This is a genomic window from Micromonospora sp. NPDC051925, assembly GCF_044548625.1.
GTDB lineage: Bacteria > Actinomycetota > Actinomycetes > Mycobacteriales > Micromonosporaceae > Micromonospora.
In genome coordinates this window covers 130,658-187,460 of sequence record NZ_JBIUCH010000012.1, presented here as the reverse complement: position 1 = coordinate 187,460, position 56,803 = coordinate 130,658, and the positions used below count along the sequence as shown (strand labels likewise).

The following is a 56,803-nucleotide window of genomic DNA, read 5'->3' as shown; positions in this document are numbered from 1 at the left end:
ACCTACGGCTACATCACGGCCCGCCCCGCCGACGCGCTCAACGCCAGTTGGGCGGTGGTCAGCGAGGCGTACGCCAACCTGTTCAAGGGTGCGATCTTCGACCCGGAGGCGTCCGGCTTCACCGCCGCGATGGGCCCGATCTCGGAGACGCTCACGTACACCGCGCCGCTGGCCTTCACCGGCCTGTCGGTGGCGCTCGCCTTCCGGGGCGGCCTGTTCAACATCGGCGCCCAGGGTCAGGCGACGATGGGTGTCGTCCTGGCCGCCGTGGCCGGCTTCGCGCTGCCGCTGCCCCCGGTGGTGCACCTGGTCGTCGCGCTGATCGCCGGTGCCGTCGGCGGCGCGGTCTGGGGCTTCGTCCCCGGCATCCTCAAGGCCCGGACGGGCGCGCACGAGGTGATCAACACGATCATGCTCAACTACGTCGCCGTCTACTTCCTGTCCTGGATCATCGTGCAGAACGGGGTGCAGAACCCGGACCGGTCGGACGCGATCAGCCGGCCGGTCGACTCCTCCGCCGCGCTGCCCCGGCTGCTCGGCGACAACCTGCGGGTGCACGCCGGCATCCTGCTCGCGGTGCTGGCCACCTGGTGCATCGCCTGGCTGCTCAACCGGTCGACGCTCGGCTTCGAGCTGCGGGCCGTCGGCGCGAACCCGGACGCGGCCCGGACCGCCGGCATCAGCGTCACCAAGGCGTACGTGCTGGTGATGGTGATCGCCGGGATGCTCGCCGGCCTCGGTGGCAGCCAGATGGTGCTCGGCTCGACCGCGAACGCGCTGACCCCGCTGGTGATCGCGCAGATCGGCTTCGACGGCATCCTGGTGGCGCTGCTCGGCCGGGTGAAGCCGTGGGGTGTGCTGCTGGCCGCGCTGCTCTTCGGCGCGCTCCAGGCCGGCGGCAACCGGATGCAGTCGTACTCGGGGATCTCGCTGGAGCTGGTCACCGTGCTCCAGGCGCTGATCGTCATCTTCATCGCCGCGCCGGCCCTGGTGAAGGCGATCTTCCAGCTCCGGGCCGCCCGCGCCGCCCGGTTGCAGACGAGCCTCGCGAAGGGCTGGTGAGGCATGTCCACCACCGCTGTTCCCGACGTCGCCGTGGCCGTGGTCGACGAGGGTTTCTGGACCCGCCATCGTAAGGTCGGCGCGGTCCTGCTGGCGCTGGGCGTGCTCGCCGCCGTGCTGTTCGGGGCGCTCGCCACCGGCCAGCAGGCCCGGTTCACCCTCAGCGAGACCGAGGGTGGCGCGGCGCTGGAGATCCACGGCACGACGGGCGCGATCCTGTTCGGGATCGTCGCCGCCGCAGCCGGCGGCGCGCTGCTGGCCGGGGTGCCGAAGCGTTGGTTCACCCTGGTGCTCGGCGTCGGTCTGCTCGCCTTCGTGCTGAGCTTCCTGTGCTGGCAGGTCTCCGCCGCCCCCGAGGGCCGCAACTTCATGCCGATGGTCAACATCGTGCGGGGCACCTTCATCCTGGCCCTGCCGCTGATCTTCGGTGCCCTGGCCGGGGTGCTCTGCGAGCGGTCCGGGGTGGTCAACGTCGCCATCGAGGGCCAGTTGCTGATGGGCGCGTTCAGCGGCGCGCTCTTCGGCAGCCTCAGCGGCAGCGTCTGGGTGGGCCTGGTCGCCGCCGCGATCGGTGGCGCGCTCGTCTCGCTGCTGCTGGCGGTCTTCGCCATCCGCTACCTCGTCGACCAGGTCGTCATGGGGGTGGTGCTCAACCTGCTGGCGGTCGGCGTCACCGGCTTCCTCTACGAGCGGCTGATGCAGACCAACGCGGAGAAGTACAACAGCGCGCCGCGCTTCGGCAACTGGGAGATCCCGCTGCTGTCCGACATCCCGCTGCTCGGTCCGGCGCTGTTCCGGGGCAACATCTTCCTCTATCTCGGGCTGCTGCTGGTGCTGGTCATCCACCTGGCGCTGTTTCGTACCCGGTGGGGCCTGCGGACCCGGTCGGTGGGCGAGCACCCCACCGCCGCCGACACCCTGGGTGTCAAGGTGCTGGGCCTGCGCTACCGCAACGTGCTGCTGGCCGGCGTGGTGGCCGGCATCGGTGGCGCGTCGTACACCCTGGCGCTCTACAGCTTCACCAAGAACATGATCGGCGGTAAGGGCTTCATCGCCCTGGCCGCGCTGATCTTCGGCCGGTGGAGCCCGACCGGCGCGCTGCTCGCCGCGCTCTTCTTCGGCTTCGCCGACCAGCTGGCCACCTACCTCGGTGCGATCGGCAGCAGCATCCCCAGCCAGTTCCTGGCGATGCTGCCGTACCTGGCGACGATCCTGGCGGTGGCCGGGCTGGTCGGTCGGGTCCGGGCACCCGCCGCCGACGGCAAGCCGTACGTCAAGGGCTGACATGGGCAACGACCCTGGGCTTCGGTGGACCTCAGGCCACCCTGCTCCGCCCTGACAGTCGCTCGACAAGCCCGCTGTTGCGGCCCACATCGAGGAGTGAATATGCCGTGCGGATGTGTGACATGGCCTCTTCGAGGTGGCGTACCAACTCGGATTCATGCTGCACTTCATCTGGTCGCATCGAGGAGGAGCGCGACACGTCAATGTCGACTGGACGAGGAGAGGTGTCTGCGGTAGGTGACAGGGCGTCGTAGGCCAGCGCCTTCTGGATTCGGCGCTCCGCCTCTCGGGCTGAGGGCCCTGGGTGGCTGCCGAACTCCTCCGCCAGACCCTTTGTGAAGGCACGGTAGACGGCTAGCGCCTCCGACTGTCGATGGCTCAGTAGCAGGGCATCGATTAGCAGAACCAGGTAACGTTCGTCCGCCGGATGAAGTCGGGTCAGGCACCGCAGATCAGCCACCGCTTCGTCAAAGCGTCCCAGTTCGATCTGCGTTTCGATTAGCCGTTCGGTAGCGGCTGCCCGCAGTTCGTCGAGGCGGTGTGCGTAGGCCCGGAGCTCAACCCCGTCCATGCCGTCGAGTGCTGGTCCGGTCCATATTGCGAGAGCGTCGCGATATGTTGCCACCGCCGTCTCCGGGCGGCCTGCGGCCATCTGTGCGCGCCCTGCACCCAGATTGTGCTCGAAACAGTGGGCGTCGATTTCGTTGGGATCCACGTTGAGTTGGTAGCCACGACCGCTTCGGCTGATGGTGACAGCGTCCGCTCCTCCACCTAATACCCGCCGAAGCATTGACACGCAATTTTGGACCTGCTCACGAGCGGTAGCTGGAGGCCGATCCTCCCAAACGGCGTCGACCAGTCTGTCGACGGAGACACTTCGGTTGGCGTTTACCGTCAGCATCGCCACCAGTATGGTGGAGCGTCGGGCCTTCAGCCCCTTGGCGTTCTCGACGCATGGCGCGCCCAAGATCCTAAAGCGCATAGACACCCCCGTGTCGTGCGGTTGTTGCACTGCATGCTCGCGTCATCCTGCGGGAGGGGGCTACTACCTGTCAAGATCTGTTAACGGAAGGAGAGGTTCTTGGTTGGTTGGTCCAAGTGGCATTTATCGCCATAAAGCGTGACCGGGCGATCCCGGTCACGCTTCACGAGCCAACCGCGCTGGCGAGGTTCCTGGTCAGGCGGGTCTCTGCTGTAGTTTGGCGAGGTCGGACGCGGCTCTGTGGCGGCGCGGAGAGTAGATGTCGCTGGGCGTACCCGCTCCGACTCCTGGCGTGGTATTCCAGGATCCGATCTTCGCGGCGACCCGGAACAGACGGCCGTTGCCGGGTCGTACGTCGATCTGGAAGTGTCCCTCCTTCGGCGAAGCCGGGTGGTCGCCGCCCCAGCGAACGACGCCCTCGCACTCAGCAAGGATGTCTCGGACGACCGCCACCTCGTGGGTGAAGAGGCCGCCGCGGGCTCCGGTCGGATAACGGTCCGGCCAGATGGCGACCGCGGTACCGGAGAGATAGTCCGACTCGTATGGAGTCGAGATCCGACGACTCTCTCGGTGTCCGGTGACCGCGCCCACGGCTACCGCGCCTATTTCGTAGTGAAACCTGCGGACCACGTAGAGCAGGATGGTTGCGACCTCACCGATCAACAGGGCGACCGAGGCATTGGACCCCTCCACGCGATAGAGGTGAGTCGCGTCCGAGTTGACTATGGGCCAGCCGTTCTGCGAGGTGGCACGTGACCAGCGCATGCGGGTGGAGACAGTGGTTGGTGGTGCTGCTGAAGCGGGGGGCCCGCCAGCGAAGGCGAGAGTACCCACGCCGGCCAGCCCGGCAGCAAGAACATGGCGACGGCGCCACCGGCTATCGGGAACCTCAGAATCGGTCATCTGTTCGTACTCCTGGTCTGTTTGCCGGCGGATTGGATATCACGACGGAGTGGAAGGACTTGTGCGGCATTGCCGGATGATATAGACCGACATGATGAGCGCGCAGGCGAGCGCCCCGATCAGTAGGATGATGATGAGGGGGTTGACGTAGCTGGGAACCATGTCGATGTACTCGGTGCACTTGCGCTCGAGTGGCCAGTACCGGGCGTCGCCGTGCATGCCGTCCCAGTTGCCATAACGGGACACGCACGCATCCTCTGGGCTGACGCCCCAGTACGACTCCATGTGCACGAGACCGAAAAGGTACGCCTCGCCGGCCGCGATCAGGAGGTAGGTGGCCGTGCGCGCCCATTCCCTCACCGGCGTGAAGGTTTTCCGAGTGACCCTGTGCAGTGCGCGGGCCATCGGCAGAACGAGAACGGGCACGGTGACTAGGACGATCACTAAGGCGAGCACGGTCGCTCCTTGTCGAGCCTAACGCTGGACGTTGCGCAGGCGCGCCAGCCCGGCGTCCTGGTTGACCAGATTCTGGAGAGTGTCAACGTACCCCTTGAGGAAGGGGTCCAGTTTGCTCGCCGGTAGCGCGCTTGGTGGCAGAGCGCCCGCAGTCTGCTTCTGAACAGCGGCTGTCCCCAACGCGTCCGTCACGAGATCGAGCGTGCCGCGGAGCAACGTCCTGGCAGCAGTGGTTGCGTCGGTGGTGCTGCCGTTGTAACGCCTGGTGAAGAACTGCCGAAACCGGGTGAGGTAGCCGGTACCGCCGAGGTGACCACGCAGGGTGGCCTTCACGGTCGATCCTCCGCGCAGCGCCATGCCGAGCAGGTAGCCGTCGACATCCTCCACAAGGTCGCCAAAGCTGAACGAGGACACGACGTTGATCTTCGCGAGCCGATCCATGCAGAAGGCGTAGCCCGAGGCATACTCGTCCTCGTTGTTCCACCAGTCGGCATAGAAGGTGGTCAGGTCGCCACCCCAGCCGCCAAAGTCTCCCCGCCACCCGGCGGAAGCGTTTGCCGTCAGCCCGCCGCTTCCCTTCGCGTAGACCCCGCAGGCCGTAGCGGCTAGATGGTCAACGTTGATCTCCACTCCGTAGCCGGGGTCAACGAAGACCGGCTTTCGCTGGGGACCGTTCGCCTGTGCATATGACAGCCATTCCTGATCCACGCCGGTGGTGTCGAGCAGCGTGTTCCAGCCACTTCTCTCGCCATCATAGGTCGGGTAGCGGAGGAAATCCAAGACCAGGCGGTTGGCATCGCCCCTGGCGTATGCCACGGCAGTGGCCTGAAGTTGGTCGATATAGGTGAGGAATTGCTCGATTGGCGTTCCCGTGACGCCAACATTCTCGGCACCTACGCCTGGGTCGCTGAAAGGGCGATGGACGTTACGATCGAGGTCGAACGAATCGGAGCCCGTTGTGTAGCTGAACTCCTTGATTTGGTTGAATGACCAGTTTGCCGGCATTGAGAAGCCAAGATTTCCGGAGAATCCCCACGACATTCCTGAAACGAAGGAATAGCGAGCGTAGGTCTCGTCGCTGACCCGCGAGCACACGTTGCGCGATCCGTAGACGCCGGCAAGGTATCTCTTTCCTTGGCGCGACAGTCCGGCTTGCACGCCTCTGAAGTACGGGACGATATTGCTAGTTATCTCCTCGTCCGTGGCGTCGTAGTCAACTGCGAAGTAGATCACTGTTCCCCGGTTGAATCCGTAGCCGAGGGCTCGCGCGTGAGCGCGCAAAGCATGATCGAAGCCCTGCGAGTAGGTAAAATCTTCAAGCCCGCGGCCGTTGTACTGGGAGATCGGGAACATTCGCATTCCGCCGGCGAAGATGGCATTGAGTTCGCCGGGTTGAATTTCCTTCTCCAGGTTCTTCGGCTCGTCCTCGTCGAGGTAGCGCCCGACCGTGTAGTAGCCTGATGCGACGAGTGCGCGAGCGCGACTCTCGCTGATGTGGAAACGAGTGTCACAGGCGTGCGCCGGTCGGTCTGGATCGCCGGTGGAGACGAGTAGTTGAGCCCACGTCTGATAGTCGCCACGCCCGTTGACGGTCAGCACGGAGAATCGCTGAAACTCCTGTACGTAGGTGGCGAGTGCTGCGTCGAACACGTTCTTGAAGGTCGTGTTGTAAGGGCCCGTCGCGCTGAGCACCACGCCGTTGAAGACACAGGCGGCGCTGAACAACTGGACAAAGATCCCGGATGAGCCCTGCATGACGGGATGATCGCGCAGGCCCTGCTGCGTACCCGGGCCGAAGTTGCCGTTGGCCTGATCCTGGGGGATGCCGACCTCGTACTGGATCGCCTTCATCAGTGCCTGCTGCACATCGCGGGAGTAGTGACCATCACACGGCACAATGAAGAACGTCGACTTATCGAGGTAGCGGCCGTTGAGCCAGCGTTGGATCTCCCGAACCTCGGGTCGGCCGCCGGAGAGCAACACGTACGCGTCCATGGTCAGGAGGGACTTGAATACCTTCGGCTGCACATCGGTGTCCGAGGCGTCCAAGCCGGCATCTGCCTTGAGCTGGCCGATGGCCGAGGCCGTGTCGGTTCCGTACACACCGTCGCCGGGGCCGCCCCAGTAGCCCTTGCAAAACAAGGCGTACTGCACAATGTTGACGATGTTTCCGTTGCTGGTGTCAGGGCCGATGGCGCCGAGTGTGGTGAGCCGAGACATGGTGGTGGGACCGAAAGCATCGGAAAGGACCTCGATCCCGAGCTCGTACTGCAGCGCCCGAGTGAGGGAGTACATGGTGGCCCAGCCGGTCTTGCCGTTTTCTGGGCACGGGTTGTAGTAGGGCACGGATTGGTATGTGGCGTTGACCCATTTCTGGGCCTCTAGCACCTTGGCGTCTGCCATCTTCACCTGTGTCCGATCAAGCGTGGCGGGGAATGGTGGCACCGGGTGGTGTCGCACGACTCCGGTGAAAGCACCCTCGGTAGTTGCCGAGAACCTACACCTTGCTCTTCATCGTCCGCTCACTGCTTTCCCATCGCTCGCTAGTCGGCCGGAGGTGGTCGCACGGTGGCAATTCGATAGCTGGACCTCCTAGTCTTTGGCTCAGTTACGTCACGTCATGGTGACCGGCAACTATTGGGAAGGTGCAGAAAGCAATGCAGAGTCGACGTATGAGCATCGCATTCGCCGCGATCGGGGCCGTTGTCGGTCTCACGGCAGTCGTGCTGCCCGCTGGCCCGGCCGCGGCATCCTGCAGCACGGTGCAGTACGCCCATTACGAGGACTCCGGGGAGAAGGGCTGGAAGCTGATCGGTGACGGCAGTTGCAGTGAGCGGTGGGGGCAACTAGTGGTTGACAGCACCTATGCGACAGCGCCGGGCTATTCGGTCAAGATCGAGCGTCATATCAAGTCGCCGTACGGTTACTATCTGGAGTCGGCGTACACCGCTACCATGGGCAGCGGTGCCACCGGCTCTAAGAACACGACCCACACGACGAACAGCTCGGGTGACGCGGACCGTCACCGACTCTGCTGGGACTATGCGCACTACAACGGCTCCGCCTGGGTGCCGGATGGCAGCTGGACGTGCTCGGGTTGGTACTACTGACATTTTGGAGCGTGAAGCGGCCGACGGAGTGCACTCCGTCGGCCGCTTCACGCTGCGTGTAGGCCGTGTCATGAGGTTCGCTGGCTGGATGCGGCAGAATCAGAGTTATGGAGATCGACTGGGAGCGTCTGCGGGCTGCCGCCACCGAGGTGATGCGGCACGCCTACGTGCCGTACTCCAAGTTCCCGGTCGGCGCGGCGGCCCTGGTCGACGACGGCCGGGTGGTGGTCGGCTGCAACGTGGAGAACGCCGGGTACGGCGTGACCCTCTGCGCCGAGTGCGGGGTGGTCTCCGCGCTGCACGCCACCGGCGGTGGGCGGCTGGTCGCCATGTCCTGCGTCGACGCGACCGGTGAGCCGCTGATGCCGTGCGGCCGGTGCCGGCAGTTGCTCTGGGAGAACGGTGGCCCGGAGTGCCTGGTCGAGTCGAAGGCCGGCCCGCTGCGGATGGCGGAGCTGTTGCCGCACGCCTTCGACGTGGCCGACATCGAGGCGGTCGTCGGCGAGACGCCGGTACCGGTGGTGCCGGACCGGTTGGCCGCCTGGCGTGGTCGGGGCAGCGTCTTCGTCCACCCGGATCTCGCTGCCGGACGGCAGGTCTGGACGGCGTACTGGGAGCGGTCGGCCGGGGACGACCTCGGTGCCGAGACCGGTGTGCTGGAGGAGGCCCCGAGCTGGGACGACCCGGTCGAGGCGGTCGCCTGGGGGTTGGCGCGTACGCCCCGGGTGGTGGTGGTCGACGCCACCGGGACGATCTTCTGGGCCGGTGAGGGCGAGCCGCCGGTGGAGATCCCGACCCGCTGGGGCGGTTGAGGTTCGCCGGCCACCAACGGGCGTAGAGGGCGGCAACAGGCCAGCGGGCGTACCGCGCTGGGCACCAACGACACGAAGGAACCCCACGGTGAGTGCATTTACGGCGGTCGACGTCATCCGGGCCAAGCGGGACGGGTACGCGCTGAGCGACGGCCAGATCGACTGGGTGGTCGACGCGTACACCAGGGGGCTGGTGGCCGACGAGCAGATGTCGGCGCTGGCCATGGCGATCCTGCTGCGCGGGATGACGGTGCCGGAGATCGCCCGGTGGACCGCCGCGATGATCGCCAGCGGTGAGCGGCTGGACCTCTCGGCGGTGGCCCGCCCCACCGTCGACAAGCACTCCACCGGCGGGGTCGGTGACAAGATCACTCTGCCGCTCACCCCGCTGGTGGCAGCCTGCGGCGGCGCGGTGCCGCAGCTCTCCGGCCGAGGGCTCGGGCACACCGGCGGCACACTCGACAAGCTGGAGTCGATCCCCGGCTGGCGGGCGGCGTTGAGCAACGAGGAGTTCATCGCCCAGCTGCGCGACGTCGGCGCGGTGATCTGCGCGGCCGGCGACGGGCTCGCCCCGGCCGACCGCAAGCTGTACGCGCTGCGCGACGTCACCGGCACCGTGGAGGCGATCCCGCTGATCGCCAGTTCGATCATGAGCAAGAAGATCGCTGAGGGCACCGGCGCGCTGGTCCTCGACGTCAAGGTCGGCTCCGGCGCGTTCATGAAGAACGTGGCCGACGCCCGCGAACTGGCCCGGACCATGGTGGCGCTCGGCGACGCGCACGGCGTGCGGACGGTCGCCCTGCTCACCGACATGTCCACCCCGCTCGGTCTGACCGTGGGCAACGCGGTCGAGGTGACCGAGTCGGTGCAGGTGCTGGCCGGCGGTGGCCCGACCGACGTGGTGGAGCTGACCCTGGCGCTGGCCCGGGAGATGCTCGACGCGGCCGGGCTGCCCGACGCCGACCCGGCCGCCGCATTGCGCGACGGGCGGGCGATGGACGCCTGGCGCGCGATGATCCGCGCCCAGGGGGGTGACCCGGACGCCCCGTTGCCGACCGCCAACGAGGTCGAGGTGGTCCGCGCCGACACCGACGGGTTCGTCGAGTCGGTCGACGCCTATGCGATCGGGGTGGCCGCGTGGCGGCTCGGGGCCGGTCGGGCCCGTAAGGAGGACCCGGTCAGCGCCGCCGCCGGGGTGGTGCTGCACAAGCGCCCCGGCGACCCGGTACGGGCCGGCGATCCACTGTACGAGCTGCGCGCCGACGACGGGGCGCGGCTGCCGGCGGCGCGGGCCGAGGCCGCACGGGCGGTCCGGGTCACGCCCACCGCGCCGTCGACGTCGCCGCTGGTCATCGAGCGGATCGGCTGAACGGCCGAGCCGGTCGTGACTGGTAGACCGTTGGGGGCCGGCCGGCCTGGTGCGGGCCGACACGGAACGCTATTCTCCCTGGCCAGGGGGACCGAACGGCGGCGACGCCGACGTGAGCAGACAGGGAATCCGACCGTGCTGGTAGCCGCCCCCGATCCCCGGGAGGTCCGCGAGGCGAGCCTCGACGAGTTGTCCCGGCTGCGCCTGCCCCTCCCACCGGCCCAGTTTCCCCTGGTGTGGGAGCCGGGCGACGAGATCGAACTGCGGCCCACCGGGGAGATCGAGGCGCGCATCGCGGTGCTGCACCTGATCCTGGCCCGGTGCTTCGGGATGCCGGCGCAGACGGCGATGAGCTGGCTGCTCGAATCCCACCTGGTCGACATGGTCACCCCGCCCGAGTGGCAGTTCGTGATGGGCGGCAAGGGCGACCACCGCTCGTTCGTCCTGCACCACGACGCGCTCTTCTCGCTGGCCTGGGTGCTCGGCCTGAGCAAGCAGCTCGACCCGACCATTCCGGTGGACGAGCAGCTGGTGGAGCGGATGCCGTACCTCGCCGCTGGGGAGACCTTCGGCCAGTGGCGGGCCCGGATCCTGGCCGCCCCGCAGCACCCGGCGGACGCCGCCGCCCTGCTCGACCTGCACTACTGCCTGGACTGGGCGTACCTGGAGGTGGAGAAGTCGGGCCGGCGGCTGCCCGGTCTGGTGGACGCGAACGCGATCGGTCAGCGCCGGTGGGCGTTGGAGTGGGCGGTGATGCTGCGCGGGCCGTACCACGATGAGCCGCCCGGTTGGGAAGAGGTCGACCTCTCCACCTGAGTCAGCGGGGCCGCCAGACGGTGAGTCGTACCGATGCGGTCACGGTGACCGGCGCGGGCAGCGCGTCGATCGCGGCGGCGAGTCGTCCCGGGTCGGTGTGCCAGGCGCTCGGCCCCATCCCGACCAGGGTGGCGACCTCGGCTCGGCCGAGGGTGAGCCGGGCGGTGTGCACGGTGGTCTGCTCCGGCGTGAAGTGCCCGGCGAGGCTGTCGGCGACCCGGTCGGTCTTGGCCGGGTCGACCCGCAGCAGCCCGAGCACGTCGACCAGTTCGGCGAGGTGCGCGTCGGTGGGGGTGACCACCAGCAGCGCCCCGGCCGGATGGAGCACCCGACGGAACTCGACGCCGTTGCGCGGGGCGAAGACGTTGAGCAGCACGGCGGTCGACCGGTCGGCCAGCGGCAGCCGCTGCCAGGTGTCGGCGAGCGCGGCGGCAGCGCGCGGGTGGGCGCGGGCGGCGCGGCGCAGCGCCGGCTTGGCGACGTCCAGGGCCAGGCCGACGGCGTCGGGCAGCGCCGCCAGCACCGCCGCGAGGTGCCAGCCGGTGCCCGCCCCGGCATCCACCACCAGCGGGTACGCCCCGAAGCCCGCCGCCGTCGCCCCGCTCGCCGTCGGCGGGCCCGCGTCCCCGGTCGCCGTTGCCAGCCAGGTCGCTGCCGTCTCGGCCAGGGCGGACGAGATGACGTCGTAGTGCCCGGCGGCCAGGAAGTCGGCTCGGGCGGCGACCATCTCGGCGGTGTCTCCGACGTGTGGGGCGCGGCCGGTGAGCAGGTTGACGTACCCCTGGCGGGCCAGGTCGAAGCTGTGCCGGCGGGGGCAGCGCAGCGCGCGGATGTCGGTGGCGGCGGCCAGCGGCTCGGCGCAGACCGGGCACCGCAACCGGGCGACGATCCACGGGTGCGTCGCGTCGACGGGCCGCGTCAAGGCGGTGGGTCGTGTCGTGTCGACGGGCTGCGCCGTGTAGACGGGCTGCTCGGACGGGTACGGCGCGCTCACCCGCAGCAGCCTACGGCGCAGGGCCGGCGTGACCGTCGACATGTGCCGAAGTTCCGTGACCGCGGCGGGTCCCGCCGGCCTGATCGGCGGTCGTCGGGGCGCGTGACTAGGGTCGGGGGATGGTCGCAATCCGATACGAGGACATCGTCAAGGTCCCGAAGGCGCTGCTGCACGATCACCTCGACGGCGGCCTGCGGCCGGCGACGGTCGTCGAGTTGGCCGCCGAGGTGGGGCACGAACTGCCCAGCACCGAGCCCGAGGCGCTCGGCCGGTGGTTCGCTCAGGCGGCGCACTCCGGTTCGCTGGAGCGGTACCTGGAGACGTTCGTGCACACCGTCGCCGTCATGCAGACCGCCCCGGCGCTGCGTCGGGTGGCCCGCGAGTGCGCGCTCGACCTGGCCGCCGACGGCGTGGTGTACGCCGAGGTCCGGTTCGCCCCCGAGCAGCACCTGGAGCAGAACCTCACGCTGGACGAGGTGGTCGAGGCGGTCGTCGCCGGCTTCGTCGAGGGCAGCGCGGAGGCCGCCGCGGCGGGGACGCCGATCCGGGTCGGCACCCTGCTCACCGCGATGCGGCATGCCGCCCGGTCGCAGGAGATCGCCGAGCTGGCCGTCCGGCATCGGGATGCCGGGGTGGTGGGCTTCGACATCGCCGGCGCCGAGGCGGGTTTCCCGCCCACCCGGCACCTGGATGCCTTCGAGTACCTGCAGCGGGAGAACTTCCACTTCACCATTCACGCCGGTGAGGCGTTCGGGTTGCCGTCGATCTGGCAGGCCATCCAGTGGTGCGGGGCGGACCGGCTCGGCCACGGGGTACGGATCGTGGACGACATCACCCCCGGTCCGGAGCCGAAGCTCGGCCGGCTGGCGGCGTACGTCCGGGACAAGCGGATTCCGCTGGAGCTGTGCCCGTCGTCGAACGTGCAGACCGGGGCGGTGACGTCGATCGCCGACCACCCGATCGGGCTGCTGCGGGATCTGCGGTTCCGGGTCACGGTGAACACCGACAACCGATTGATGAGCGGCACCTCGATGTCACGCGAGATGGCGCTGCTGGTGGAGAACTTCGGCTACGGCTGGAAGGAACTCCAGTGGTTCACCGTCAACGCGATGAAGAGCGCCTTCATCCCGTTCGACGAGCGGTTGACCATCATCGACGAGGTGATCAAGCCGGCGTACGCGAAACTGATCGGCTGACTCACCGGTCCGGGTGGCCGGCGACCAGGTCGGCCACCCGGCGCAGGATCTCCCGGGCGTGGGCCGCCTCGGCACCGAGTCCGGTCTGTCGACGCAGCACCGCCGGTTCGGCGCGCAGCAGCGCCACCCCGCGCCGGATCAGCACCCTCGGTGCCTTGCGCTGCTCGGACAGGTCCCGGGCCAGCCGGCGGACGAAGGTCGCCCCGCGCGGCCGACGCAGCGCGTAGGCCCCGGCGAGCAGTCCGCGTCGGCGGCACTCCTCGACGATCTCGGCGGCGAAAATCCCTTCGGCGATGAAGAGTGGCGATCCGTCGACCTCGAATGGCCGGGTGGCCACGCGTCGATCCGCGCCGATCGCATAGACCGGTACCTCGGCCCTGCCCTGCCGGGCCAGCCGGGCAATTGTTTCCACGGCTGTTCCCGCATCCCACGACTCGGGCGCGTCCCAGTCGACCAGTCCGTTCTGTCGCGGCAACGTAGGGTCATCGCCGTTCTTGTAGAAGTCGTCCAGGCAGAGCACGGGAAGGCCGGTTCGTTGGGCTATGTACGACTTTCCGGACCCGGACGGGCCGGCGAGAAGGACGACGCGGTGGCGATATTCCATTACTTTCAGTGACTCCGGCCAGACAGATTGCGATCAAATTGCATCAACATCTCATCACACCTCCGGTGACCGACAACCTGGGCTTTCTCTTTCAGGGGAGGCGTGATGGAATCTCGGAGGTCCGACCCGCCGGGTCGGTTGCTGGGCGTTGCCCGTGGCAACGCGGAGACGCTGTAATCGCGAGGGCGGTGACGTGAGCAAACGGCCAACGACGGCGGGCTCCTTCCTGTCGCGTCTGCGTCGGCCGGCCGGCCGGCTCCGCGACATGCCGATCTGGTCCAAGCTCGGCCTGATCATGATCGTGCCGACCATCGCCACGGTCGTCGTGGGCACCAGCGGACTGGTGGACCACCTACAGACGCTCAACAACGCCAATCGGGCCGGTGACCTGGCCAACCTGGTGGGTTACTCCGGCGACCTGGTCAACACCCTCCAGGACGAGCGCACCAACGCCGTCCTGCTGCTCGGATCGCCCAAGGGGCAGGCCCGCGCGCAGTACCAGGAGGCGTACAACCGGGTCGGCCAGCGGGTCGACCGGTCCAAGGTGCCCTACTCGCAGCAGCGCGGCGAGATCGAGGATCTGCCGTCGACTCTGGAGACGCAGCTCGACCGGATCGACAGCGACCTGACGGAGATGCCCGGCATCCGGAGTCAGGTCTCCAACGGCAAGCTCCGCCTCAGCGAGGCGGTCAGCCGGTACACCGGTCTGATCAACAACCTGATCACCATCCGTGACTCGGCGACCCAGCTCGCCGGCGACAACGACCTCAGCGACCAGATGCGGGCCGCCGCCGCGATGGCCCGAGCCAAGGAGTACGCCTCCGTCCGCCGGATCGCGGTGCACCAGGTGCTGCTCCAGAAGGCGTACACCCCGGCCCTGCGCGAGCTGTACATCTCCAGCAACACCGGTGAGCAGCAGGCCCTGCAGAGTTTCCAGGCGGTGGCCAACCGCACCGAACGCGAGTTCCAGGACCAGACCGTCTCCGGCTCGGACCGACGACAGGCGGACATCTACGCCGGTCAGGTCAGCGCGCTGAACAGCGACAGGTTGGACGGTCTGACCTTCAGCACCGACCAGTGGGACGCGGCCATGGTCGCGTACGCCCAGCTCAACCGGACCGTGGAGGTACGGCTCGACGGCGACGTCGTCGCCAAGGCGGACGAGCTGCGCTCCGACGTCCAGCGTCAGGTCTTCCTGGAGACCGGTCTGCTGCTCAGCATGCTGCTGTTGGCGATCCTCTTCGCCTACCTGGTCGCCCGGTCGATGGCTCGATCCCTGCGTGACCTGCGCCAGGGTGCCCTGTCGATCGCCCAGTTCGGCCTGCCGCAGGCGGTGGCCCGGCTACGTGACCCGCAGTTCACCGGCCAGCAGTCCCCGGCCCAGCTGGCGAACCAGATCGCCGAGCCGCTGCCGGTCCGCAGCAGGGACGAGTTCGGCCAGGTGACCGAGGCGTTCAACGCCGTCCACCTGGAGGCCGTCCGTACCGCTGCCGAGCAGGCCGCGCTCCGCTCCTCGGTCGCGACGATGTTCGTCAACCTCGCCCGCCGGTCGCAGATCCTGGTCGACCGGCTGATCGGCCACCTCGACCGGCTGGAGCGTGGCGAGGAAGATCCGGACCGCCTGGCCGAGTTGTTCCAGCTCGACCACCTGGCCACCCGGATGCGCCGCAACGACGAGAACCTGCTGGTCCTCGCCGGTGCCGACTCCACCCGGGTGCAGCGCGAGCCGGCCGCCCTGATCGACGTGCTGCGCGCCGCACAGTCGGAGGTCGAGCACTACACCCGGATCGAGTTCGGGGTCATCGACCGGGACATCGAGGTCTCCGCGCACGCGGTCAACGACATGGTCCACCTGGTCGCCGAGCTGTTCGACAACGCGACGGCGTTCTCCCCGCCGGACTCCCAGGTGATGGTCGAGGCCCGCCGGGTCGGCGACCGCGCGTCGCTCTACGTCGAGGACCGCGGCATCGGCATCAGTGCCGAGCAGCTTGCCGACCTCAACGAGCGGCTCGCCACCCCGCCCCAGGTGGACGTGGCCGTCTCCCGGATGATGGGCCTGGTCGTGGTCGCCCGGTTGGCGTCCCGGCACGGCGTCAAGGTCGAGCTGCGCCCCGGCACCGACCGGGGCACCGTGGCCGAGGTCGTCCTGCCCACCTCGGTGCTGGTGCCCCGCGCCCTCACCGGCCGGGCCCCGGGCACCCCCGGCCTGCCGCACTCCGGCTCGCAGTTCGGTGGCCCCGGCGCGGCCCCGGCCTTCGGCGGCCCGGGTTCGGCCCCGGCCCTGGGCGGTGCCGGTTCGGCCCCTGCCTTCGGCGGCCCCGGTGGCACCCCGGCTTTCGGCGCGCTTCCCGCCCTCGGCAACGGCAAGCCACCGGCCACCCGCCAGGGCGAGTCCGGCAACCAGGTCACCTTCGGTGGTCGGCCCTTCGACCCGGCTCCGCGCAACGGTTCCGACGCTCCCGCCAACGGCGGGCGTGGAATGCCCGCCTGGTCGGACCTCACCGGCGCCAGCGGGACCAACGGCGGCGACAGCTTCACCCCGCGTCCCACGAACGGTCAGTCGATCGACCCGCTGCCCCAGCGGCGCAGTAGCGACGACCCGGACAGCACCGGTCAGCAGCCGGTCATCCCGCGCCAGCTGCCGAGCAGCCCCGAGGCCCGGCCGTACAGCTCCCCGCCGGTGCCGCCGGTATCGGCGCCACCGCTGCCGCACTACCCGGCCGCTCCGGTCTCCGGCCAGCCCGTCTCCGGCTACCCGGTCTCCGGCCAGCCTGCCTCGGGTTACCCGGTGTCCGGTCAGCCCGTCTCCGGCTACCCGGTGTCCGGTCAGCCTGCCTCGGGCTACCCGGTGTCGGCCTCCCCATACGCCGGCCAGCCGGGCTCGGTCGTGCCGGTCTCCGGGTCGCCCAGCGTTCCGCCGGCCCTGCCGACCTCGGGAGGGGGCGCACCGGGTGCCGCCGCACCGCCGGCCTGGCCGCCGGTGGCCAATCCCGAGCGGGACGCGACCACCCCGCCGGTCCCCGAGCGGCTCGCCGCCGCGCTGGACATGACCACCGAGCTGCCCCGGTTGCCGCGTGCCGAGGCCGCGGCGCCGGCACCTCGACAGTCCGTGACGCCGCCGCTGCGGGCCGGGCAGGCGTCGTCGGCGAACCACCGGCCGTCGACCCCACAGCAGGCCCCCCAGCAGCGGTACGCGGACGAGACGATGGAGCTGCCGATCTTCCGGGAGCTCGAGTCGGCCTGGTTCCGTACCCGCAAGCCGGGCCCCGAGGAGGCGGCCGGCGCCAAGCAACCGGTGGCCAACGGCTCCGTGACCTCGCAGTCCACCGTTGACATCGCCGGTCACACCGTCCAGTACCCCGCACCAGGGACGACAGGTGGCGCACCGATGGCAGACACTGCACCGGCCGGGGGCATGCCGCGCGACAACGGGCCGACAGCGGACGGGAGTCTCCCCGGCCGTGGCGACGGCCCGGCGACCCGTCGCCCCGCTCCACAGTCCACCGCGTGGCAGACTGCTGCTGACGGTGGTTGGCGGGCGGCGGCAGCCGCGACCGAGGCGCCGGTGGCGGGAACCACCCAGACCGGCCTGCCGAAGCGGACGCCAATGGCGCAGCTCGTGCCGGGGGCGATCGAGAAGCCGACCACGTCGGTGCAGCGGCGTACGCCGGAGGCGGTGCGGGGTCTGCTCTCGGCCTACCATCGAGGTGTGCAACGCGGCCGGACCACTTCGGACAACCCCACCAACCCGGACGCGACTCCGGGCGGGCAGCAATCCTCGCCGTCTGGCTTCGGCCCGGCGGGCGGGAGCGGGCAGAAGGAGCAAGAAGGATGACAACTACGCAGGATCTTGGTTGGCTGCTGGCCAACTTCGCCGACCGGGTGCCGGGTGTCGCGCACGCGGTCGCCGTATCCGCCGACGGCCTGCTCCTCGCTTCGTCGCGCGACCTGCCCCGGGACCGGGCCGACCAGTTGGCCGCGATCGCGTCCGGTCTGGTAAGCCTGACCCAGGGCGCGGCCCGCTGCTTCGAGGGCGGTGCGGTGCTGCAGACCGTCGTCGAGATGGACAACGGCTTCCTGTTCCTGATGTCCATCTCGGACGGGTCGTCGTTCGCCGTGCTGGCCGCCCGTAGCTGTGACGTGGGCCAGGTCGGCTACGAGATGGCGTTGCTCGTCGACCGGGTGGGTGACGCGCTCACCCCGCAGCCGCGTACGGCTGTCGGAATGATGGGCTGACCGGGCTGACCACTTGGTCGGCACGGGACGACAACAACGACGGGTTCCACCGGGTGAGAGCCGGTGCCGGGTGCGGAGGAGGTGAGCGGCGACATGGTCGATCGTGACGAACCGACAGGTGCGTTGGTCCGTCCATACGCCGTGACCCGTGGTCGTACCCGTCCCCGGCTCGACATCGCCCTGGAGGCGCTCGTCGAGACGACGGTGCGCGGTCGCGCTGCTGCCGGTGGCAACGGCGGTCAGGGCCGGGAGCACCAGTACATCGCCGCGCTGTGTGACGGACGCGTGCAGTCGCTGGCCGAGATCGCGGCCCGGATGCAGCTCCCGCTCGGCGTGGCCCGGGTGCTCATCGCCGACATGGCGACGGACGGCCTGGTCGCGGTCCACGAGCCGACCATCCTGGACGACTCGGACGACGCGGTGGGCACTGAACTGCTGGAGAGGGTGCTGAGTGGACTTCGCAGGCTCTGACATGTCGCAGCGACCGCCTGCCCCGAACGGGCGCGTGACGTCGGCGAAGATCGTTATCGCCGGTGGGTTCGGCGTCGGCAAGACAACGCTGGTCGGTTCGGTCTCGGAGATCACGCCGCTGACCACCGAGGCCATCATGACCTCCGCCGGCGTGGGCGTCGACGACACCCGGCAGGTGCCGGGCAAGACGACAACCACGGTGGCGATGGACTTCGGCCGTATCTCGATCGACCGGGATCTGATCCTGTACCTGTTCGGTACGCCCGGTCAGACGCGGTTCTGGTTCATGTGGGACGAACTGGTCCGGGGTGCGATCGGTGCCGTGGTCCTGGTCGACACCCGCCGGTTGGCCGACTGCTTCGCGGCGATCGACTTCTTCGAGCACCGGCGGCTGCCGTACCTGGTGGCCATCAACTGCTTCGACGGGATGCAGTACCACGACCCGCAGGACGTCCGGGACGCGCTGGCGATCTCGACCGACGTGCCGGTGGTCGCCTGCGACGCCCGTAACCGGGAGTCGACCAAGCACGTGCTGATCTCGCTGGTCGAGTACGTGCTGACCATGCGTCGTTCGCGCGCGGTCGCCCCGGCCTGACCGACTCCGACGCGCCCGGTGGCGGCTCCGGCCGTGACCGGGCGCGTCCGCGCGTCAGCCCTCAGCCCGTCGACCACCTGCGTGCCCCGTGCGACGACGCGCCTAGCCCTGCGTGCCCGTGCGACGACGCGCCCAGCTCAGCTCCGTGCGGGCCCGGGAGTTGGGCGTGGCGGCGTCCTGGTCGACGCTTGAGAGGGAGCTGCCGGGTTGCCGCGGTGCCGCCCAGACAGGCTGGACGCACCGCGTGGGCCCGGCAGGCCGTCAGGTTCTCAGGACCGGTAGCCGGCAGAGCGGAACTCGTACTCCCGGTCGTCGTCCCGCTCGGTCGGATCCCGGGTGAAGTCCCAGCCACCGGCCGCCTCGCGTCCCGGCCGACCGCCGACCGCGAAGCCGCCGATCTCCTGCCCGCGACGCCAACCACGGAAGTAACCGGTGGTGTTCTCGGCGAGGCTCGCCGCGTCCCGGACGATCCGCAACGGACGCTCCTCGCGCAGCGGGGAACCGGGAACCAGGTTGGCCTGGGGAACCCGCTTGGGCAGCCCGGCCGAGGTCTCCGCGCCGACCGCCGGACTGGCCACCTTCTCGGCAGCCTGCCAACCGGTGTCAGCGGTGGACGACCACTCCAGGTCGGTCTCGTCGCTGTGCCCGACGAACCACGCCGACTTGGCCTGGGCAAAGATCAGCAGGTCACCGTCGCCCTCGTCGGAGACCGGCGGCGGCCGGTGCTCCATCGGCGCGGGACGGCGTTCGACCGGCTCAGGTCGACGTTCCAGACTCGCTCGCTCGCTGCGCGCCGACCGCTCGACCCGCTCGGGGCGGTCGAGGCGTTCGGGCCGCTCAAGCCTTTCGGGGCGGTCGAGGCGCTCCGGCCGTTCGGGGCGGTCGAGGCGCTCCGGCCGGTCGAGGCGCGTGGGACGTTCGGCCCGGGTGGGACGGTCCAGATGTTCCCCCCGGTCGGGGCGCTCTGCCCGGTCGAGGCGTTCCGGACGGTCGCTTCGGGTGGGCCGCCCGGGACGGCCGGCTTCCTCCCGGTCCACCAACCGCAGCGGCGGAGTGTCCAGGTGGGGGTCGGCGGAGGGGCCCGTCCCGTCCCGCAACGCCCGGTCGGCCAGCGGCGGCGGCTCCACCAGCCGCAACATCGGCGGCTCCTGGGGCAGGTCGTCGGCGAGCCAGGGCGGGGTGACCCGGCGTCCGGTACCCGGGTCGGCGGGGGTGTCAGCCGATCGGCCGGCCCGCTCACCGTACGCCGGCACCACCGGGTTGTCGGCGGAGCTGTCGGATGGGTCTTCGGGGTTGTTGACCAGCGGCCAGTTCGCCCGCGAACCCGGCGGGGCGGTGGGCTCCGGCTCGGGGCGGGGGACCGGCACCGGGACGTTCAGGTCGGTCGCGCTGAATCCACCGGTGGGCGTCGAGAGCGCGCCGGTGGTCTTCGGCCGGGGCGGGATCACGGTGCGCTGCCGCTCGGCACGGGCGTTGTTGATCGCGGCGGTGGTCAGCGTCGGCCGGAACGGCTCACCGGCCTCGGCGGGTGGCACGTTGCCGCGCTGCGCCGGGGCGATCGGAGTGATTCCCGGAGGCGGCGGCGGTGGGGCCGAGACGGGCCGGTTCGTCGGTGCGTCCACCCCGCGCCGGATCGGCGGGATCATCGTCGTCGGTGCGTCCGATCCATGCCGGACCGGCGGCATCCCGGAGTCGGTACGCGTGGGCGGCGCCGAGGTCGGCAGGCCGGACGCGGCAGCCGGGGTCACCGGCTGGGGGGCCACCGGTGGTGGGGTGATCGGGGCGGGGGCCACCGGCGGCGGGCCGAGCGGTCGGGGTGCGGCCGGCATCGCGCCGCCGGGGACCGGCTCGGGACGGCTACGGCGGCCGGTCGGGACCGGCGGTGCCGGTTCGGCTGGCCGGACCGGCCGCAGGCCAGGGCCGGTGCCGCTGAGGCCGGTCAGCTCGCCGACCTGCTCACCCCGGCGGGCGGCGGCCCGGCGGCCGGGCAGCGGACTCGGGGCGCTGACCCGGGTGCTGAGCGCGTTCACCAGGGCCTCGCAGCCGGCGTCACAGGCGCGTACCGCGGCGACCGACTGCCGGACGGTCTCGGCGACGGCGGAGGTGAGCGCCCGGTTGACGGTGGCCCGGCGGGGAGTCTCGGAGATGGCCACCCGCAACGCGGTGACCGCCGCCTCGATCTCCCCGGCCTCGGCCACCCCGTCAGTGGCGAGGTGCGCGACAACCGCCTCGGCCGCCACCGACATGTTGCGGCCCCGCGCCGACGTGCCGGCGAGCATGTTCGGCTCGGGCAGCGCGTCGAGGACGGCCAACGCCACCGGCTCGGCCGGGTCCGGGTACGCCCGCAGGGCGGCCGGGTAGAGCTCGCGGAGGACCTCGCGTAGCGCCACGGCGGCGGAGTGTCGACCGCTGGACAGGGCGGCGTGTGCGGCGAGGACCTGCTTGAAGCCGGCCAGATCCCGGGAGGCCGGCAGGGTGACCGCGGAGAGCGCGCCGGCTTGGAGGGCGCGGGCCAGGCCCACCGCCCGCCGCTCGTCCGGCGCGGACTGCATCTCCTCCAGGGAGTCGTCGTCGGCGAACCGTTCGGCGAAGTCGTCGACCGAGTCGTCGTCGGCGATCGCCAGTGGACGGCCGGCGGCGCTCAGCAGTGAGGTGACCGCGTGGTCGTCGCTGTCGGCTGCGATCGCCACGCCACTCGGCCCGCCCGACCGCTCCACGAGCAGCGTGACCAACTGGGCGTAGCCCGCCGCGTCGTCGCTGATCTCGAAGACATGAAGCAGACGGCCTGCGTCGTCGACCACGGCGGACGTCAGCGTCGAACTGGCCGAGGCCGGTCGGTCGGCCGGATCTGCCGAGGCCAGACCGCAGTACACGCGCACGAGCGCCACAGCGTCGTCCTCCTCCCGGGACACAGGTCTATTCTCTGCCAGCCAATGATGCTCCCCGCTCGGAGTCAGTCGCGCCAGTCCACGACGGCAGAGATCTTGCCGACAATGGTGCGCCAACCCAAGCTTGCGGTCTGGGCACCGATTTTCTTCAGCCGCCTACGGCCGAGAAAACCACCGACTCCGCCGTTGACAGAAGCGCGCAGGGCCTCGTCGAGGTCGTCCAGGCTGGAGCCTGCCGAGAGCATGTCCAGCACGGCTGGCAGCCGCAGCGCGTACGACAGGTCACGGGCCACCTCGCCGGCCTCGATCAGGAGGGTGGGATCCCACGTGTCGTGCCCGCCGCGGAGGTTCTCCACGACCAGGTCGAGCTCGTAGGTGTCCTCGTCACGAGGGGCGATGTCGGCCGCCTCCACCCGTTCGGCCAGTTCATTCCAACCGTCCAGCTGGGCAAGGTCGTTGGGCGCGCCGGACCGGATGAAGCTGACCAGCGACTCGGGCGTCTTGAACAGCAGCAGCCGGCCCTTGTGGCTCAGGAAGACCGGCACCTCCTCGTCGCCGTCCTCGTCCTCGTCGGCATCAGCGTCGTCGGTGTCGGCGTCGGCGTCGGCGTCCGCGTCGTCGGTGTCGGCATCGGCGGTGTCGGTGCTGTCCTTGCGGTCGGCACGCTTGCCGTCGGCCTCGTCCTTCCGGTCGGCCTCGTCCTCGTCCTCGGCCGAGAGGGCGGCGAACTCCTCGTCAAGGATCACCACCTCCTCGTCGTCCTCGGTCTCGACGACCTGACGGCGGGCCAGGAAGGGGTCGTCCTCGTCGCGCTCGGCGACGTCCGTCGGGGTCAGCTCGCGCGCCGCCCGGTACGCCCGGAGCGTGAAACCGGTGCCGGCGGGCAGGGCGATCTCGACCGGGTCGATGCTCAGCTCGTCCCAGAGCGAGCGGTCGGCCGTGCCGGGCTCCACGTCGGGCCCGGTCGGCCCGTCGGTGTCGCCGAGCTCGGGTTCGTCGGCGTCGGGCCGTTGGGGCGACTGGCGGGCCACGCTGACCTCCGTGTGCGTCGGGTTGCCCACTCGGCGACGCTGCGGCTGCCGAGTGACTCTGGGCACATACCCTAATGGGCGTCCCGGCATCGGCTGACCCCGCACCCCGCAGGCGGTCGGAATCCGTGCTCCGCTGGCGGTCCGGGTGGCGGACAAGTAGCGTAACTACGTATGAAGGCTCAGGCGCTGCACGGCCACCTCGACGCCCTGCTCCTGGCCGTGCTCGAGCAGGGCGAACTGCACGGCTACGCCGTCATCGAGGCGCTGCGCGCCCGCAGCGACGGCCGGCTCGATCTGCCGACCGGCACCATCTATCCGGCGTTGCGTCGGCTGGAGCGGGCCGGTCACGTGGCCAGCTCCTGGAGCACGGTCAACGGCCGGGAGCGGCGTACGTACCGGCTCACCGACTCCGGCCGGGCGGCCCTGACCGGCGAGCGGACCGGTTGGCGCGAGTTCAGTGCCACCGTCGGGCGTTTCCTCGATCAATCGGGCCCGCCCTCCGCGCCGGCCTGATCCACCAGGATCGTCTCCATTCCACCGACCCGACACGCCGGCAGACCGCACGCCCAACCGTAGACGATCATGAGCCGGTCGGTCTCGCGCCGGTCCGTCAGCGGGCGGCGACCAGCCAGGAGCGGGTGGCCCGCAGGAGTGAGAAGTGGGCGGCGCCGGCCAGCACCGCACCGACGATCATCGGCGGCCAGGTCAGGGCGGCGTCCCACAGCTCGACCGACCAGGCGAAGAGCGCCACTCCGGCGACCGCGCCGAGGACCAGGGTGCCGGCCAGCCCCAGCCCGAGCAGCCGACCCACCGACGGGACGGAACCTCCCCGGCGGGCCGCCCAGCGCCCGAACAGCAGGGCAGCCAGCGCCAGCCCCGCCACAGTCAGCCAGATCCCGTTCATCGACCCGGCGAGCAGCTGATAGCCGGCCGGTGGGGGCGGCCCGCCGCTCCAGCTCGACCCCTGCCAGGTCAGGTCGCCGCCGACGGTCAACACCACGGCGATCACCAACGCCCGTCGGGACAGCCCGCGCAGCGCCCCGCCGGCCAACTCCGCCTGGTACGCCGGGGCCAGCTCGGCCGGGGCACCGAAGTCGGCCACCGCCCGCCGCTCGGCCTCCCGCACGGGTAGCCCGCCGTCCCGGTACGCCTCGGCGGCGTCGTCCAACGCGTCCCGTACCTCGCGGATCAGGTCGGTCTTCAGCCGCGCCGGGCCGTGCAGCCGGGACGCCAGATCCCGCAGCCGCTCGTCGATCTCTACCCCGTCGCAGGCGCGCATGGCACCACCCTGCCACGTCGGGGGCACCCGCGCGTCGGGGAGATTCCCGGAACCCGGACTCGGGCCGCGCCGACCGGGCCGCGCCGACCGGGCCGCGCCGACCGGGCCGCGCCGACCGGGCCGCGCCGACCCGGTCGCGGGATGCGACTCGGGCCCGTGGCCCCGATCCGGCCCGAATCGCCAGACGGGATACCCGTCGGCTCAGGTCGCCGTGGGAGACCACCGGGCAGCCTCGGGGCATCAGGGGGAGACCACCGGGCGGCTCAGGGTGCCAGGGGAGACCGCCGGGTGGCTCCGGGCGCGAGGGGAGACGGCCGGGCGCTCAGGGTGCCAGGGCCAGATATCCGCGCTCGGCGGCCTCCTGGAGCAGCCACTGGTCCCGGTACCAGCCGGGAGCGGCTACCAGGTCGGCGTGCCGTCCGCGCTGGACCACCCGGCCGGCGTCCAGCACCACGACCTCGTCCAGGCCGGCCAGGCCGCTGAGCCGGTGGCTGATCAGCAGCACCGAGTGCCCGACGGGGGTGGCCGCCAACGCCCCGGCGAGCACCGCGTCGGCGGCGGCCGGGTCGAGACCCTCGGTCGGTTCGTCCAGCACCAGCACGCCGGGGGCGGCGAGCAGCGCCCGAGCCAGCGCGAGTCGCTGCCGCTGCCCACCGGACAACTGGCCGCCCTCCTCGCCGACCAGGGTGTCCCAACCGTCCGGCTGGTCGTGCACCCAGTCCAGCAGGCCGGCGGCGCGGGTCGCGTCGGCCAGTTCCGTCTCGTCCGCGTGCGGCCGGCCGAGCAGCAGGTTCTCCCGTACCGAGGCATGGAAGACGTACGCCTCGGCGAGTAGCCCGCCGATCGCCCGGGGCAGTTCCTCGGGCGGGTACGCCGACACGTCCCGGCCAGCCAGGGTGACCCGACCGGCAGTTGGTCGTACCGCTCCGGTCAGCACGGCGGCCAGGGTGCTCTTGCCGGCACCGCTCGGCCCGACGACGGCGATCCGACGTCCGGCGGGCAGGTCGAGGTCGACCCCGGCCAGGGCGGGCGCGGCACCCTCCCGGTACCGGACGACGACCCCGTCGAACCGCACGTCGTGCGCCGCCACCGCGGTCACCGGGGCACCCGCCGCAGGCCGCACGAGGTCGCTCCCGGCCGCAGGGCTCTCGGACCCTGCGGCGGTGGTGGGCTCCGCGGTGGCCGGCATGTCGAGCAGGGCGGCGACCCGGGCCAGGCCGGCGCGGAGTTGGGTCCGTTGCCGCGCCGCGCCGACCAGCGCCAGCGCGATCTCCACCGCGGCGAGGGTGCCGACGGCGAGCACGCCCACCAGCACCCCGGCCACGTCGGCGCGGAGCGCGGCGAGCACCACCCCGGCGGCGGTCAGCCCGGCCACCAGCACCCCGGCCGCGTCCACCGCGAAACCGGTCGCGGCGAGCCGGCGTTCCAGCCGGGCCAGCCGGTCGGCCCGGCGGGTCGCGGCCCGCAACGCCTGGCCGGTGGCCCCGAAGGCGGCCAGGTCGGCGGCACCGTGGATGAGGTCGACCGCGTCGGTGGCGAGCGCCCCGCGCAGCGGCGCCACCTCGTCGGCGGCGCGTCGGGTCAGCGCGGTGGCCAGCACCGGCAGCGCCACCCCGGCGACCAGCAGCCCGACCGCGAGCACCCCGGCCGAGGGCAGCGAGATCAGCGCGGCCCCACCGACGGCCAGCACCCCGACCAGCGCCGCCGCCGCCCCCGGTACGAGCACCCGCAACAGCAGGTCCTGGACCGCCTCGACGTCGGAGACCAGCCGGCTCAGGGCGTCGCCGGTGCGCTGGCCGGCCGGGCCGGGCCGGGCGGCGAGGGTGGCGAAGACCCGGGCGCGGACGTCGGTGATCATGCGGAGCACGGCGTCGTGGCCGGCGAGTCGTTCGGTGTAGCGCAGCACGCCCCGGCTGATGGCCAGCGCCCGGACGGCGACGATGGCGACGGTGAGCCGGTCCAGCGGTGGCTGGCCAGCGGCGCTCATCAGCAGCCAGGTGGCGGTGGCCATCAGGGCCAGTCCGGCGAACTCGGTGGCCGAGGCGAGCAGCCCGGCCCCGACCAGCCGGCCCAGGTACGGCCGGGCGAGCCGCAACACCGCCCGCTCGGGAGAGACTGGTCCGGCGTTCATCGGCTGGCCTCCCCGGCCGGTGTCGGGGTCAGCTCGGTCACCCGGCCGGCGGCGACGTGCAGCACCCGGTCGGCGTCCGCCAGCAGCGCCGGCCGGTGGGCCACCAGCAGGGCGGTACGACCGGCCACCAGCCGCCGGGTGGCGTCCAGGACGATCGTCTCGCTCGCCGTGTCCAGCCGGGCGGTCGGCTCGTCGAGCAGCACCAGTGGGGCGTCCCGGAGGAATGCGCGGGCTAGGGCGACCCGCTGCCGTTGCCCGCTGGACAGCCCGTGGCCGCGCTCGCCGAGCAGGGTGCCCAGCCCGTCGGGCAGGGCCGTCACGACCTCGTCCAGCGCGGCGTCGGTGACCGCGCCGGCCAGGGCGGCGTCCGGGGTGTCGGGCGTGCCGAGCCGGATGTTGTCGGCCAGCGTGGCGGCGAACAGGTGGGCGCGCTGCGGCACCCAGGCGATCTGCCGACGCCAGTCGTCGAGGTCGACGTCGGCCAGGTCGACCCCGGCCACGGTGACCCGGCCGGCGGTCGGCGTGACGAAGCCGAGCAGCAGGCCGAGCAGGGTGCTCTTGCCGGCGCCGCTCGGCCCGACGACGGCGATCCGTTCGCCGGGTCGGACGGTGAGTGTGACGTCCCGCAGGGCGGTGGTCCGCTCGTACTCGACGGTGACGTGGGAGAACCGGATCTCGCCGGCACCGGACGGGGTCGGTGCGCGCGTGCCGGCCGACGCCGCGCCGGTCGACCCGACGGTGGCCGAACCGGCTGGCACGCCGACGGCTGGCACGCCGGCGGCTGGCACGCCGGCGGGCGCGGCGGAGACGGTCAGCGCCTCGTCCAGCGCGGTGAGCCCCTCCATGCTGGCGTGGAACCGGCTGCCGGCGGCCCGCAGTGGCAGGTACGCCTCCGGGGTGAGCAGCAGCACCAGGAGCGCGGTGGCGAGGGTGATGCCGCCGTCCAGCAACCGGATGCCGACCGGCACCGCGACCAGCGCCACCGACAGGGTGGCGACCAGCTCCAGCACCAGCGCGGAGAGGAAGGCGATCCGCAGGGTCTTCATGGTGGCGACCCGGTGCCCGTCGGCCATCCGGCGGACCACCTCGGTCTGTGCCCGCGCCCGCCCGAACGCGCGCAGGGTGGGCAGCCCGGCGACCATGTCGAGGAAGTGCCCGCCGAGCATCGACAGCCGCCGCCACTGCCGTTCGGTGGCGGCCTGGGCCTGCCAGCCGAGCAACGCGCCGAAGACCGGGATCAGCGGGATGGTCAGCACGATGATCAGCGCCGAACTCCAGTCGGCGAAGACCAGCCGGGCCAGCACGGCCGCCGGCACGGTGACGCTGAGCACGAGCTGGGGAAGGTAGCCGGTGAAGTAGGCGTCCAGCGCGTCGAGGCCGCGCCCGGTGAGGGTGGCGAGCTGACCGGCCCGCTGACCGGCGACCCAGCCGGGCCCGTGCCGGCCGACGGCGGTGAGCAGGTCGGCGCGGAGCGTCGCCTTCACGATGGCGGCGGCCCGCGCCGCCACGGTGCCCTGCCCCCAGGAGACCAGGGCCCGCGCGCCGACGGCGACGACGAAGCCGGCCAGCGCGACGGTGTCCAACCGGCCGTGGATGCCGGTGGCCAGCACCGTGGCCAGTGCGGTGGCCTGCGCGACGACCAGCAGCGCGGTGAGCCCGCCGAGGACCGCGAGCACGGCGAGGTCGCGCCGGGCCGCGGGGACCCGGCGCAGCAGACGCGGGTCGAAGGGACGGCGGTTCACCAGTACACCGGTGCCCTGCCGTCGGTCCGTCCCCGGAACACCCACCAGCACATTGCCTGGAAGCCTAGTAGGGCCGGCAGGAGCGGCAGCGCCAGCCAGCCCAGTAGCCGCAGCGTCGGGCCGCTGGCCGCCGCGTCGGCGACGTCCAGGGTGGCCGCCGGGTCGACCGTGGAGACCAGCACGGCCGGCCAGAGCGCCGCGCCGACCAGGGCCACCGGCAGCGCGAGCGCCGCGCCGGTGGCGGCGAGAGCCACCCCGGGCCGGCCCCTCCCGAGCGCCGCGCGGGCCGCCAGCAGCGCCCCGACCAGCACCACCACCAGCAGTACGGCGGGTAGCGGCTGGCGGGTCGCCGCGCGTACCCGGTCGGAGAGCAGGCCCAACGCGGTGGCGGTGGTGACCGCGGCGAGCGCCCCGACGACCAGCCGGCGGGCCAGGCGGCCGGTCGTCGGGGCGTCGGCGGCCGGCAGTCGCAGGGTGAGGAAGGTCGCACCGTGCGCCGCGACCAGGGCGATCATCGCGAGGCCGGTGGCGGCGACGAACGGGGTCGCCAGGTGGGTCAGCCCGGCGACGTGGCCGTCAGCGACTCGATCGCCAGCGGGGCCCCGAAGACGTTGCCGACGTAGCGCGACAGGCCGCTCCAGTTCAGCCCGAACTGGAACTCCATCACGATGCCGCTGGCGATGCCGAGCACGTAGTTGATCACGTAGAGCTGGCCCCAGAACCGGGTCAGCCGTTTCCACTTCGGGTTCCCGGTGAGCAGCCATGTCGTCTGCATGCCGACCAGCAGGGTGACCAGGCCGAGGGTGACCGCCACGAAGAGGAAGTGGATCGAGGTGGTGGTGGCGAACTGTAGGCGCGCGAGGAGCAGGGTGTCCATGACCGCTCTCCAGGGGTGGGCTCGCTTGGGGTAGCAAGCCTACACATAGCTAGCCTACCTATTGATGCCCGGTTTCCCGGAGGTGGTGCGAACCGGTGTCGCCGCCGCCCGTCGGGGTGGCGGCTCCAGGTGGACGCCGTAGGGCGGGCGGTGCGTTGCTGCGGGGCCGGTCAGCTCAGGAAGAGGGAGATCGGCAGGGCGGCCAGGGTGGTCGTCACCGCCAGCGCGGCGGCTCCCAGCAACCGGGGCGGCCGGTCGGCCACCAGCAGCCGCTGCACCCGGACGTCGAGGTCGCGGTCGCCCACGCCGAGCGTGCCGGCCGGGGTGACCCGGTCGCCGCAGGCGGCGAAGCGCCGCAACGCGCCCGCCAGCGGCGCCTCGGCGTGCAGTGCGCGGGCCTTGTCGTCGGCCCGCATCTCGACCAGCAGGGCCACCCGCTCGTGCGCGGCGCGGACCCACCCGAACCACGGCAGCGCCCGGCACAACGCGGTGAACGGCAGCAGCACCAGGTCGTGCCGCTCCCGGGCGTGCGCCCGCTCGTGGGTGAGCACCGCCGCCAACTCGGCCCGGTCCAGCAGGCTGAGGGTGCCGGCGCTGACCACCACCCGGGGCCGCACCCCGGGCAGGCAGTACGCGGCGGCGCTGGGGTGGTCGAGCACCAGCGCGCCGGGGATCGTCGGATCCCGTCGGGCCACCAGGGTGAGCAGGTCCCGGTGCCGACGCTGGGCCCGGACGGCGGAGTACACGCTGCGCACCGTCGTGGCGAGCAGCACCGCGCCGATGCCGAAGCCGACCCCCACCAGCCCCAGGTGGACGGCGTCCACCCCGGCCGGGAGGGTGCCGTGGCCGAGGTCGTCGGCGAGCGCCAGCAGCGCGCCGCCGGTCGGCCGGTCGTACGCGGTCAGCCCGAGCGCCATCGGCAGGCCCATCGCGGACAGGCCGAGGGCCAGTCCGACCGCCTGCCAGCAGACGATCGCGACCCGGGGGGCCCGCCACGTCCAGGTGGAGCCGGCCAGGACCTGCGCGGTCAGCCAGCAGGCCAGGATCGACGCGGCGAAGTGCACGGCGTACGCCACGGTGGTCGCCCTACCGGTCCGTCGCCTCGTCGGCGAACCTGGCCCGGCCGGCCCTCGGGCCCTCGGCCCGGTCGGTCAGCCCGGCCTCGGCGCCGAGCGCCGCCCGCAGCACGTCGGCCTCGGTGCCGGTCACCGAGCGGGCGAAGCGCACCAGCGCGGCGTCCCGGCTGCCGCCGAGGTCGAGGGCGTCGAGCATGAGCTGGGCGATGTGCGCCTCACGGCTGGCGGCGGCCCGGTAACGCCAGGCCCGCCCCTCCCGCTCCCGCTGCACCATGCCCTTGCCGGCGAGCCGGTCCAACACCGTCATCACCGTCGTGTACGCCAGTTCGCGCCCGTCCAGCGCCTCGGCGACCTCGCGCACGGTCATTCCGTCCGACGTGCCCGGGACCCCGTCCCACAGCACGTCCATCACCGCCCGCTCAAGATCGCCCAACCGAGTCACCCGCCAATCCTACCCCCCGTAGTAGAACCCCTCCCAGGGCGGGACACTGGAGAACAACCCCCACGCGAACCCGGCCGAGCTCAGGGTTTCTGGGGCAGCCCGCCCACGCAGGGATCAAGCCTGACCGCCCGGAGTGGGCGGGCTGCCCCGGAAACCCCCGGCCGGGACCACCGACTCACACCCCCTTGGGGTGCCAGACCGTCTTGGTCTCCAGCAGAGGCGTCATCCGGCCGAGCCCCGGATCGCCCGTCCAGTCGTGGTCGGCCGGGGTGGGCCGGAGCACCCGCTTCAGGTTCTCCGCCGCCCTGGCCTCCAGATCGGTGGCGAGGTCGGTGCCGGTCACCCCGCTCAGGTCGATCGCGTTGACGTCCAGGTGCGCGGCGAGCGTCGGCGCGGTCTCGGTGATCGCGCCGGTGAGGATGTTGACCACCCCGCCGGGCAGGTCGGAGGTGGCCAGCACCTCGGCCAGGGTCACCGCCGCCAGCGGCGCGGACGGGGAGGACGCCACCACCACCGTGTTGCCGGTGACGATGGCCGGGGCGATCACGCTGACCAGGCCGAGCAGCGCCGGGGAGTCGGGGGCCACCACGGCCACCACCCCGGTCGGCTCCGGCGCGGACAGGTTGAAGTAGGGCCCGGCGACCGGGTTCGCGCCGCCGTACACCTGGGCGAGCTTGTCGGCCCAGCCGGCGTACCAGACCCAGCGGTCGATCGCCGCGTCCACCTCGTCGCCGGGGACGCCGAGCGCCACGAACTGCTCGCGGCGGCCCTCCAGCATCTCGGCCACCCGGTAGAGGATCTGACCCCGGTTGTACGCGGTCGCCCCGGCCCACCCCTTGACGGCGGCGCGGGCGGCGACGACGGCGTCCCGCGCGTCCTTCCGCGAAGCAAGGGACACGTTCACTGCCTCGCCGCTGCCGCTTTGCACGAGATACGACCGTCCCGACTCGCTGCGCGGGAACTTCCCGCCGATGAAGAGCTTGTACGTCTTGCGTACCGCGACCCGCTCAGACATTGAGGTAGCCCTCCAGCCCGTGCCGGCCGCCCTCGCGACCGTAGCCCGACTCCTTGTAGCCGCCGAACGGCGAGGTCGGGTCGAACTTGTTGAACGTGTTGGCCCAGACCACTCCGGCGCGTAGCCGGTCGGCCGTCCACAGGATGCGGGAGCCCTTGTCGGTCCAGATCCCGGCGGACAGCCCGTACGGCGTGTTGTTGGCCTTCTCCACGGCCTCGGCCGGGGTGCGGAAGGTCAGCACGGACAGCACCGGGCCGAAGATCTCCTCGCGGGCGACCCGGTGGGCCTGGGTGACCCCGGTGAAGATGGTCGGCGCGAACCAGAACCCCCGGTCGGGCAGCTCGCACGGCGGCGACCAGCGCTCGGCGCCCTCGGCCGCCCCGGCGTCGGACAGCTCCCGGATGCGGGCCAGCTGGGCGGCCGAGTTGATCGCCCCGACGTCGGTGTTCTTGTCCAGCGGATCGCCGACCCGCAGCCGGGCCATCCGCCGCTTGAGCGAGTCGAGGACCTGTTCGGCGACGTTCTCCTGGACCAGCAGCCGGGAGCCGGCGCAGCAGACGTGGCCCTGGTTGAAGAAGATGCCGTTGACGATGCCCTCGACCGCCTGGTCGATCGGCGCGTCGTCGTAGACGATGTTGGCGGCCTTGCCGCCCAACTCCAGGGTGACCTTCTTGCCGGTGCCGGCCACGGACCGGGCGATGGCCCGGCCGACCTCGGTGGAGCCGGTGAAGGCGACCTTGTCCACGCCGGGGTGCTCGACCAGCGCCCGGCCGGTGTCACCGGCGCCGGTGACGATGTTGACCACGCCGGCCGGCAGGTCGGCCTGCTGGCAGATCTCGGCGAACAGCAGCGCGGTCAGCGGGGTGGTCTCGGCGGGCTTGAGCACCACCGTGTTGCCGGCGGCGAGCGCCGGGGCGACCTTCCAGGCCAGCATGAGCAGCGGGAAGTTCCACGGGATGACCTGGGCGGCCACCCCGAGCGGCTGCGGGTCGGCCCCGAACCCCGCGTGCGGGAGCTTGTCGGCCCAGCCCGCGTAGTAGAAGAAGTGCGCGGCGACCAGCGGCAGGTCGACGTCCCGGGACTCCCGGATCGGCTTGCCGTTGTCCAGCGACTCCAGCACGGCCAGCTCGCGGGAGCGTTCCTGGACGAGCCGGGCGATCCGGTACAGGTACTTGGCCCGGTCCCGGCCCGGCATCGGACCCCAGACCTTCTGGTACGCCTTCCGGGCGGCCCGGACCGCGCGGTCGACGTCCTGCGCGCCGGCCCAGGTGACCTCGGCGAGCACCTCCTCGGTGGCCGGGTTGACCGTCTTGTCGAGATTCTCGCCGTCGACGAACTCGCCGTCGACGAACTCGCCGTCGACGAACAGACCGTAGGACGACCTGATGTCGACGATCGCGCGCGATTCTGGCGCAGGGGCGTATTCGAACATCATGCTCAGTCCAGGGTGAAGTAGTCGGGACCGGAGTAGGTGCCGGTCGTCAGCTTGGTGCGCTGCATGAGCAGGTCGTTGAGCAGGCTGGACGCGCCGAACCGGAACCAGTCCGGGTCCAGCCAGTCGCCGCCGACGGTCTCGTTGACCAGCACCAGGTACTTGATCGCGTCCTTGGTGTTCTTGATCCCGCCGGCCGGCTTCACGCCGACCTGGCGCCCGGTGGCGGCGCGGAAGTCGCGCACCGCCTCCAGCATCACCAGGGTCACCGGCAGGGTGGCGGCGACCGGGACCTTGCCGGTGGAGGTCTTGATGAAGTCCCCGCCGGCCAGCATGGCCAGCCAGGAGGCCCGCCGGACGTTGTCGTAGGTGGCCAGCTCGCCGGTCTCCAGGATCACCTTCAGGTGGGCGTCCCCGCACGCTTCCTTGGTGGCCACGATCTCGTCGTAGACCTCGGCGTAGCGCCCGGCCAGGAAAGCGCCCCGGTTGATCACCATGTCGATCTCGTCGGCACCGGCGGCGACGGCCGCCCGGGTGTCCGCCAGCTTGACCGCAAGCGGCGCCTGCCCGGACGGGAAGGCGGTCGCCACGCTGGCCAGGTGCACGATGCCGGCACCGGCGGGCGCACCCCGCTCCGGTCCGCCGGATGGCCGCCCGGCCCCGCGCAGCACCTCGGCCACGTACGGCACCATCGCCGGGTAGACGCAGACCGCGCCGACGTGCGGGCAGGTCGGGTCGGCCGGGTCCGGGCGCAGCGCCTTGGCGGCCAGAGCCCGGACCTTGCCCGGGGTGTCGGCCCCTTCGAGGGTGGTCAGGTCGACCATCCGGATGGCCAGGTCGATGGCCTGGGCCTTGGCGGTGGTCTTGATCGATCGGGTGCCGAGCTGGGCCACCCGCTGCTCCGCGCCGACCTGGTCCACGCCCGGCAGGCCGTGTAGGAAGGTCCGCAACGCGGTCTCGGATCGTCCCAGTTCGGTGAGGTCCGACCGGGCCGACGTCGTTGTCGCCGTCATGCCCCGAATACTACGCAGCCGCGAGTCGGGTGATCTTGATCACAATGACCGGGGTCGACCTGGTCGACGTGGTCCGGCCGCCCCTACGGCACCGTCGCGCGGTGAGCGAGGTCGCCGGTCGCCCCGCACCCGTACGGCCGGCGGGCATGGACCGGTAGGTTGAGCGATCGTGGACGTACACGTCATTGACCACCCGCTCGCCCAGTCGCGGCTGACCGCCATGCGGGACGCCCGGACCGACTCGTCGTCGTTCCGGGCCGCGCTGCACGAACTCACCACCATGCTGGTGTACGAGGCCGCGCGCACCTTCCCCGTCGAGAAGTACCCGGTGCAGACCCCGGTCACCGCGGCCGAGGGCACCCGGTTGGCGAACCCGCCGCTGCTGGTCCCGGTGCTGCGGGCCGGCCTCGGGATGGCCGACGCGGCGCTCGGGCTGCTGCCCGAGTCGTCGATGGGTTTCGTCGGCCTGGCCCGCGACGAGGACACGTACGAGCCACGCGCGTACATGGAATCGCTGCCCCGCGACCTGGCCGGCCTGCCGGTGCTGGTGCTCGACCCGATGCTGGCCACCGGCGGTTCGCTGGAGCACTGCTGCCGGCTGCTCGCGGACCGGGGCTGCACCGACATCACCGTGCTCTGCGTGCTGGCCGCGCCGGTCGGCATCGCCCGGCTGGAGCGGTCCGGCCTGCCGCTGCGCCTGGTCACCGCCTCGATCGACCGGGAGCTGAACGACAACATGTTCATCGTGCCGGGCCTCGGCGACGCCGGTGACCGCCAGTTCGGCGGCATGCCCCGCTTCTGACCTGCGAGAGAATGCGGTCGACCGTCGGAGGCGCGGCGGGGGTTCCCGCCCACCGGGCGAGTTGGGGCGCGCGGGATGCGCTCAGGCGCTACCGTCTCGGGCCATGACTGGTGTTGCGCTGGCCGAGGAGTTGTTGCTCCTCGCGTATGACGATGAATCCGGCAAGGCGACCATGCCCCGGATCGGCCTCGACCTGGGGATGGCCGCCGCCGTCCTGGTCGAGCTGGCCCTTGCCGGCAGGATCGCGTACGTCGACGGGAACCTGGCGGTGACCGACCCCACGCCGGTCGGCGAGCCGATCCTGGACGGGGTGTTGGGCCGGATGGCCGCCGACACCCCGCACAGCCCGTCCTCCTGGGTGCAGCGGCTGCGGCACGGCCTGCGCGACCGGATCCTCGGCGACCTGGTCGACCGGGGGGTGGTACGCGACGTGGAGGAGACCGAGCTGGACTTCATCGTGGTGCACCGCTACCCGACCACGGACCCCACAGTGGAGCAGGACACCCGGCGGCGACTGGCCGAGGCACTGGCCGGCGGGCAGCTTCCCGACGAGCGGACCGCGGCGCTGGCCACGCTGGTGGCCGTGCTGCGGATGGAGCCGGCGCTCGGCCTCAGCGGCACCGCCGCCCAGGACGCCCGCCACCGGCTGGAGGAGATCGCCGGTGGGGCCGGCTTCTCCGGCACCATCAGCCTGGAGGAATCGGTGGTCCGCCCCTCGGTGGCCCTGGTCGTCACCGCCCTCGGCCAGGCGGTCGACGCCGCCCTCGGCAAGCGCGTCTGAGGGGCCGCCGGGGGATGCTGCCGGCTCGTCGGGGTCGCGCTGTCGACTGCCGGACGAGCCGGTCAGCCGATGGGCTTCGACGTCGGTGACGATCGGGGTCGGGCTCGCGGACGAGCCGGTCAGTGGGTGATCCGCCGGGCCTTGATGTCGGTGACGAAGGCGGACCAGGCGGTGGGTGGGACGGTCAGGGTGGGGCCGGCCGGGTCTTTGCTGTCCCGGATGCCGATGATGTCGGGGAGGTTGTCGGCCACCTCGACGCACTCGCCGCCGTTGGTGCCGCTGCGGGTGCTGGTGCGCCAGTGGGCGCCGGTCAGGTCACTCATGGCACTCTCCCCGGATCGCGTCGATCAGCTCCGTCGATTGTCGCGCGCCGAGGGCAAGTGAATCCAGCCCCTTCCAGACCCGTTCGTACGCGGCGATCTCGGCCGGCTGGTCGAGGTAGAGCGCGCCGGTAAGCCCCTCGACGTAGACGGTGGGCGGCTCGGTGGGGCTGCCGAGTGACGAGGGTGGGAAGTCGAGCAGCACGAACGTACCGGCCTCGGCGGCCAGCGGCGGCCCGGCGGCCAACGGCAGCACCCGTACGGTGATGTTGTGCCGTTCGCCGACGGTCAGCAGGTGCCGGAGCTGGTCGGCCATCACCGACCGACCCGGCACCGGACGGCGCAGCACCGCCTCGCTGAGGATCACCGTCAGCTCGGGGGCCGGCGGCAGCCGCCGGGCCAGCAGCCCCTGCCGCTGGATTCGGAGGCTGACGATCTTCCTTCGCTCCTCTTCGCCCAGCTCGGGCCGGTTGTGTTGGAAGAGCGCGGTGGCGTAGCCGGGGGTCTGCAACAGCCCCGGCACCAGCTCGGCGTTGTAGTAGCGAATGACGCTGGCGACGTTCTCCAGGCCGACGTAGAGGGAGAACCAGGACGGCACGGCGCTGCCGTGGGCGTGCCACCACCCCTCGGCCCGGCTGACCTCGGCGAGCCCGAGCAGCACGCTCGCCTGGTCGGGGGTGGCTCGATACAGCTCGCAGAGCACCCGGACGTCCGGCGTCTTGGCCGAGGTCAGGCCCCGCTCGATGCGCCAGAGCTTCTGCCGTGAGCAGTCCAGCTCCCCGGCCGCCGCGTCGATGCTGACGTGGGCGTCCTCCCGGAGCTGGGTGCGCAGCCTGCCGAGTTGCCGTCGTGGCACCGTCGAACTGTGTGTTTCACGCACCGTGCAACACCTTTCCGTCCTGAAAACGACGGGCCGCCGCCGATGCAACATCAGATAGAACGCATACCGGTGACGTCAGGAAAATGGCGAGAGCGACGCGCTGATGCTAATCGCGCAAGCGGTTGGTGTGCAAGAGATGACGCGGGGTGATATCGGCGTTGGTCCCAGGTGATCGGGTTGCCGATCCCGAGCGCGATCGTCTCGCCGGCCCCCGCTGGCTGCCCGCCGAGCCCGAGGTGGGATCGTGCTGCTGGTTCCCGGGCCAGCGTACCGGGCCGAATCGAGCCCCCATCACCCCAGTCGACAACCCCTCCTCGGGTCATGCGCGGAATTCGGGGGCACGATCAACTCAATGTCGCCCATATAGCGGTATCCCAAGGCTCGGATACCGCTATATGGGCGACATTGAGTTGATCGTGCGGCAGGGTGCGCCGCATCCCGGCCGAGAGCGCATATCGCGGTCGGCCGATTCGGTGGGTGAGGCCGCACAATGTCGCCGATTCAGTGGTATCCACTCCGCTCGGTTACCGCTATATAGGCGACATTGAGTTGATCATGCGCTGGACTTGCGGTTGGAGACGTGGCGAAGCACGCGGCGGGGCGTGCGGCTGGACATGCGGCGGGGCGTGCGGCTGGAGACGCGGCGGGGCGGCGTCAGATGCCGAGGGCGGTGGCGATCTCGGCGCGCAGCATGGTGAGCGCCGTCGCCGCCCGCGTCCGGGCCGCCGGCACGTCCCCCTCCGCGACCGGCTCCACCACCTCCAGGTACGCCTTGAGCTTCGGCTCGGTGCCCGAGGGGCGGATCACCACCCGGGCGGTGGCGGTCCGCAGGATCACCACGTCGGCGGCGGGCAGCAGGTCCTGCGCCTCGGTGACCGGCGCACCGAGCAGCGTGGTCGGGGTGGCCGCCCGGATCCGGGCCATCGCGTCGGCGATCACCCGCAGGTCGTCCACCCGTACCGAGAGTTGGTCGGTGTGGTGCACGCCGAACTCGGCGGCCAGCTCGTCCAGCCGGTCGGTGAGGGTGCGCCCCTGCGCCTTCAGGCCGGCGGCCAGTTCGGCGACGGTCAGCGCGGCGGTGATGCCGTCCTTGTCCCGTACGTGCTCGGGGGCCACGCAGTAGCCCAGCGCCTCCTCGTAGCCGTACACCAGCGGCTGCGTCCCACCCCCGGCCCGGACGATCCACTTGAACCCGGTCAACGTCTCGTCGTACGGCCAGCCCCGGGCCGCGCACATCGCCCGGAGCAGGGACGACGACACGATCGTGGTCGCGTACAGGCCGACGACGCCGCGCCGCATCAGGTGGTCGGCCAGGAGCACCCCCACCTCGTCCCCGCGCAGCATCCGCCAGCCCGACCCACCCGCTGCGTTCCACGCCGGCACCGTCTGCTCGCGCACCACGACCGCGCAGCGGTCGGCGTCCGGGTCGTTGGCGATCGCCAGGTCGGCGTCGGTGGCCTCGGCGAGGGCGACCAGCCGGTCCACCGCGCCGGGCTCCTCCGGGTTGGGGAAGCTGACGGTGGGGAAGGCCGGGTCCGGTTCCGCCTGGTCGGGCACCACCCCGGGGACCGGGAAACCGGCTCGGGCGAAGGCCGCGGTCAGCACCGCCGCGCCCACCCCGTGCAACGGGGTGTACGCCACCCGCAGGTCGCGCGGTCCGTCCGGGGCGATCACCGCGACGGCCCGCTGCACGTACGCGGCGACCAGGTCGTCGCCGAGCACCTGGCCGGCCGGGCCCAGCGGCACCTGTGCCAGCGGGCCGACCGCCCGGATGGCCGCCTCGATAGCGGCGTCGGCCGGCGGCACGATCTGCGCACCCGCGCCGAGCGCCCCACCGAGCTGCGCACCCAGGTAGACCTTGTAGCCGTTGTCCTGCGGCGGGTTGTGGCTGGCCGTCACCATCACCCCGGCCACCCCGCCCAACTGCCGCACCGCGTACGCCAGCACGGGGGTGGGCAGCGGTTGGGGCAGCAGCAGCGCCGGCCGGCCCGCACCGGTGGCCACCTGGGCGGTGCGCTCGGCGAACGCGCGGGAACCGTGCCGGGCGTCGTACCCGATCACCAGTGGACCCTCGCCGCCCTCGGCGGCGAGCCAGCCGACCAGCCCGGCCGCCGCCCGGGTGACCACGGCGAGGTTCATCCCGTTCGGTCCGGCGCGCAGCGGGCCGCGCAGTCCGGCCGTGCCGAAGGTCAGCGGGCCGGCGAACCGGTCGGCCAGCTCCGGCGCGCTGGCCGGCAGCCGGTCGAGCACGGCCCGCAGCTCGTCCCGGCTCGCCGGGTCGGGGTCGTCGTCGAGCCAGCGTCGAGCCTGGTCGCGAATCTGGTCGAGGTCAGTGGTTTCCGCCGCCATTGCCTCTTGATAGCACGGCGGCGGATCACCACGTCCGATCGACCCGGTCAGCTGGCCCCGATGAGCTGGAACGACTTCACCATCTCGTCGAAGATCGGCTTGCTCTCGGTGAACTTCGCGTCGTTGGCGGTGAGGTAGAACGAGTAGACCTTCCCCTCGTGCACCACCCCGCGCCACACCCCGTGCCGCTTCTCGTCGCCCTGCCCACAGGTGTACTCGAACTCGGCGGCCGACTTGCCGGCCAGGTCCTTCTCGCCCATCGCCAGTTGCTCGTAGGGCTTGGCGCAGGAACTCGTCCGGTTGCGCAGGCCGTTCTCCGCCACCTCTGCCCAGCGCGTCGAGGAGCCGCCGAACTTCTCGGTGAGGATGCGCACCTTGCGCCCCTTGTCCTGCGGGTCGACGTAGTCGATGTAGACCCCGCCGGACGCCTTCTGCCAGCCCTTCGGCACGTTCACCCGGATGCCCCGGGCACTGTGCTCCTGCATCGCCGGCAACTCACCACCACCGGCGGCCGGAGTGCTCGGGCCGGCCTGCGGGGGAGGGGTCGGCTCCGGGTCGCCGCCACCGAACAGCGCGACCGCGCCGATCAGCAGCACCACCGCCAGACCGCCGGCCGCCGCGAGCTGGACCTTGCGCGGCCAGCCCTTCACCGTGCCGACGAGCTGACCACCGACGCCCTTCACCCGGCCGAGCGATCCGCCGCCGTCGCCGCCCTGCGGTGGGGGCGGCGAGGTCCACGACTGGCCGGTGCCGGGAACGGACCACTGCCCCCCGCCGTAGACCGCCTGGGTCGGTTCGGCCGCGCCGCCGTAGATGGCCTGGGTCGACTCGGCCCCGCCGTAGCCGGGCCGGGCGGCCTCCGTGCCCGCGCCGATCCGTTGGGTGGCGTCCGGGTGTCCGCCGATCTGCTGGGTGGCGTCGGCCGTGCCGCCGATGCGCTGGGTGGCCTCCGGGGCGCTGCCCGGGGTGATCCGCTGGGTGGCCTCCGGTGCCTTGCCGTACGTCCCGCCGGTCTGGCGGGCCGGCAGCGCGCCGGCGGTGGGCCCGGCCGGGGCCGGCATCGCGCCGGTCGGGGTGTGCAGCGGGCCGGCGAGCGCGTCGGCGCTGGTGTCGTCGAGGGCGGCGGCGGGGGCCACCACCGGCTTCGGCCGTTCGCCCCGGCGCAGCTTGGCCAGCCGGTCGGTCAGCGACTCACCGGCGGCCAGCATCGCCGGGCCGCCGATCTGCCCGCTGGGCTTCGGCTCGGCCGGCGCGGCCAGGGCCGGCGGCGTCGACGGGCGCTGCACCGGCACCACCGAGTACGGGTCGGTGATCGAGTTGACCGCCGTCGCCGTGCTGGTCAACGGGCCGGCGAGCAGCTCGCGCAGCATCGCCCGCGCGGTGTGCACGTCCAGCCGGCGGGCCGGGTCCTTCTCCAGCAGGCCCATCAGCACCCGGGTCAGCGGGCCGCTGCGCTGCGGGGTGGCCGGCGGGTCCTCGACCACCGCGTGCATGGTCTCGATCGGGTCGCCCTTGTCGAACGGGGGACGACCCTCCACCGCCGTGTAGAGCGTCACGCCCAGCGAGAACAGGTCGCTGGGCGGGCCGAAATCCTGCCCCATGGCGCGCTCGGGGGAGATGAAGTGCGGCGAGCCGAGCACCATCCCGGGGGTGGTGAGCTGGACGTCGGTGGGCATCCTCGCCACCCCGAAGTCGGTCAGCACGCAGCGACCGTCGGTGCAGATCAGCACGTTCGCCGGCTTGACGTCGCGGTGCAGCACCCCGTTGGCGTGCGCCACCTCCAGCGCGCCGAGCAGCGCGATGCCGATCTTGGCGACCGCGCGGCCGGCCACCGGGCCGTCCTCGATCACCATGTCGGCGAGGCTGCGGGCGTCCAGCAGCTCCATCACGATCCACGGCCGGCCACCCTCGGTGACCACGTCGTACACCTGGACCACGGCCGGGTGCTGGATCGCGGCGGCGGCGCGGGCCTCGCGCAGGGTGCGTTCGTACATCGCGTCCCGGTCGCTGGGGGCCAGCCCCGGCGGCAGGACGACCTCCTTGACCGCCACGTCACGCCGCAGCAGGGTGTCTGTCGCGCGCCAGACCGTGCCCATGCCGCCGTTGCCCACCGAGGAGCGCAGCGAGTACCGCCCACCGATGGTGGTGCCGGGTGCTGCGCGTCCGTTGGGGGGACTCACTGGTCCGCCGCTCCACGTCGGGATCTGAGTCACAGAAAAGCCACCGGGAAAGTCGAGGGGGCTGGGACACAACCCCTCTATCTTGCTGGTTCCGACGCCCGATGCGAAACCCGACGCGGCGGACCTTTGTCCTACCCGACGGTACTCATCGCGACGTTGAACGGTGTGTACCTGGCCGTTCACCTGCCGTCGACTGATGCCGAACCGAGATGTGCGTCATCCCTCACCCCACCGATGCCGTCTCGCGTCCTACCATCCGTGGATGAGCGAAGCGCGGGCGAGCGAGTCGGGGTTCCCCATCAAGGGTGTCTACACGGCTGCTGACCTCCCCCCGGAGCTGGACTCCCGCGTCGGTGGGCCGGGTGAGTACCCGTACACCCGGGGGGTCTACCCGACGATGTACACCTCGCGCCCGTGGACGATGCGGCAGTACGCCGGCTTCGGCACCGCCACCGAGTCCAACGCGCGCTACCACCAGCTGCTGCGGGCCGGCACCATGGGGCTCTCGGTCGCCTTCGACCTGCCCACCCAGATGGGCTACGACTCCGACGACGCCATCGCGAGCGGCGAGGTGGGCAAGGTCGGCGTGGCGATCGACTCCATCGAGGACATGCGGCTGCTCTTCGACGGCATCCCGCTGGACAAGGTCTCGACCTCGATGACCATCAACGCCCCCGGCTCGGTGCTGCTGCTGCTCTACCAGCTCGTCGCCGAGGAGAACGGGATGCCGGGCTCGGCGCTCAACGGCACCATCCAGAACGACATCCTCAAGGAGTACATCGCCCGGGGGACGTACATCTTTCCGCCGAAGCCGTCGCTGCGGCTGGTGGCCGACACCTTCGCGTACTGCCGCAAGGAGGTGCCGAGGTGGAACACCATCTCCATCTCCGGCTACCACATGGCGGAGGCCGGTGCGACGCCCGCGCAGGAGATCGCGTTCACCCTGGCCAACGGGGTGGAGTACGTCCGGGCCGCGCTGGCGGCCGGGCTGGCGGTGGACGACTTCGCCCCGCGCCTGTCGTTCTTCTTCGTCGCCCGCACGACCCTGCTGGAGGAGGTGGCGAAGTTCCGCGCCGCCCGGCGGATCTGGGCCCGGCTGATGCGCGACGACTTCGGCGCGAAGGACCCGAAGTCGATGATGCTGCGGTTCCACACCCAGACGGCGGGGGTGCAGCTCACCGCCCAGCAGCCCGAGGTGAACCTGGTCCGGGTGGCGATCCAGGGGCTCGGCGCGGTGCTCGGCGGCACCCAGTCGCTGCACACCAACAGCTTCGACGAGGCGATCGCGCTGCCCACCGAGAAGGCCGCCCGGCTGGCGCTGCGCACCCAGCAGGTGCTGGCGTACGAGACGGATCTGACCGCCACCGTCGACCCGTTCGCCGGGTCGTACGTGGTGGAGGCGATGACCGCCGAGATCGAGGCGGCGGTGAACGACCTGATGGACCGGGTCTTCGACCACGGTTCGGCGGTGGACGCGATCGAGGCCGGGTTCCAGAAGCGGGAGATCGAGCAGTCGGCCTACCGGTTCGCCCAGCAGATCGACGCGGGCGAGCGGGTGGTGGTCGGGCTGAACCGGTTCCAGATCGACACCGAGGAGCCGTACGAGCCGCTGCGGGTGGACCCGACGATCGAGGCGGCCCAGGCGGAGCGGCTGGCCCGGCTCCGCGCCGAGCGGGACGGCGAGGCGGTCGGTCGGGCCCTCGCCGAGCTGCGGGCCGCCGCCGAGGGCGACGAGAACGTGCTCTACCCGATGAAGGAGGCGCTGCGCGCCCGGGCCACCGTGGGCGAGGTCTGCGGCACACTGCGCCAGGTCTGGGGAACGTACCGACCGAGCGACCGCTTCTGACCGCTCCCGCCCGGCGGGCGGACCCGTCGCCCATGGCGGAAGTCCCTCCCGCCCGGCGGGCGGGCTCTCCCGCCTACGGCGGAGGAGCGTCGGCGGTGACTCTACGGCGACTCCTGCCGACGGGCCTACGGGCCGGCAGGGGTCGCCGTCGTCGTGGCACCGGGGCCGTTAGGGGTCGCCAGGCGACGGGTGCGGGGCTACTGTCGGTGACAGTTCCCGGTGCGACGCTCGTCGAGCCGCCCGGGTGGGCGATGGCATCTCCGGACCGGGCGTGCGCCCCCGGGTTCCGGGGTAGACCCGAACGGGTGAACGGGACGGACAGCATGTCCGGTCGCATCCGGGGCCGTCATGTGACCGTCGGGCGTCCGGCGGCCACCCAGGGTCGTCGGCTAATTGTCGGAGCGGCGGCCGGTCGGGGCGACCAATGCGACAATTCGGGTACGGCGGCCCCGGATCGACGCCGATTTCGCGACCGCCCAATCGGTTACGCGTTGTAGGAGGTGGGGGGCAGATGACGGCGTCCGACCGCGATCTACCTGCTGTCCCGCAGATATTCGAGCCCTCCCACCAGGGCTTACGTGACGCTGTGCGGTCTGATCACTACCGTAACGAGGTTGCGCAGCGTCACCATCGGAGGTCTAGGCTGTCTGCTGTCCTCCCCGATGATCCATCCATTCCTAGTGATCGAGAATTCGACGTGACGAGTGCGTTGACGCTGCCGAACGGCAGCCAGCTGGCGTCGTCCTGGCCGGAGGCGCCGTCCGGTTCCCAGCCCCTGCCCCACGATCTGGACCACCTGCTCGCGCTGCGGGTGCCCGGCCTGATCGCCACCCGCCGCCACCTCCACTCCCACCCGGAACTCTCCGGGGAGGAGTTCGAGACAGCGGCGCTGATCGCCCGGGAGCTCACCCTCGCCGGGCTGCACCCCCGACTGCTGCCCAAGGGCAACGGGGTGATCTGTGACATCGACGGGCGGCCCGACGGCCCGGTCGTCGCGCTCCGCGCCGACATCGACGCGCTGCCGTTGACCGACGTGAAGGACGTCGCCTACCGGTCCACGGTGGAGGGTGTATGCCACGCCTGCGGCCACGACGTGCACACGACGGTGCTGCTCGGCGTCGGCATGCTGCTGGCCCAGCTCGCGGATGCCGGCCAGCTCGACGGCCGGGTGCGGCTGATCTTCCAGCCGGCGGAGGAGATCCTGCCCTGCGGTTCGCTGGAGGTCATCGAGGCCGGTGGTCTGGAGGACGTGGTCCAGATCTTCGCGTTGCACTGCGACCCCAACCAGCCGGTGGGGAAGGTGGGGCTGCGGGTCGGCCCGATCACCGCGGCGGCCGACAACGTCACAGTGAAACTCACCGGGCCGGGTGGGCACACCGCCCGCCCGCACCTGACCGTCGACCTGGTCGACGCGCTCGGCAGACTGGTCACCGAGGTCCCGGCCTTGGTCAACCGCCGGGTGCCGGCCAACAGCGGGCTGCTGCTGGTGTTCGGCCACGCCTCGGCCGGCACCCGTTACAACGTCATCCCCTCCGAGGCGTGCGCCGCCGGCACCCTGCGGGTGATGGACCGCGACACCTGGGAGCGGGCTCCCCAGATCGTCGCTCAGGTCGTCCGGGACGTCATCGCGCCCACCGGCGCCACCGTCGACCTGGAGTACCTGCGGGGTCGTCCGCCGGTCAGCAACGACGCCCGTGCCATCGGCATCCTCACCGCCGCCACCGCCGCCGCGCTCGGCCCCGAGGGGATCGCGGAGACGCCGCAGAGCATGGGCGGCGAGGACTTCTCCTGGTACCTCGAGCACGTCCCCGGCGCGCTGGCCCGGCTCGGCGTCGGCCGGGACGGCGGCCCCACCGTGGACCTGCACCGGGCGTCCTTCGACGTCGACGAGCGGGCCATCCCGGTCGGGGTGCGGCTCATGGTGCAGACCGCGTTGCGGGCACTGGCGGCGGTCCGCTAGGAGCCTGCGGGTGGCCCCCGCCGACCGGTCCCACCGGTGGCGTGGGCCGCCCCCCGCCGACCGGTCCGGCCGGTGGCGTGGGCCGCCCCCCGCCGACCGGTCCGGCCGGTGGCGTGGGCCGCCCCCCGCCGACCGGTCCGGCCGGTGGCGTGGGCCGCCGACGCCGACGGCGCAGCACCACCACGAGCACCACCACGGGTACGCCGAAGACCAGCAGCCAGGGCAGCAACGCCCCGAGCACGGTGAGCAGCACGCCCATCGAGGCGAGGAAGACGGTCCAGCCGCCCCGCAGGCCCACCATGAACCCGGTCCGGTCCTCCTCCTCGTCGTCGGCCGTCGAGGCGTCCCGGCCGACGAAGGTCACCGTGATCGTGGAGAGCGCGGTCAGGTCGGCCAGCCGGCGCTTCTTCGCCTCCAGCGAGGCCAGGTCCGCCTCCCGGCGGGCCACCTCGCTCTCCAGCGTGACCAGCTCGGACACCGAGCTGGCGCGGGCCAGCAGCTTGCGGGCGCTCTCCACCCGGGCCCGCTGGGTGGTGATCCGGGCGTCCAGGTCGACGGTCTCCTCGGTGACGTCCTGGGTACGGATCTCGCGGCGCTGCTGCCGTCCGTAGGTGGCCAGCTCCTCGACGAGCGACGTGAACTTCGCCGCCGGCACCCGCAGTTCCAGTTGGGCCTGGGCGGACGCGTCGACGCTGCGTCGCTGGTCCCCGCCGACGAACCCACCGGCGGCAGTGACCGCGTCCACCGCCCGACGGGCCGCACCCTCCACGTCGTCCACCTGCACCCGCATCGTTCCGGTGTAGATGATCGCCCGCTGGTCGACCCGCAGGTCCGGGGCGCCCGCACCGGCCTGTCCCGGTGCCGCCTCTCGGTCCGGCGCCGCGCCGCCCGACGCCCCACCCGCCGGCGCCTTCTCGGCCGGGGCTGCCGCCCGGGAGTCGGACGAGTCGCTGGAGCGGTCCGCCGCCCCGCAGCCGGCGAGCAACAGCGCCGCCAACCCGATCGCGGTCAGGGCCCGCGCCCTGCCGCCTGCTGTCCTCAGTGTCATCCCCGTCCCCCTCCGTCACCGCCCCGGTCGCGGGGCGATAGCTCAGACGCGGCGCACTGCCGCCCCGGTTCCGGCAGACTGCGCTGAGGACATCACGATTCGATATTCGAGGAGTCACGATGCGGCTCACCAAGTACTCGCACTCCTGTCTCCGGATCGAACGCGACGGGGCGGTGCTGGTCGTCGACCCGGGCGTGTTCAGCGAGCCGGCGGCCCTGGACGGGGCGGACGCGGTGCTGGTCACCCACGAACACCCCGACCACCTCGACGTGCCCGCGCTCACCCGCCGGCTGGACCGGGAACCGATCCCGGTGTACGGACCCGCCGCGCTCACCGCAGTGCTCGGTGACGCGGCGCAGGCGCTGACCCCGGTCGCCCCGGGTGACACGTTCACCGCCGCCGGCATCCCGGTACGCGCCGTCGGCGGTCGGCACGCCGTCATCCACCCCGACATCCCGGTGGTGGAGAACGTCGGCTACCTGCTCGACGGGACGGTCTACCACCCCGGCGACGCGCTGTTCGTCCCCGAGGACGTCGAGGTGGAGACGCTCTTCGCCCCGATACACGCCCCCTGGTCGAAGTTCTCCGAAGTGGTGGACTTCATCCGGGCGGTCGCCCCCCGCCGGGCGTACGCCCTGCACGACGCGCTGCTCAACGCCAACGGGTACGGCGTGCTCGACCGGCAGTACACGGCGCTGTCCCGCACCGACTACCAGCGGCTGGAGCCGGGCAGCCGGATCGACGCCTGAGCCGTGGCCGCCGACGAGTCCGAGCTGGCCCGGCAGCTCTACCGCACCCCGCCCGACCGGTTCGTCGCCGCCCGGGACGCCGTCGTCGCCGAGGCCCGTCGGGCCGGGGACGCCGCCACCGCCCGACGGGTCGCCCGGTGGAAGCGGCCCACCGTGGCGGCCTGGCTGGTGAACCTGCTCGCCTTGGACCGTCCCGAGCTGGTCGCCGAGCTCGGCCCGCTCGCCGAGGCGCTGCGCACCGCCCAGCGTGACCTCATGGGGGCCCGGCTGCGGGAGCTGTCCGCCCAGCGGCGGGCGGTGGTCGCCGCGCTGGTCACCGAGGTACGCCGGATCGCCGCCGACCTTCCCGGGGCGCCGCCCGCCGCCCGGCTGCCGCTGGCCGAGGTCGAGGCCACCCTGCACGCGGCGCTCGCCGACACCGAGGTGGCCGCGCAGGTCCGGACCGGGCGACTGCTGAAGGCGGTGCACCACTCCGGGTTCGGTGAGGTGCCCCGCCCGCAGTTGCGGCTGGTCACCAGCGGCGGGGCGGAGGCGGGCACGGGCCGCGGGGTGGAGGCTGCCCGCGTACCCGAGCGGGAGGTCGACCGGGGCGGTGCGCGGCGGGCCCGCGACGAGCGGGTGGCGGCGCGGGCCGCCCAGGCCGAACGGGCCACCCGCCGCCGTGCCCTGGAGCGGGAGCTGGCGGCGGCGCGGGCCGCCCAGCGGCAGGCGGAACGGGAGCTGGACGGCGCGTCCACCGCCGAGCGGACCGGCCTCGACGCCCTCGACCGGATCGAGGTCGAACTGGCCGAACTGGAGCGTCGCCGGGCCGTCGCCGAGCAGGAGCTGGGCCGGGCCAAACTCGCCCGCCGGGCAGCCGAGCGGACCCTCACCGCCGCCCGCCGCCGCACCGGGGAGGTCGAGGGCGCGGTCGAGGCGGTGGACGCCGAGGAGGCGGATGCCACGACTGGCGACGGGGAGGCAGACTGAGCACGATGAATGCGTGCAACGGGCGGTCGGGATGACGCCGGAACAGGTCGCCGCCGGCAGCAAACCCGCCGTGCTGGAGCTGGGGGAGCTGTTCAGCCGCTGCCCGGAAACCCTGGGACGGGCCAGGACGCTGGGCATTCCCGGCTGGGCGTTCTATGTCACCGGGCGGGCCGGCGCGTTGGGCGACGTCCGCGCCGAGACGGTCGCGGCGGCGCTCGGCTTTCTCGCCCCCGAGGCCGTCGCCGACGGCTGGGAGGCCGCCGTCCGGGTGGTCCCGCCGTTGGAGGTGGCCACCGCCAACCTGGCCGAGTGCCGCCGGTGGGGTGCCGAGCACCTGGACGACCTGCCCGGCACGCCCCGGTTGACCGCCCTGTTGGAACGGGTGGTGGCCGCGGCCGACGCGACCGGCATGCCGCTCTTCGCCGCCTGGCGGGCCATGCCTCGGCCCGAGCACGCCGACGGCGCCCGCGCCGCCGTGGCGCTGCTGCTGCTCCGGGAGCACTTCACCGGGGCGTACCTGTTGGCCGTGCGGGCCGCCGGGATGACACCGCTGGAAGCGGTGCTGGCCGGGCCGGAGGGCGAGGCCGGGGCGGCGGCGTGCGGCTGGTCTCCGCCGTACCCGCCGGTCGGGCCGCTGGTCCGGCGTCGGCTGTGGGCCGAGGCGGTGACCGACCGGTTGACCTCGGCCGGCTTCCGGGCGCTCCGACCGGCGGAGGGCCGGGAGCTGATCGAGCTGCTCACCGACGTCCGGGCGCGACTGCGGACCACGGCCGCCGGGTAGGCCGGTGGGCCCGGAATATCGGCGGCGTACGACATGGCCGGGCTGTCAGGATCTGCCACGTGATGCTCCCCGCCGGCTGGACCGCCCGCCGCCCCACCCTGGACGACGTCCCCGCGCTGCTCGCCGTGGTGCACGCCGCCGACACGTTCGCCATCGGCCATCCCGACTTCGACGCCGACGACGTACGGGCCGTGGAACGCGGGCTGCCCGCGCTGACCGCCCGCGCCGCCGTCTGCGCCCCGGAGACCCGCTGGGCGGGCGAGCTGACGAGCGCCGGTTTCACCCGGGCCAAGCGGTACCTGCGGATGAGCCGCCCGCTGGCCGAGCTGCCGGCCGAGCCGCCGCCCCCGCCCGGGGTGACCGTCCGTGCGCTGCGCGCCGGGGACGACGCCGACCTGCGGCTGTTCCACCGGATCTACGACACCGCCTTCCGGGACACCGCAGACTACGAGCCGGTCGGCTTCGACGCCTGGCGGGACCGGCTGTCCGACGCGGGCCGGGTCTGGGACGAGTGGTTCCTCGCCGAGGCCGACGGCGAACCGGCCGGCGCGCTGAACTCGTCCGACCAGGCGGTGGATCAGGACATGGGCTGGGTACGCACGCTGTCGGTGCTGCCCGCGTACCGGCGGCGCGGGGTGGGGGCCGCGCTGCTGCGGCGGGCCTTCGCGGTCTACGCGGCCAAGGGGCGGGGCCACGCCGGGCTCGGCGTCGACCTGGCCAACCCGACCACCCCGGTCACCCTCTACCGGTCGGTGGGGCTGCGCGAGGCGCGCTGGACCGACCTGTACGAGCGGAGCGTGCCGGCCGCCGGTGTGTGACGCGCGACGCCCGACGGGGCCGCTGTCGGGCCACACCCGCCCCGGTTGCACACTGGACGGGTGCGATACGCGTTACGCCGAGGCGGTGCCGGTGGGGCGGGACCGCAGCTCGGAGACGTAGTCGTCGGGTGCGCCCGCCTTCTCGGCGGCGTTCGCGATCTCCGACACGTACCAGGCGGTCGGCAGGCCGCCCTCGTAGCCGTCGAAGACGTACACCCAGGCGGTCACGTCCCCGTCCAGCGTCGAGACCCGCACGGTGAGCTTGCGGTACGTGCCGGCGGTGACGCCCTCGATCTCGTCGAGCTGGGCGGCGTCGTACGGGTGGATGTCGTACAGCGCCACGAAGACCCGGTCACCCGGGGATTCGACGACGGTGCTGACGGAGCCCTCCCAGCCGATCACCTCCTCGCCGGCGAAGGTCAGCCGCCACCCCTCCAGCCAGCCGACGCCCACCATCGGCGAATGCGGACAGTAGGCGCGCATCCGGGCGGGGTCCAGGTTTGAGCCGTAGGCCGCGTAGTGACGCACGGCGATGACGATAGCCCGGCGGACGGGTGGGGGAGAATACGACGGTGCGTGTCGGACGGTTCGGGGAGAAGAAAGTCACTGTGAGCACTGACGGAGGGCGAGGGCTGTGAGCCACATCGTGATCATCGGCGGGGGGCCGGCCGGCTACGAGGCGGCCCTGGTCGCCGCCCAGCTGGACGCCGACGTCACCGTGGTGGAGGCCGAGGGCGCCGGGGGTGCCTGCGTGCTCTCCGACTGCGTCCCGTCGAAGACCTTCATCGCCAGCTCGGAGGTGGTCACCGGCTACCGGGACACCGAGGAGTTCGGGATCCACTCCGACGGCCTGGAAGCGGTCACCGTCGACGCCCGCGCCGTGCACGAGCGGGTGAAGCGGCTCGCCCTGGCCCAGTCCGCCGACATCCACACCAAGTTGGTCAAGGCCGGCGTGACCTTCGTCGCGGGCACCGCCCGGCTCGGCGAGGACACGCTCGGTCACACCCACCGGGTCGTCGTCACCCCGGCCGACGGTGGCGAGGAGTACTCGATCGCCGCCGACACCGTGCTGGTCGCCACCGGCGCCACCCCGCGTCAGCTGCCCACCGCGCTGCCCGACGGCGAGCGCATCCTCACCTGGCGGCAGGTGTACGACCTGCCCGAGCTGCCCGCGCACCTGATCGTGGTGGGTTCCGGCGTCACCGGGGCCGAGTTCGCCAGCGCCTACCTGGCGATGGGCGTCGAGGTGACCCTGGTCTCCAGCCGGGACCGGGTGATGCCGCACGAGGACGCCGACGCGGCGATGGCCATCGAGCAGGTCTTCCGCAGCCGGGGCATGAGCATCCTCAACAACTCCCGGGCGGACGCGGTCCGGCGGACCGACGACGGCGTGGAGGTGGTCCTCTCCGACGGGCGGGTGGTGTCCGGTTCGCACGCCCTGATCGCGGTCGGCTCGATCCCGAACACCGCCGGCCTGGGCCTGGCCGAGTACGGCGTCGAGCTGGCCAAGGGCGGCTACGTCACGGTCGACCGGGTGTCGCGTACCAACGTCCCCGGCATCTACGCGGCCGGCGACTGCACCGGTGTCCTGCCGCTGGCCAGCGTCGCCGCGATGCAGGGCCGGATCGCGATGTGGCACGCCCTCGGCGAGGCGGTCCGGCCGCTGCGGCTGCGGACCGTCGCGGCGAACGTCTTCACCGACCCGGAGCTGGCCACCGTCGGCGTCTCCCAGGACGAGGCGGACGCCGGCCGGACCCTGGCCCGGCAGGTGATGCTGCCGCTGACCGGCAACGCGCGGGCGAAGATGGACGACCTGGCGGACGGCTTCGTCAAGCTGTTCTGCCGCCCGGCCAGCGGCCAGGTGATCGGTGGGGTGGTGGTGGCCCCCAAGGCCAGCGAGCTGATCCTGCCGATCACCATGGCGGTGGAGAACAACCTCACCGTCAACGAGCTGGCCCAGACCATCACCATCTATCCGAGCCTGTCCGGTTCGATCACCGAGGCGGCCCGCCAGCTCATGCTCCACGAACTCGAATGACCCGATGTTCCCGGCGGGCGTGGGTCGAGGATCTGACCGACGCCCGACCGGGCCGTCCGCCGGAGCGGGAGCTGACGTGCGGTGCCGGCCAACCGGGGCCAGGTCTCAGGCCACGTTGAGGTGGATGTTCCCGATCCGGGCGACCACGTCCAGATGGCCACCGAGCCCGGTGACGTACGCGCGCAGGGTTTCCAGGCTGGTGTGTTCGCCGTTCTCGATCTGACTGATCCTGGCTTGAGACAGACCAGCTGCCTCGGCGAGTTGCTGCTGGGTCATGTCGAGCTGTCGACGGATCTCGGCCAGTTGCGCGCCACTGACGGAGGCGAGCATCTTTTCGCGGAACCGGCCACGGCGGGCGACCCGCTCGGGGTCGTCCCAGCAGGGGTCGATCTCGCGGGCCTTGGCCCTGACCTCATTCCAACCGGATCCGCTGGTCATCGTTCCGCTTCCTTCAGTGCGATCAGATGCTCCCCGAACCTTGCGTTGGCGAGCGGCACGGCCCTCTGGTACCAACTCTGCCACTGTCCCGACTTGTCCCCGGCGACCAGGAAGACCGCCTCGCGTAGCGGATCGAAGGCGAAAATCAGCCTAATCTCCGTGGTGCCACTTGAGCCCGGCCGTAGCTCTTTCATGTGGTGGAACGAACTGCCCTTGAGCCGGTCCACCAACGGGCGTCCTTATGCGGGTGGAGGTGTGGACGCGCTCAGCTCGGCAGCGGTCTCCTTGTCCGCGGTGCGGGCGCTGAGTAGGGTCATCGTCCAGCCGGCCGCCGCGAACCCGACCGCCGCCGCTGCCGCGATGATCCCCAGCCGCCAGGCCGACCCGGTGAGCGCGGTGCCGCCGAGGTGGCCGACCAGGGCACCGTAGCTGGCCCAACCGACGGCCGCCGTCGCCTCGTAGCAGAGGAACAGCCGGTAGGGGTAGCGGCTGCGGCCGGCGGAGAAGCAGGCCGCCATCCGGCCGCCGGGCACGAACCGGCAGAGCAGGATGGCCAGCGGCCCGGGACGGCGCAACCCCCGGGTGACCCGGCCGGCCACCCGGCGGGCCCGGCCGGGCTCCGCGTGCCGGGCCTGCCGCCGGTCCGGGGCGCTGCGGCCGAGCAGGTAGCAGGCCAGGTCACCGGCGAAGACACCGAGTGCCCCGACGCCGATGGTCAGCGGCAGGCTCAGCCCGCCGACCACGGTGAGCGCGCCCCCGGTGATCATGATGGCCTGGGTGGGGATGACCGGCACGAAGGCGTCCACGACGAGCAGGCCCATCAGCAGCAGGTAGGCCCACATGGGCGATGCGATCTCAGTGAGAAGCTCGGGCACGACTGCCACCTCGCCGGTCAGGGCCGATTCCAGGTACCAAGCCTCCCGGCTGCTGCGTGGTCACCGGCGACCGGACCGGCCGGTGGTGACCACGGACACCACCGGGGCCTGCGGGGACGACGGCGGGACCTCGCCCCGCGCGCCGTCGGTACCGCGTATCGGGGGCGGCCTGCCGTCTGCCGCACGCCGCCTGCCGCCCACCGCCGGTGGGCCGGAGCGGGTCGGCGAATCGGGGACCGTCGGCGTACCGTTGAGTACGCGCGGCCCCACATCCGTCGGGTCCCCCGTTCCTGACGAGCGGGCCGCCGCGGGTCGCCGGCAGGTCCCGTGCCGGCGACCCGCCCACATCCTGCCCCGGCGGCACCGAGGGACTGCGCTCATGGCCGGAGCGCCGCACCGGACGTCACCGAATCCCATCCGGGGCCACGGCCCCGGGCGGTCCCGGTTGATACCTGTTGATCATGTCGACCGTCGATTCTGGCGATGGGAGCTGATCCCACCGTATCGCCGTCACCGGTCCACGCCCGACCATTAACGCCGCCGTGCGGTCGGCGACCGGGTCAACGTGCTCCTGCCCACCGTCGTGGACATGACCCAGGATCGGGGCCGGGCGGGCTGGTCGCCGTCGGCGACATCCTAGCGATGCACGGGGCGAGGCGGCCGGAGCCGGGGGGTTTCCCCCTTCCCGGCGGTCGGTGGGGCGGGTCGTACGACGCGTCGCCGCCCGTCGGGGGCGGTCGCGCCGATACCGGCCGACGGGCGGTCACCGTTCGGACAGATCGGCTGTCGGTCCGAAGACACCATGCCCCGCTCGTCGGCGCCGCTCGGATAGCGTCCCGGGCTCAACCGACATTTCCTTGCGGAGGCTCGTAGATGGTTTCCACGCTGGTGCGGGGCGCGCTCGCCGTGACCCTGGCGCTCGGCAGCACCCTCGTCGTCGAGACCGGCCCGGCCGAGGCGGGGGCGACGAGGTACAAGAACTGCACCGCCCTCAACAAGAAGTACAAGCACGGGGTCGGCAAGAAGGGCGCGAAGGACAAGGTCCGGGGTAGCACCAAGCCGGTCACGAACTTCACCGTGTCCGACGCGGTCTACGCGAAGAACACCCACCTGGATCGGGACAAGGACAAGGTCGCCTGCGAGAAGCGCTGACCGGTCCGCCGCCGGCCGAGGAGCGCGGGGCGGAGAGACGCGGGTCGGGAAAGCGCCCCCGCCCACCTCGACGGCGCGCCGCGCGCCCCCGGTCCGCCGCCGGCGGGAAAAGCGGTCGCCCCGCGCGGCGCTGCGGTCGTACCGTGGCGGTATGCGCAGCGCGGTGGTGACCACGACGCCGGGAGATCCCGGCGTGCCGCACTGACGTCTTCCGTCGACGAGGCCCCGGGCGATCCGCCCGGGGCCTCGCGGCGTGTCGGGTCGGGTCGTCTCCGGGTCGTACCCGATCAAGGAGCGCGACATGATCGATCACCGCAGGCTCGGCCGGGAGCTGGACCTGTTCGTCTCCGACCCGCTGGCGGGGGCCGGGCTGCCGATCTGGCTGCCGGCCGGCGCGGCGGCCCGGCACGCCGTCGAGGAGTACGTCCGTGAGCTGGAACGCCGGGCCGGCTACCAGCACGTGTACTCCCCACCGCTGGGCCGGCGGGAGCTGTTCGCGCTGTCCGGACATCTCGGCCACTTCGCCGACGACATGTTCCCGCCGATGCGGCTGAGCGCCGACGACGAGTTCGTGCTCCGGCCGGCGCTCTGCCCGCACCACGCCCTGGTCTACCGGGCCCGGGGCCGCTCCTACCGGGAGCTGCCGCTGCGGGTCGGCGAGCTGGGCGGGATGTACCGGGCGGAGCGTTCCGGGGTGCTCGGCGGGCTGTCCCGGGTGCGGGCCATCTCGCTCAACGACGCGCACAACTTCTGCAACCTGGACCAGGTTGGCGACGAGGTCCGGGAGATCCTGCGGCTGATCCGCGAGGCGCACGCCGCGCTCGGCGTCCGCCCGGCCGGGTTCCGGCTGTCGCTGCGCGGGCCGGGCGCGAGGTACGTCGGGAACGACGCCTCCTGGGCGCGCGCCGAGGACCTGCTCCGCGCCGCCCTGGACGGGGTGGACCACGCGGAGGCCCCCGGCGAGGCGGCCTTCTACGGTCCGAAGATCGACATCCAGATCACCGACGCGGCCGGCCGGGAGTCGACCATCTCCACCGTGCAGCTCGACTTCGACAAACCGGAGAAGTTCGACCTGTCGTACACCGACTCCGACGGTGCCCGGCGGCGGCCGGTGCTGGTGCACCGCAGCCTGGTGGGGAGCATGGAACGGCTCTTCGCCTACCTGATCGAGGTGCACCAGGGGGCCTTCCCGCCCTGGTACGCCCCGGTCCAGTTGCTGCTCCTGCCGGTCGACGCCGGGCAGGCCGACGCGGTGGCCCGGGTGGCCCGGCGGGCGGTCGACGCCGGGCTACGGGTCGAGGTGGACTCCGCCGGCTCGCTGGGTGCCCGGGTGCGGGACGCGGCCCGCCGCCGAGTGCCGTACGTCGGGGTGGTCGGGGCCCGGGAGGCGGCCGACGACGCGGTGGCCCTGCGGCTGCGCGACGGCCGCAGCCTCGACCCGATGCCGGTGGCGGACGCGGTGCGGCTGATCGGCGCGGTGGTCGCGGCCCGCTCGGCGGAGCTGCTCCCGGCCGGCTGACGGCTCGCACCGGGGGCCAGGGCACGATGCCCCCGGCCCCCGGTGCGACGCTCAGCCCCCGACCGGTGCCGGCGCGGCCTCGTCGTCGACCACCGCCGCGGCGAACTGCGCCTGGTACAGCCGGTGGTACGCCCCCCGGGCGGCGAGCAGTTGCTGGTGGGTGCCCTGCTCGACGATCCGGCCGTTCTCCATCATCAGGATCAGGTGGGCGTCGCGGATGGTGGAGAGCCGGTGCGCGATGACGAAACTCGTCCGGTCGGAACGCAGCGCTGCCATCGCCCGTTGCAGCAGCACCTCGGTACGGGTGTCCACCGAGCTGGTCGCCTCGTCCAGGATCAGCAGCGACGGCTCCGCCAGGAACGCCCGCGCGATGGTGATGAGCTGCTTCTCGCCGGCGCTGACGTTGCTGCCCTCCTCGTCGATGACGGTGTCGTACCCGTCGGGGAGGCTGCGGACGAACCGGTCCACGAAGGTGGCCCGGGTGGCGGCCAGGATCTCCTCCTCGGTGGCGTCCGGGCGACCGTAGGCGATGTTGTCCCGGATGGTGCCGCCGAAGAGCCAGGTGTCCTGGAGCACCATGCCGATCCGGCCGCGCAGGTCGTCGCGGCGCATGGTGGTGATGTCCACCCCGTCCAGGGTGATCCGCCCGGCGTCCAGCTCGTAGAAGCGCATCACCAGGTTGACCAGGGTGGTCTTCCCGGCGCCGGTCGGGCCGACGATGGCCACGGTGTGACCGGGCTCGGCGACCAGCGACAGGTCGTCGATCAGCGGCTTGTCCGGGTCGTACCGGAAGGAGATGTTCTCGAACTCGACCCGGCCGTGCGGTTCGACGACCCGGGCCGGCGTGGCCGGGTCGGGGCTCTGCTCGTCGGCGTCGAGCACGGCGAAGACCCGTTCGGCCGAGGCCACCCCGGACTGGAGCAGGTTCGCCATCGAGGCGACCTGGGTGAGCGGCTGGGTGAACTGCCGCGAGTACTGGATGAACGCCTGCACGTCACCGAGGCTCATCGACCCGGAGGCCACCCGCAGCCCACCGACCACGGCGATCGCCACGTAGCTGAGGTTCCCGACGAACATCATCGCCGGCATGATGATCCCGGAGATGAACTGCGCGCCGAAGCTGGCCCGGAACAGCTCCTCGTTCTTGGCGTGGAAGCTGGCCTCCACCTCCGGCTGGCGGCCGAAGACCTTGACCAGTTCGTGGCCGGTGAACGCCTCCTCGATCTGGCCGTTCAGCTCGCCGGTGTGCGCCCACTGGGCGATGAACTTCTGCTGCGACCGCTTGGCGATCTGCTGGGTCACGATCACCGACATCGGCACCGCGACCAGCGCGACCAGCGCCAGCAGCGGCGAGATCCAGAACATCATGGCCAGCACGCCGACCACGGTCAGCAGCGAGGTGAGCAGCTGGCTCAGCGTCTGCTGAAGGGTCTGCGAGATGTTGTCGATGTCGTTGGTGACCCGGCTGAGCAGCTCACCCCG

51 protein-coding genes and 1 pseudogene (2 of these 52 cut by a window edge) are annotated in these 56,803 nt (G+C 72.0%); 23 read left to right on the top strand and 29 right to left on the bottom strand.

Annotated features, from left to right (window positions below; translation table 11 throughout):
• Positions 1–1,062: the 3' portion of an ABC transporter permease gene (locus ACIG87_RS18410; RefSeq protein WP_396851741.1), read on the top strand. The gene continues 258 nt to the left of window position 1, outside the view; only the last 1,062 of its 1,320 coding nucleotides appear in the window; the start codon falls outside the window, past its left edge; it ends in the stop codon at positions 1,060–1,062.
• A 3-nt stretch (positions 1,063–1,065) separates the two neighbouring features.
• Positions 1,066–2,346 carry an ABC transporter permease gene (locus tag ACIG87_RS18405; protein WP_396851740.1) on the top strand — a complete coding sequence of 427 codons (1,281 nt, stop codon included), beginning with the start codon at positions 1,066–1,068 and terminating at the stop codon, positions 2,344–2,346.
• A 31-nt stretch (positions 2,347–2,377) separates the two neighbouring features.
• On the opposite strand, the gene ACIG87_RS18400 is transcribed toward ACIG87_RS18405, so the two are convergent.
• The 5 genes and pseudogenes from ACIG87_RS18400 to ACIG87_RS18380 form a co-directional block, all read right to left on the bottom strand.
• A complete protein-coding gene (locus ACIG87_RS18400; protein ID WP_396851832.1) occupies positions 2,378–3,061 on the bottom strand; it encodes a BTAD domain-containing putative transcriptional regulator in 684 nt (227 codons plus the stop codon).
• A 15-nt stretch (positions 3,062–3,076) separates the two neighbouring features.
• Positions 3,077–3,247, bottom strand: a pseudogene (locus tag ACIG87_RS18395) (winged helix-turn-helix domain-containing protein); the annotation flags it as partial.
• Positions 3,248–3,523: 276 nt separating this feature from the next.
• Positions 3,524–4,231 (bottom strand): hypothetical protein, encoded by a 708-nt coding sequence (locus ACIG87_RS18390; protein WP_396851738.1) that lies wholly within the window; start codon positions 4,229–4,231, stop codon positions 3,524–3,526.
• A 39-nt stretch (positions 4,232–4,270) separates the two neighbouring features.
• A complete protein-coding gene (locus tag ACIG87_RS18385) occupies positions 4,271–4,687 on the bottom strand; it encodes a hypothetical protein (RefSeq protein WP_396851736.1) in 417 nt (138 codons plus the stop codon).
• An 18-nt stretch (positions 4,688–4,705) separates the two neighbouring features.
• Positions 4,706–7,090: a glycoside hydrolase domain-containing protein gene (locus tag ACIG87_RS18380; RefSeq protein WP_396851735.1), complete on the bottom strand. Its 2,385-nt coding sequence runs from the start codon at positions 7,088–7,090 to the stop codon at positions 4,706–4,708.
• Between the two features lie 269 nt (positions 7,091–7,359).
• On the opposite strand from ACIG87_RS18380, the gene ACIG87_RS18375 reads away from it, so the two are divergent.
• The 4 genes from ACIG87_RS18375 to ACIG87_RS18360 all read left to right on the top strand — a co-directional run bounded on the left by ACIG87_RS18375 (position 7,360) and on the right by ACIG87_RS18360 (position 10,794).
• Positions 7,360–7,797 (top strand): hypothetical protein, encoded by a 438-nt coding sequence (locus ACIG87_RS18375; RefSeq protein WP_396851733.1) that lies wholly within the window; start codon positions 7,360–7,362, stop codon positions 7,795–7,797.
• Positions 7,798–7,904: 107 nt separating this feature from the next.
• Positions 7,905–8,609: a cytidine deaminase gene (locus ACIG87_RS18370; RefSeq protein WP_396851732.1), complete on the top strand. Its 705-nt coding sequence runs from the start codon at positions 7,905–7,907 to the stop codon at positions 8,607–8,609.
• Positions 8,610–8,697: 88 nt separating this feature from the next.
• Positions 8,698–9,978, top strand: coding sequence for a thymidine phosphorylase (locus tag ACIG87_RS18365; protein WP_396851731.1), 1,281 nt, complete (start codon positions 8,698–8,700; stop codon positions 9,976–9,978).
• Between the two features lie 135 nt (positions 9,979–10,113).
• Entirely contained in the window at positions 10,114–10,794 is a 681-nt protein-coding gene (locus ACIG87_RS18360; protein ID WP_396851729.1) for a DUF4272 domain-containing protein, read from the top strand.
• A gap of 1 nt (position 10,795) precedes the next feature.
• Here the strand turns inward: ACIG87_RS18360 and ACIG87_RS18355 are convergent, their stop codons facing one another.
• Positions 10,796–11,830 carry a putative RNA methyltransferase gene (locus ACIG87_RS18355; protein ID WP_396851727.1) on the bottom strand — a complete coding sequence of 345 codons (1,035 nt, stop codon included), beginning with the start codon at positions 11,828–11,830 and terminating at the stop codon, positions 10,796–10,798.
• A gap of 77 nt (positions 11,831–11,907) precedes the next feature.
• On the opposite strand from ACIG87_RS18355, the gene ACIG87_RS18350 reads away from it, so the two are divergent.
• Positions 11,908–12,984: an adenosine deaminase gene (locus tag ACIG87_RS18350; protein ID WP_396851725.1), complete on the top strand. Its 1,077-nt coding sequence runs from the start codon at positions 11,908–11,910 to the stop codon at positions 12,982–12,984.
• Between the two features lies 1 nt (position 12,985).
• Here ACIG87_RS18350 and ACIG87_RS18345 read toward each other — a convergent pair whose 3' ends face one another.
• Positions 12,986–13,504, bottom strand: a complete 519-nt coding sequence (locus ACIG87_RS18345) for an ATP-binding protein (protein ID WP_396851724.1) — start codon at positions 13,502–13,504, stop codon at positions 12,986–12,988.
• Positions 13,505–13,781: 277 nt separating this feature from the next.
• Between ACIG87_RS18345 and ACIG87_RS18340 the strand changes: the two genes are divergently transcribed.
• The 4 genes from ACIG87_RS18340 to ACIG87_RS18325 all read left to right on the top strand — a co-directional run bounded on the left by ACIG87_RS18340 (position 13,782) and on the right by ACIG87_RS18325 (position 18,890).
• Complete coding sequence (locus ACIG87_RS18340; protein WP_396851722.1) at positions 13,782–17,423, top strand: nitrate- and nitrite sensing domain-containing protein; 3,642 nt, start codon at positions 13,782–13,784, stop codon at positions 17,421–17,423.
• On the top strand, positions 17,420–17,824 hold the full coding sequence (locus tag ACIG87_RS18335; RefSeq protein ID WP_013283992.1) for a roadblock/LC7 domain-containing protein: 405 nt from the start codon (positions 17,420–17,422) through the stop codon (positions 17,822–17,824). The genes ACIG87_RS18340 and ACIG87_RS18335 overlap by 4 nt, the downstream gene beginning before the upstream one ends.
• Before the next feature lie 93 nt (positions 17,825–17,917).
• Positions 17,918–18,295: a DUF742 domain-containing protein gene (locus tag ACIG87_RS18330; protein WP_088643989.1), complete on the top strand. Its 378-nt coding sequence runs from the start codon at positions 17,918–17,920 to the stop codon at positions 18,293–18,295.
• A 1-nt stretch (position 18,296) separates the two neighbouring features.
• The gene (locus ACIG87_RS18325) at positions 18,297–18,890 is read left to right on the top strand and encodes an ATP/GTP-binding protein (RefSeq protein WP_088643912.1); all 594 of its coding nucleotides are present in this window, start codon (positions 18,297–18,299) and stop codon (positions 18,888–18,890) included.
• Between the two features lie 269 nt (positions 18,891–19,159).
• On the opposite strand, the gene ACIG87_RS18320 is transcribed toward ACIG87_RS18325, so the two are convergent.
• Positions 19,160–21,802 carry a transposase gene (locus ACIG87_RS18320; protein ID WP_396851721.1) on the bottom strand — a complete coding sequence of 881 codons (2,643 nt, stop codon included), beginning with the start codon at positions 21,800–21,802 and terminating at the stop codon, positions 19,160–19,162.
• 41 nt (positions 21,803–21,843) lie between these two features.
• A complete protein-coding gene (locus tag ACIG87_RS18315; RefSeq protein ID WP_396851720.1) occupies positions 21,844–22,839 on the bottom strand; it encodes a DNA primase in 996 nt (331 codons plus the stop codon).
• A 141-nt stretch (positions 22,840–22,980) separates the two neighbouring features.
• On the opposite strand from ACIG87_RS18315, the gene ACIG87_RS18310 reads away from it, so the two are divergent.
• Positions 22,981–23,322 carry a PadR family transcriptional regulator gene (locus ACIG87_RS18310; protein WP_396851719.1) on the top strand — a complete coding sequence of 114 codons (342 nt, stop codon included), beginning with the start codon at positions 22,981–22,983 and terminating at the stop codon, positions 23,320–23,322.
• Positions 23,323–23,419: 97 nt separating this feature from the next.
• Here ACIG87_RS18310 and ACIG87_RS18305 read toward each other — a convergent pair whose 3' ends face one another.
• The 10 genes from ACIG87_RS18305 to deoC form a co-directional block, all read right to left on the bottom strand.
• A complete protein-coding gene (locus tag ACIG87_RS18305) occupies positions 23,420–24,088 on the bottom strand; it encodes a permease prefix domain 1-containing protein (protein WP_396851717.1) in 669 nt (222 codons plus the stop codon).
• A 322-nt stretch (positions 24,089–24,410) separates the two neighbouring features.
• Positions 24,411–26,219: a thiol reductant ABC exporter subunit CydC gene (cydC, locus tag ACIG87_RS18300; protein WP_396851716.1), complete on the bottom strand. Its 1,809-nt coding sequence runs from the start codon at positions 26,217–26,219 to the stop codon at positions 24,411–24,413.
• On the bottom strand, positions 26,216–27,961 hold the full coding sequence (cydD, locus tag ACIG87_RS18295; protein WP_396851715.1) for a thiol reductant ABC exporter subunit CydD: 1,746 nt from the start codon (positions 27,959–27,961) through the stop codon (positions 26,216–26,218). Before cydD ends, cydC begins: the two co-directional genes overlap by 4 nt.
• On the bottom strand, positions 27,958–28,476 hold the full coding sequence (locus tag ACIG87_RS18290) for a cytochrome d ubiquinol oxidase subunit II (protein WP_396851714.1): 519 nt from the start codon (positions 28,474–28,476) through the stop codon (positions 27,958–27,960). The genes cydD and ACIG87_RS18290 overlap by 4 nt, the downstream gene beginning before the upstream one ends.
• Before the next feature lie 41 nt (positions 28,477–28,517).
• Positions 28,518–28,838 (bottom strand): cytochrome ubiquinol oxidase subunit I, encoded by a 321-nt coding sequence (locus tag ACIG87_RS18285; RefSeq protein ID WP_396851713.1) that lies wholly within the window; start codon positions 28,836–28,838, stop codon positions 28,518–28,520.
• 170 nt (positions 28,839–29,008) lie between these two features.
• A complete protein-coding gene (locus ACIG87_RS18280; RefSeq protein ID WP_396851712.1) occupies positions 29,009–29,914 on the bottom strand; it encodes a M56 family metallopeptidase in 906 nt (301 codons plus the stop codon).
• Between the two features lie 10 nt (positions 29,915–29,924).
• Positions 29,925–30,356, bottom strand: a complete 432-nt coding sequence (locus tag ACIG87_RS18275) for a BlaI/MecI/CopY family transcriptional regulator (RefSeq protein ID WP_396851710.1) — start codon at positions 30,354–30,356, stop codon at positions 29,925–29,927.
• A gap of 175 nt (positions 30,357–30,531) precedes the next feature.
• Complete coding sequence (locus tag ACIG87_RS18270; protein WP_396851709.1) at positions 30,532–31,371, bottom strand: aldehyde dehydrogenase family protein; 840 nt, start codon at positions 31,369–31,371, stop codon at positions 30,532–30,534.
• Positions 31,364–32,803, bottom strand: coding sequence for an aldehyde dehydrogenase family protein (locus ACIG87_RS18265; RefSeq protein WP_396851831.1), 1,440 nt, complete (start codon positions 32,801–32,803; stop codon positions 31,364–31,366). Before ACIG87_RS18265 ends, ACIG87_RS18270 begins: the two co-directional genes overlap by 8 nt.
• A gap of 5 nt (positions 32,804–32,808) precedes the next feature.
• Positions 32,809–33,816, bottom strand: a complete 1,008-nt coding sequence (deoC, locus tag ACIG87_RS18260) for a deoxyribose-phosphate aldolase (protein WP_396851707.1) — start codon at positions 33,814–33,816, stop codon at positions 32,809–32,811.
• Positions 33,817–33,985: 169 nt separating this feature from the next.
• Here deoC and upp point away from each other — a divergent pair, with 169 nt between their 5' ends.
• Positions 33,986–34,618, top strand: a complete 633-nt coding sequence (gene upp / locus ACIG87_RS18255; protein ID WP_396851705.1) for a uracil phosphoribosyltransferase — start codon at positions 33,986–33,988, stop codon at positions 34,616–34,618.
• Positions 34,619–34,721: 103 nt separating this feature from the next.
• Entirely contained in the window at positions 34,722–35,399 is a 678-nt protein-coding gene (locus tag ACIG87_RS18250; RefSeq protein WP_396851704.1) for a GPP34 family phosphoprotein, read from the top strand.
• Between the two features lie 119 nt (positions 35,400–35,518).
• Here ACIG87_RS18250 and ACIG87_RS18245 read toward each other — a convergent pair whose 3' ends face one another.
• The 4 genes from ACIG87_RS18245 to ACIG87_RS18230 form a co-directional block, all read right to left on the bottom strand.
• Complete coding sequence (locus tag ACIG87_RS18245) at positions 35,519–35,722, bottom strand: DUF397 domain-containing protein (protein ID WP_396851703.1); 204 nt, start codon at positions 35,720–35,722, stop codon at positions 35,519–35,521.
• Positions 35,715–36,575, bottom strand: coding sequence for a helix-turn-helix domain-containing protein (locus tag ACIG87_RS18240; RefSeq protein ID WP_396851702.1), 861 nt, complete (start codon positions 36,573–36,575; stop codon positions 35,715–35,717). Before ACIG87_RS18240 ends, ACIG87_RS18245 begins: the two co-directional genes overlap by 8 nt.
• A gap of 678 nt (positions 36,576–37,253) precedes the next feature.
• On the bottom strand, positions 37,254–38,948 hold the full coding sequence (locus ACIG87_RS18235) for a phospho-sugar mutase (RefSeq protein WP_396851700.1): 1,695 nt from the start codon (positions 38,946–38,948) through the stop codon (positions 37,254–37,256).
• A 47-nt stretch (positions 38,949–38,995) separates the two neighbouring features.
• Positions 38,996–41,161 (bottom strand): protein kinase, encoded by a 2,166-nt coding sequence (locus ACIG87_RS18230; protein WP_396851699.1) that lies wholly within the window; start codon positions 41,159–41,161, stop codon positions 38,996–38,998.
• A gap of 229 nt (positions 41,162–41,390) precedes the next feature.
• On the opposite strand from ACIG87_RS18230, the gene ACIG87_RS18225 reads away from it, so the two are divergent.
• Positions 41,391–42,974, top strand: a complete 1,584-nt coding sequence (locus tag ACIG87_RS18225) for a methylmalonyl-CoA mutase (protein ID WP_396851698.1) — start codon at positions 41,391–41,393, stop codon at positions 42,972–42,974.
• 697 nt (positions 42,975–43,671) lie between these two features.
• The gene (locus ACIG87_RS18220) at positions 43,672–44,934 is read left to right on the top strand and encodes an amidohydrolase (protein ID WP_396851696.1); all 1,263 of its coding nucleotides are present in this window, start codon (positions 43,672–43,674) and stop codon (positions 44,932–44,934) included.
• Here the strand turns inward: ACIG87_RS18220 and ACIG87_RS18215 are convergent.
• The gene (locus tag ACIG87_RS18215; protein ID WP_396851695.1) at positions 44,891–45,982 is read right to left on the bottom strand and encodes a DUF4349 domain-containing protein; all 1,092 of its coding nucleotides are present in this window, start codon (positions 45,980–45,982) and stop codon (positions 44,891–44,893) included. The genes ACIG87_RS18220 and ACIG87_RS18215 overlap by 44 nt on opposite strands.
• Before the next feature lie 119 nt (positions 45,983–46,101).
• Between ACIG87_RS18215 and ACIG87_RS18210 the strand changes: the two genes are divergently transcribed.
• Genes ACIG87_RS18210 through ACIG87_RS18195 form a run of 4 tightly spaced genes read left to right on the top strand, consistent with a single transcriptional unit; the run spans position 46,102 to position 49,299 of the window.
• The gene (locus ACIG87_RS18210) at positions 46,102–46,731 is read left to right on the top strand and encodes an MBL fold metallo-hydrolase (RefSeq protein ID WP_396851693.1); all 630 of its coding nucleotides are present in this window, start codon (positions 46,102–46,104) and stop codon (positions 46,729–46,731) included.
• Between the two features lie 3 nt (positions 46,732–46,734).
• Positions 46,735–47,700, top strand: coding sequence for a hypothetical protein (locus tag ACIG87_RS18205; protein WP_396851691.1), 966 nt, complete (start codon positions 46,735–46,737; stop codon positions 47,698–47,700).
• Positions 47,701–47,731: 31 nt separating this feature from the next.
• Positions 47,732–48,481, top strand: coding sequence for a hypothetical protein (locus tag ACIG87_RS18200; protein ID WP_396851830.1), 750 nt, complete (start codon positions 47,732–47,734; stop codon positions 48,479–48,481).
• A 59-nt stretch (positions 48,482–48,540) separates the two neighbouring features.
• Positions 48,541–49,299, top strand: a complete 759-nt coding sequence (locus ACIG87_RS18195) for a GNAT family N-acetyltransferase (protein WP_396851689.1) — start codon at positions 48,541–48,543, stop codon at positions 49,297–49,299.
• Positions 49,300–49,371: 72 nt separating this feature from the next.
• Here the strand turns inward: ACIG87_RS18195 and ACIG87_RS18190 are convergent, their stop codons facing one another.
• The gene (locus ACIG87_RS18190; RefSeq protein WP_396851688.1) at positions 49,372–49,827 is read right to left on the bottom strand and encodes a gamma-glutamylcyclotransferase; all 456 of its coding nucleotides are present in this window, start codon (positions 49,825–49,827) and stop codon (positions 49,372–49,374) included.
• A 106-nt stretch (positions 49,828–49,933) separates the two neighbouring features.
• On the opposite strand from ACIG87_RS18190, the gene ACIG87_RS18185 reads away from it, so the two are divergent.
• Complete coding sequence (locus ACIG87_RS18185; protein ID WP_396851687.1) at positions 49,934–51,337, top strand: NAD(P)H-quinone dehydrogenase; 1,404 nt, start codon at positions 49,934–49,936, stop codon at positions 51,335–51,337.
• A gap of 105 nt (positions 51,338–51,442) precedes the next feature.
• Here the strand turns inward: ACIG87_RS18185 and ACIG87_RS18180 are convergent, their stop codons facing one another.
• The 3 genes from ACIG87_RS18180 to ACIG87_RS18170 are packed head-to-tail and all read right to left on the bottom strand — an operon-like array spanning position 51,443 to position 52,650.
• Positions 51,443–51,775: a helix-turn-helix domain-containing protein gene (locus ACIG87_RS18180; RefSeq protein WP_396851686.1), complete on the bottom strand. Its 333-nt coding sequence runs from the start codon at positions 51,773–51,775 to the stop codon at positions 51,443–51,445.
• A complete protein-coding gene (locus tag ACIG87_RS18175) occupies positions 51,772–52,002 on the bottom strand; it encodes a type II toxin-antitoxin system RelE/ParE family toxin (RefSeq protein WP_396851684.1) in 231 nt (76 codons plus the stop codon). Before ACIG87_RS18175 ends, ACIG87_RS18180 begins: the two co-directional genes overlap by 4 nt.
• Before the next feature lie 12 nt (positions 52,003–52,014).
• Positions 52,015–52,650: a DedA family protein gene (locus ACIG87_RS18170; RefSeq protein WP_396851682.1), complete on the bottom strand. Its 636-nt coding sequence runs from the start codon at positions 52,648–52,650 to the stop codon at positions 52,015–52,017.
• A gap of 873 nt (positions 52,651–53,523) precedes the next feature.
• Here ACIG87_RS18170 and ACIG87_RS18165 point away from each other — a divergent pair.
• Both ACIG87_RS18165 and thrS read left to right on the top strand, forming a co-directional pair.
• On the top strand, positions 53,524–53,802 hold the full coding sequence (locus tag ACIG87_RS18165) for an excalibur calcium-binding domain-containing protein (protein WP_396851680.1): 279 nt from the start codon (positions 53,524–53,526) through the stop codon (positions 53,800–53,802).
• Between the two features lie 301 nt (positions 53,803–54,103).
• Positions 54,104–55,321: a threonine--tRNA ligase gene (thrS, locus tag ACIG87_RS18160; protein ID WP_396851678.1), complete on the top strand. Its 1,218-nt coding sequence runs from the start codon at positions 54,104–54,106 to the stop codon at positions 55,319–55,321.
• A gap of 51 nt (positions 55,322–55,372) precedes the next feature.
• On the opposite strand, the gene ACIG87_RS18155 is transcribed toward thrS, so the two are convergent.
• On the bottom strand, positions 55,373–56,803 hold the 3' portion of the coding sequence (locus ACIG87_RS18155) for an ABC transporter ATP-binding protein (RefSeq protein ID WP_396851677.1). The gene runs 588 nt beyond the window's last position; 1,431 of the gene's 2,019 nt are visible here — the last part of the coding sequence; the start codon falls outside the window, past its right edge; the stop codon is at positions 55,373–55,375.

Coding starts and splice junctions, on each gene's coding strand:
- ACIG87_RS18405 (WP_396851740.1), top strand. CDS start 1,066: ATGTCCACCACCGCTGTTCCCGACGTCGCCGTGGCCGTGGTCGACGAG.
- ACIG87_RS18390 (WP_396851738.1), bottom strand. CDS start 4,231: ATGACCGATTCTGAGGTTCCCGATAGCCGGTGGCGCCGTCGCCATGTT.
- ACIG87_RS18380 (WP_396851735.1), bottom strand. CDS start 7,090: ATGGCAGACGCCAAGGTGCTAGAGGCCCAGAAATGGGTCAACGCCACA.
- ACIG87_RS18375 (WP_396851733.1), top strand. CDS start 7,360: ATGAGCATCGCATTCGCCGCGATCGGGGCCGTTGTCGGTCTCACGGCA.
- ACIG87_RS18370 (WP_396851732.1), top strand. CDS start 7,905: ATGGAGATCGACTGGGAGCGTCTGCGGGCTGCCGCCACCGAGGTGATG.
- ACIG87_RS18355 (WP_396851727.1), bottom strand. CDS start 11,830: ATGTCGACGGTCACGCCGGCCCTGCGCCGTAGGCTGCTGCGGGTGAGC.
- ACIG87_RS18350 (WP_396851725.1), top strand. CDS start 11,908: ATGGTCGCAATCCGATACGAGGACATCGTCAAGGTCCCGAAGGCGCTG.
- ACIG87_RS18335 (WP_013283992.1), top strand. CDS start 17,420: ATGACAACTACGCAGGATCTTGGTTGGCTGCTGGCCAACTTCGCCGAC.
- ACIG87_RS18330 (WP_088643989.1), top strand. CDS start 17,918: ATGGTCGATCGTGACGAACCGACAGGTGCGTTGGTCCGTCCATACGCC.
- ACIG87_RS18325 (WP_088643912.1), top strand. CDS start 18,297: ATGTCGCAGCGACCGCCTGCCCCGAACGGGCGCGTGACGTCGGCGAAG.
- ACIG87_RS18310 (WP_396851719.1), top strand. CDS start 22,981: ATGAAGGCTCAGGCGCTGCACGGCCACCTCGACGCCCTGCTCCTGGCC.
- ACIG87_RS18305 (WP_396851717.1), bottom strand. CDS start 24,088: ATGCGCGCCTGCGACGGGGTAGAGATCGACGAGCGGCTGCGGGATCTG.
- cydC (WP_396851716.1), bottom strand. CDS start 26,219: ATGAACGCCGGACCAGTCTCTCCCGAGCGGGCGGTGTTGCGGCTCGCC.
- ACIG87_RS18290 (WP_396851714.1), bottom strand. CDS start 28,476: ATGATCGCCCTGGTCGCGGCGCACGGTGCGACCTTCCTCACCCTGCGA.
- ACIG87_RS18285 (WP_396851713.1), bottom strand. CDS start 28,838: ATGGACACCCTGCTCCTCGCGCGCCTACAGTTCGCCACCACCACCTCG.
- ACIG87_RS18270 (WP_396851709.1), bottom strand. CDS start 31,371: ATGTCTGAGCGGGTCGCGGTACGCAAGACGTACAAGCTCTTCATCGGC.
- ACIG87_RS18265 (WP_396851831.1), bottom strand. CDS start 32,803: ATGTTCGAATACGCCCCTGCGCCAGAATCGCGCGCGATCGTCGACATC.
- deoC (WP_396851707.1), bottom strand. CDS start 33,816: ATGACGGCGACAACGACGTCGGCCCGGTCGGACCTCACCGAACTGGGA.
- ACIG87_RS18250 (WP_396851704.1), top strand. CDS start 34,722: ATGACTGGTGTTGCGCTGGCCGAGGAGTTGTTGCTCCTCGCGTATGAC.
- ACIG87_RS18245 (WP_396851703.1), bottom strand. CDS start 35,722: ATGAGTGACCTGACCGGCGCCCACTGGCGCACCAGCACCCGCAGCGGC.
- ACIG87_RS18235 (WP_396851700.1), bottom strand. CDS start 38,948: ATGGCGGCGGAAACCACTGACCTCGACCAGATTCGCGACCAGGCTCGA.
- ACIG87_RS18225 (WP_396851698.1), top strand. CDS start 41,391: ATGAGCGAAGCGCGGGCGAGCGAGTCGGGGTTCCCCATCAAGGGTGTC.
- ACIG87_RS18215 (WP_396851695.1), bottom strand. CDS start 45,982: ATGACACTGAGGACAGCAGGCGGCAGGGCGCGGGCCCTGACCGCGATC.
- ACIG87_RS18210 (WP_396851693.1), top strand. CDS start 46,102: ATGCGGCTCACCAAGTACTCGCACTCCTGTCTCCGGATCGAACGCGAC.
- ACIG87_RS18200 (WP_396851830.1), top strand. CDS start 47,732: ATGACGCCGGAACAGGTCGCCGCCGGCAGCAAACCCGCCGTGCTGGAG.
- ACIG87_RS18180 (WP_396851686.1), bottom strand. CDS start 51,775: ATGACCAGCGGATCCGGTTGGAATGAGGTCAGGGCCAAGGCCCGCGAG.
- ACIG87_RS18165 (WP_396851680.1), top strand. CDS start 53,524: ATGGTTTCCACGCTGGTGCGGGGCGCGCTCGCCGTGACCCTGGCGCTC.
- thrS (WP_396851678.1), top strand. CDS start 54,104: ATGATCGATCACCGCAGGCTCGGCCGGGAGCTGGACCTGTTCGTCTCC.